This is a genomic window from Pseudoclavibacter sp. RFBI5, from assembly GCF_002931395.1.
GTDB lineage: Bacteria > Actinomycetota > Actinomycetes > Actinomycetales > Microbacteriaceae > Pseudoclavibacter.
Map to the genome: position 1 here is coordinate 736,022 of NZ_PSYA01000010.1, position 55,639 is coordinate 791,660.

General features: G+C 67.3%; 55 protein-coding genes, 1 tRNA gene and 1 other RNA gene (2 of these 57 cut by a window edge). 30 read left to right on the plus strand and 27 right to left on the minus strand.

All coding sequences use genetic code 11. The annotated features are described in order from the left end of the window. Both C5E06_RS10355 and C5E06_RS10360 read right to left on the minus strand, forming a co-directional pair. Window positions 1–304, minus strand: partial view of a nitrate/nitrite transporter gene (locus C5E06_RS10355; protein ID WP_104306830.1) — the 5' portion only. It extends 1,013 nt beyond the left edge of the window; the window shows 304 of its 1,317 coding nt (coding positions 1–304); the start codon lies at window positions 302–304; its stop codon lies beyond the left edge, outside the window. Window positions 305–405: 101 nt separating this feature from the next. Continuing rightward, window positions 406–1,320, minus strand: a complete 915-nt coding sequence (locus C5E06_RS10360; RefSeq protein WP_104298722.1) for a proteasome assembly chaperone family protein — start codon at window positions 1,318–1,320, stop codon at window positions 406–408. Between the two features lie 102 nt (window positions 1,321–1,422). Here C5E06_RS10360 and C5E06_RS10365 point away from each other — a divergent pair, with 102 nt between their 5' ends. From C5E06_RS10365 to sucB, 3 genes are all read left to right on the plus strand, one after another. After that, on the plus strand, window positions 1,423–2,889 hold the full coding sequence (locus tag C5E06_RS10365; protein WP_104307271.1) for a leucyl aminopeptidase: 1,467 nt from the start codon (window positions 1,423–1,425) through the stop codon (window positions 2,887–2,889). A 91-nt stretch (window positions 2,890–2,980) separates the two neighbouring features. Then, window positions 2,981–4,381 (plus strand): dihydrolipoyl dehydrogenase, encoded by a 1,401-nt coding sequence (lpdA, locus tag C5E06_RS10370; protein ID WP_374953232.1) that lies wholly within the window; start codon window positions 2,981–2,983, stop codon window positions 4,379–4,381. A gap of 32 nt (window positions 4,382–4,413) precedes the next feature. Next, window positions 4,414–5,895: a 2-oxoglutarate dehydrogenase, E2 component, dihydrolipoamide succinyltransferase gene (sucB, locus tag C5E06_RS10375; RefSeq protein WP_104241359.1), complete on the plus strand. Its 1,482-nt coding sequence runs from the start codon at window positions 4,414–4,416 to the stop codon at window positions 5,893–5,895. A 5-nt stretch (window positions 5,896–5,900) separates the two neighbouring features. On the opposite strand, the gene C5E06_RS10380 is transcribed toward sucB, so the two are convergent. Continuing rightward, window positions 5,901–7,628, minus strand: a complete 1,728-nt coding sequence (locus C5E06_RS10380; RefSeq protein WP_104306832.1) for a hypothetical protein — start codon at window positions 7,626–7,628, stop codon at window positions 5,901–5,903. Window positions 7,629–7,744: 116 nt separating this feature from the next. On the opposite strand from C5E06_RS10380, the gene C5E06_RS10385 reads away from it, so the two are divergent. Beyond that, window positions 7,745–8,464 carry a DUF4191 domain-containing protein gene (locus C5E06_RS10385; protein WP_104298719.1) on the plus strand — a complete coding sequence of 240 codons (720 nt, stop codon included), beginning with the start codon at window positions 7,745–7,747 and terminating at the stop codon, window positions 8,462–8,464. A gap of 36 nt (window positions 8,465–8,500) precedes the next feature. Here the strand turns inward: C5E06_RS10385 and C5E06_RS10390 are convergent, their stop codons facing one another. Beyond that, window positions 8,501–8,926: an RDD family protein gene (locus C5E06_RS10390; protein ID WP_104241362.1), complete on the minus strand. Its 426-nt coding sequence runs from the start codon at window positions 8,924–8,926 to the stop codon at window positions 8,501–8,503. A 169-nt stretch (window positions 8,927–9,095) separates the two neighbouring features. Between C5E06_RS10390 and glnA (C5E06_RS10395) the strand changes: the two genes are divergently transcribed. Further along, window positions 9,096–10,520, plus strand: a complete 1,425-nt coding sequence (gene glnA / locus C5E06_RS10395) for a type I glutamate--ammonia ligase (RefSeq protein ID WP_068492563.1) — start codon at window positions 9,096–9,098, stop codon at window positions 10,518–10,520. A 134-nt stretch (window positions 10,521–10,654) separates the two neighbouring features. Next, the gene (locus C5E06_RS10400) at window positions 10,655–10,981 is read left to right on the plus strand and encodes a hypothetical protein (protein ID WP_104241363.1); all 327 of its coding nucleotides are present in this window, start codon (window positions 10,655–10,657) and stop codon (window positions 10,979–10,981) included. Window positions 10,982–11,039: 58 nt separating this feature from the next. Here the strand turns inward: C5E06_RS10400 and C5E06_RS10405 are convergent, their stop codons facing one another. Both C5E06_RS10405 and glnA (C5E06_RS10410) read right to left on the minus strand, forming a co-directional pair. Next, window positions 11,040–14,057 (minus strand): bifunctional [glutamine synthetase] adenylyltransferase/[glutamine synthetase]-adenylyl-L-tyrosine phosphorylase, encoded by a 3,018-nt coding sequence (locus tag C5E06_RS10405; RefSeq protein WP_104298717.1) that lies wholly within the window; start codon window positions 14,055–14,057, stop codon window positions 11,040–11,042. Window positions 14,058–14,060: 3 nt separating this feature from the next. Next, the gene (glnA, locus tag C5E06_RS10410) at window positions 14,061–15,398 is read right to left on the minus strand and encodes a type I glutamate--ammonia ligase (protein ID WP_104241365.1); all 1,338 of its coding nucleotides are present in this window, start codon (window positions 15,396–15,398) and stop codon (window positions 14,061–14,063) included. Window positions 15,399–15,473: 75 nt separating this feature from the next. Here glnA (C5E06_RS10410) and panB point away from each other — a divergent pair, with 75 nt between their 5' ends. Next, entirely contained in the window at window positions 15,474–16,301 is an 828-nt protein-coding gene (gene panB, locus C5E06_RS10415) for a 3-methyl-2-oxobutanoate hydroxymethyltransferase (protein WP_228502331.1), read from the plus strand. A 33-nt stretch (window positions 16,302–16,334) separates the two neighbouring features. On the opposite strand, the gene C5E06_RS10420 is transcribed toward panB, so the two are convergent. Further along, window positions 16,335–16,523, minus strand: a complete 189-nt coding sequence (locus tag C5E06_RS10420) for a hypothetical protein (RefSeq protein WP_104241367.1) — start codon at window positions 16,521–16,523, stop codon at window positions 16,335–16,337. 12 nt (window positions 16,524–16,535) lie between these two features. Here C5E06_RS10420 and map point away from each other — a divergent pair, with 12 nt between their 5' ends. Beyond that, window positions 16,536–17,408: a type I methionyl aminopeptidase gene (map, locus tag C5E06_RS10425; protein WP_104306834.1), complete on the plus strand. Its 873-nt coding sequence runs from the start codon at window positions 16,536–16,538 to the stop codon at window positions 17,406–17,408. A 40-nt stretch (window positions 17,409–17,448) separates the two neighbouring features. Beyond that, entirely contained in the window at window positions 17,449–18,231 is a 783-nt protein-coding gene (gene ppgK, locus C5E06_RS10430; RefSeq protein ID WP_104242077.1) for a polyphosphate--glucose phosphotransferase, read from the plus strand. Window positions 18,232–18,320: 89 nt separating this feature from the next. Here the strand turns inward: ppgK and rnpB are convergent. Further along, window positions 18,321–18,687: RNase P RNA component class A (gene rnpB, locus C5E06_RS10435), an RNA gene on the minus strand. Window positions 18,688–19,009: 322 nt separating this feature from the next. Here rnpB and C5E06_RS10440 point away from each other — a divergent pair. From C5E06_RS10440 to C5E06_RS10450, 3 genes are all read left to right on the plus strand, one after another. Then, entirely contained in the window at window positions 19,010–20,326 is a 1,317-nt protein-coding gene (locus tag C5E06_RS10440; protein ID WP_104241369.1) for an ABC transporter substrate-binding protein, read from the plus strand. Window positions 20,327–20,437: 111 nt separating this feature from the next. Continuing rightward, window positions 20,438–21,568 (plus strand): carbohydrate ABC transporter permease, encoded by a 1,131-nt coding sequence (locus C5E06_RS10445; RefSeq protein ID WP_104241370.1) that lies wholly within the window; start codon window positions 20,438–20,440, stop codon window positions 21,566–21,568. Further along, window positions 21,565–22,527 (plus strand): carbohydrate ABC transporter permease, encoded by a 963-nt coding sequence (locus C5E06_RS10450; protein ID WP_104241371.1) that lies wholly within the window; start codon window positions 21,565–21,567, stop codon window positions 22,525–22,527. Before C5E06_RS10445 ends, C5E06_RS10450 begins: the two co-directional genes overlap by 4 nt. A 205-nt stretch (window positions 22,528–22,732) precedes the next feature. Here C5E06_RS10450 and C5E06_RS10455 read toward each other — a convergent pair whose 3' ends face one another. The 3 genes from C5E06_RS10455 to C5E06_RS10465 form a co-directional block, all read right to left on the minus strand. Next, window positions 22,733–23,881 carry an ABC transporter ATP-binding protein gene (locus C5E06_RS10455; protein WP_104241372.1) on the minus strand — a complete coding sequence of 383 codons (1,149 nt, stop codon included), beginning with the start codon at window positions 23,879–23,881 and terminating at the stop codon, window positions 22,733–22,735. A 149-nt stretch (window positions 23,882–24,030) separates the two neighbouring features. Continuing rightward, a complete protein-coding gene (locus C5E06_RS10460; RefSeq protein ID WP_104241373.1) occupies window positions 24,031–24,765 on the minus strand; it encodes a zinc ribbon domain-containing protein in 735 nt (244 codons plus the stop codon). 110 nt (window positions 24,766–24,875) lie between these two features. Further along, complete coding sequence (locus C5E06_RS10465; RefSeq protein WP_104306835.1) at window positions 24,876–25,700, minus strand: Nif3-like dinuclear metal center hexameric protein; 825 nt, start codon at window positions 25,698–25,700, stop codon at window positions 24,876–24,878. Window positions 25,701–25,874: 174 nt separating this feature from the next. On the opposite strand from C5E06_RS10465, the gene C5E06_RS10470 reads away from it, so the two are divergent. Continuing rightward, window positions 25,875–26,861 carry a LacI family DNA-binding transcriptional regulator gene (locus tag C5E06_RS10470; protein WP_181062947.1) on the plus strand — a complete coding sequence of 329 codons (987 nt, stop codon included), beginning with the start codon at window positions 25,875–25,877 and terminating at the stop codon, window positions 26,859–26,861. A 2-nt stretch (window positions 26,862–26,863) separates the two neighbouring features. On the opposite strand, the gene C5E06_RS10475 is transcribed toward C5E06_RS10470, so the two are convergent. The 6 genes from C5E06_RS10475 to C5E06_RS10500 are packed head-to-tail and all read right to left on the minus strand — an operon-like array spanning window position 26,864 to window position 33,162. Next, window positions 26,864–27,802 (minus strand): aldose epimerase, encoded by a 939-nt coding sequence (locus tag C5E06_RS10475; protein WP_104306837.1) that lies wholly within the window; start codon window positions 27,800–27,802, stop codon window positions 26,864–26,866. 30 nt (window positions 27,803–27,832) lie between these two features. Next, window positions 27,833–29,260 (minus strand): NAD(P)/FAD-dependent oxidoreductase, encoded by a 1,428-nt coding sequence (locus C5E06_RS10480; RefSeq protein ID WP_104241377.1) that lies wholly within the window; start codon window positions 29,258–29,260, stop codon window positions 27,833–27,835. Then, window positions 29,257–29,784 (minus strand): hypothetical protein, encoded by a 528-nt coding sequence (locus C5E06_RS10485; RefSeq protein ID WP_104241378.1) that lies wholly within the window; start codon window positions 29,782–29,784, stop codon window positions 29,257–29,259. The genes C5E06_RS10480 and C5E06_RS10485 overlap by 4 nt, the downstream gene beginning before the upstream one ends. Next, on the minus strand, window positions 29,781–30,593 hold the full coding sequence (locus C5E06_RS10490; RefSeq protein WP_219820200.1) for a glycosyltransferase family 2 protein: 813 nt from the start codon (window positions 30,591–30,593) through the stop codon (window positions 29,781–29,783). The genes C5E06_RS10485 and C5E06_RS10490 overlap by 4 nt, the downstream gene beginning before the upstream one ends. Window positions 30,594–30,607: 14 nt before the next feature. Beyond that, window positions 30,608–32,095 (minus strand): bifunctional PIG-L family deacetylase/class I SAM-dependent methyltransferase, encoded by a 1,488-nt coding sequence (locus C5E06_RS10495; protein ID WP_104306838.1) that lies wholly within the window; start codon window positions 32,093–32,095, stop codon window positions 30,608–30,610. Continuing rightward, the gene (locus C5E06_RS10500) at window positions 32,092–33,162 is read right to left on the minus strand and encodes an acyl-CoA dehydrogenase family protein (protein WP_104306839.1); all 1,071 of its coding nucleotides are present in this window, start codon (window positions 33,160–33,162) and stop codon (window positions 32,092–32,094) included. The genes C5E06_RS10495 and C5E06_RS10500 overlap by 4 nt, the downstream gene beginning before the upstream one ends. A gap of 210 nt (window positions 33,163–33,372) precedes the next feature. Here C5E06_RS10500 and C5E06_RS10505 point away from each other — a divergent pair, with 210 nt between their 5' ends. The 4 genes from C5E06_RS10505 (at window position 33,373) to C5E06_RS10520 (ending at window position 37,869) form a co-directional block, all read left to right on the plus strand. Then, window positions 33,373–35,181 (plus strand): glycoside hydrolase family 15 protein, encoded by a 1,809-nt coding sequence (locus C5E06_RS10505; protein ID WP_104307272.1) that lies wholly within the window; start codon window positions 33,373–33,375, stop codon window positions 35,179–35,181. Beyond that, on the plus strand, window positions 35,171–36,061 hold the full coding sequence (locus C5E06_RS10510) for an SMP-30/gluconolactonase/LRE family protein (RefSeq protein ID WP_104306840.1): 891 nt from the start codon (window positions 35,171–35,173) through the stop codon (window positions 36,059–36,061). The genes C5E06_RS10505 and C5E06_RS10510 overlap by 11 nt, the downstream gene beginning before the upstream one ends. Before the next feature lie 61 nt (window positions 36,062–36,122). After that, on the plus strand, window positions 36,123–36,923 hold the full coding sequence (locus C5E06_RS10515; RefSeq protein ID WP_104306841.1) for an SDR family NAD(P)-dependent oxidoreductase: 801 nt from the start codon (window positions 36,123–36,125) through the stop codon (window positions 36,921–36,923). 52 nt (window positions 36,924–36,975) lie between these two features. Continuing rightward, complete coding sequence (locus C5E06_RS10520; RefSeq protein ID WP_104306842.1) at window positions 36,976–37,869, plus strand: SDR family oxidoreductase; 894 nt, start codon at window positions 36,976–36,978, stop codon at window positions 37,867–37,869. A gap of 35 nt (window positions 37,870–37,904) precedes the next feature. Here C5E06_RS10520 and C5E06_RS10525 read toward each other — a convergent pair whose 3' ends face one another. Then, on the minus strand, window positions 37,905–38,936 hold the full coding sequence (locus tag C5E06_RS10525) for a sensor histidine kinase (RefSeq protein WP_104306843.1): 1,032 nt from the start codon (window positions 38,934–38,936) through the stop codon (window positions 37,905–37,907). Window positions 38,937–39,000: 64 nt separating this feature from the next. Here C5E06_RS10525 and C5E06_RS10530 point away from each other — a divergent pair, with 64 nt between their 5' ends. Beyond that, window positions 39,001–39,681, plus strand: a complete 681-nt coding sequence (locus C5E06_RS10530; protein WP_104306844.1) for a Pr6Pr family membrane protein — start codon at window positions 39,001–39,003, stop codon at window positions 39,679–39,681. Window positions 39,682–39,771: 90 nt separating this feature from the next. Here the strand turns inward: C5E06_RS10530 and C5E06_RS19000 are convergent, their stop codons facing one another. Beyond that, the gene (locus tag C5E06_RS19000) at window positions 39,772–39,978 is read right to left on the minus strand and encodes a hypothetical protein (protein WP_146081002.1); all 207 of its coding nucleotides are present in this window, start codon (window positions 39,976–39,978) and stop codon (window positions 39,772–39,774) included. Window positions 39,979–40,442: 464 nt separating this feature from the next. Between C5E06_RS19000 and C5E06_RS10540 the strand changes: the two genes are divergently transcribed. The 6 genes from C5E06_RS10540 (at window position 40,443) to C5E06_RS10565 (ending at window position 44,401) form a co-directional block, all read left to right on the plus strand. Further along, a complete protein-coding gene (locus C5E06_RS10540) occupies window positions 40,443–40,901 on the plus strand; it encodes a MarR family winged helix-turn-helix transcriptional regulator (protein WP_181059309.1) in 459 nt (152 codons plus the stop codon). Between the two features lie 2 nt (window positions 40,902–40,903). Continuing rightward, window positions 40,904–41,326, plus strand: a complete 423-nt coding sequence (locus C5E06_RS10545; protein ID WP_104241389.1) for an organic hydroperoxide resistance protein — start codon at window positions 40,904–40,906, stop codon at window positions 41,324–41,326. Between the two features lie 2 nt (window positions 41,327–41,328). Next, on the plus strand, window positions 41,329–42,306 hold the full coding sequence (locus tag C5E06_RS10550; RefSeq protein ID WP_104306846.1) for a zinc-binding dehydrogenase: 978 nt from the start codon (window positions 41,329–41,331) through the stop codon (window positions 42,304–42,306). A gap of 109 nt (window positions 42,307–42,415) precedes the next feature. Then, the gene (locus C5E06_RS19310) at window positions 42,416–43,462 is read left to right on the plus strand and encodes a hypothetical protein (protein WP_181062949.1); all 1,047 of its coding nucleotides are present in this window, start codon (window positions 42,416–42,418) and stop codon (window positions 43,460–43,462) included. Window positions 43,463–43,468: 6 nt separating this feature from the next. Continuing rightward, window positions 43,469–43,969 (plus strand): DUF1990 family protein, encoded by a 501-nt coding sequence (locus C5E06_RS10560; protein WP_104306847.1) that lies wholly within the window; start codon window positions 43,469–43,471, stop codon window positions 43,967–43,969. A 12-nt stretch (window positions 43,970–43,981) separates the two neighbouring features. Beyond that, entirely contained in the window at window positions 43,982–44,401 is a 420-nt protein-coding gene (locus tag C5E06_RS10565) for a hypothetical protein (RefSeq protein ID WP_104241392.1), read from the plus strand. Between the two features lie 85 nt (window positions 44,402–44,486). On the opposite strand, the gene C5E06_RS10570 is transcribed toward C5E06_RS10565, so the two are convergent. Beyond that, window positions 44,487–45,026 (minus strand): hypothetical protein, encoded by a 540-nt coding sequence (locus C5E06_RS10570; RefSeq protein ID WP_104306848.1) that lies wholly within the window; start codon window positions 45,024–45,026, stop codon window positions 44,487–44,489. A 200-nt stretch (window positions 45,027–45,226) separates the two neighbouring features. Between C5E06_RS10570 and C5E06_RS10575 the strand changes: the two genes are divergently transcribed. After that, the gene (locus C5E06_RS10575; RefSeq protein WP_104306849.1) at window positions 45,227–45,952 is read left to right on the plus strand and encodes a hypothetical protein; all 726 of its coding nucleotides are present in this window, start codon (window positions 45,227–45,229) and stop codon (window positions 45,950–45,952) included. A gap of 472 nt (window positions 45,953–46,424) precedes the next feature. Next, a complete protein-coding gene (locus C5E06_RS10580; protein ID WP_104306850.1) occupies window positions 46,425–46,970 on the plus strand; it encodes a CPBP family intramembrane glutamic endopeptidase in 546 nt (181 codons plus the stop codon). Between the two features lie 535 nt (window positions 46,971–47,505). Here C5E06_RS10580 and C5E06_RS10585 read toward each other — a convergent pair. Beyond that, window positions 47,506–48,027, minus strand: coding sequence for a hypothetical protein (locus tag C5E06_RS10585; RefSeq protein ID WP_104306851.1), 522 nt, complete (start codon window positions 48,025–48,027; stop codon window positions 47,506–47,508). Between the two features lie 52 nt (window positions 48,028–48,079). Further along, the gene (locus C5E06_RS10590; RefSeq protein WP_146080520.1) at window positions 48,080–48,610 is read right to left on the minus strand and encodes a hypothetical protein; all 531 of its coding nucleotides are present in this window, start codon (window positions 48,608–48,610) and stop codon (window positions 48,080–48,082) included. Window positions 48,611–48,729: 119 nt separating this feature from the next. Here C5E06_RS10590 and C5E06_RS10595 point away from each other — a divergent pair, with 119 nt between their 5' ends. Next, the gene (locus tag C5E06_RS10595) at window positions 48,730–49,101 is read left to right on the plus strand and encodes a hypothetical protein (protein WP_104306852.1); all 372 of its coding nucleotides are present in this window, start codon (window positions 48,730–48,732) and stop codon (window positions 49,099–49,101) included. Between the two features lie 341 nt (window positions 49,102–49,442). On the opposite strand, the gene C5E06_RS19005 is transcribed toward C5E06_RS10595, so the two are convergent. Continuing rightward, entirely contained in the window at window positions 49,443–50,126 is a 684-nt protein-coding gene (locus C5E06_RS19005) for a hypothetical protein (protein ID WP_146081366.1), read from the minus strand. A gap of 438 nt (window positions 50,127–50,564) precedes the next feature. On the opposite strand from C5E06_RS19005, the gene C5E06_RS19315 reads away from it, so the two are divergent. Further along, window positions 50,565–51,623 (plus strand): hypothetical protein, encoded by a 1,059-nt coding sequence (locus C5E06_RS19315; protein WP_181062991.1) that lies wholly within the window; start codon window positions 50,565–50,567, stop codon window positions 51,621–51,623. A 93-nt stretch (window positions 51,624–51,716) separates the two neighbouring features. Here the strand turns inward: C5E06_RS19315 and C5E06_RS10605 are convergent, their stop codons facing one another. Together C5E06_RS10605 and C5E06_RS19010 are read right to left on the minus strand one after the other, a co-directional pair. Beyond that, window positions 51,717–52,400 carry a hypothetical protein gene (locus C5E06_RS10605; RefSeq protein ID WP_104241401.1) on the minus strand — a complete coding sequence of 228 codons (684 nt, stop codon included), beginning with the start codon at window positions 52,398–52,400 and terminating at the stop codon, window positions 51,717–51,719. 599 nt (window positions 52,401–52,999) lie between these two features. After that, window positions 53,000–53,359, minus strand: a complete 360-nt coding sequence (locus C5E06_RS19010) for a hypothetical protein (protein ID WP_146081367.1) — start codon at window positions 53,357–53,359, stop codon at window positions 53,000–53,002. Window positions 53,360–53,593: 234 nt separating this feature from the next. On the opposite strand from C5E06_RS19010, the gene C5E06_RS10615 reads away from it, so the two are divergent. Continuing rightward, window positions 53,594–53,851 carry a hypothetical protein gene (locus C5E06_RS10615; protein WP_104306854.1) on the plus strand — a complete coding sequence of 86 codons (258 nt, stop codon included), beginning with the start codon at window positions 53,594–53,596 and terminating at the stop codon, window positions 53,849–53,851. 214 nt (window positions 53,852–54,065) lie between these two features. On the opposite strand, the gene C5E06_RS10620 is transcribed toward C5E06_RS10615, so the two are convergent. Both C5E06_RS10620 and C5E06_RS10625 read right to left on the minus strand, forming a co-directional pair. Beyond that, window positions 54,066–54,141, minus strand: a tRNA-Val gene (locus tag C5E06_RS10620). Then, a complete protein-coding gene (locus tag C5E06_RS10625; protein WP_146081368.1) occupies window positions 54,132–54,674 on the minus strand; it encodes a redoxin domain-containing protein in 543 nt (180 codons plus the stop codon). The genes C5E06_RS10620 and C5E06_RS10625 overlap by 10 nt, the downstream gene beginning before the upstream one ends. Window positions 54,675–54,794: 120 nt before the next feature. On the opposite strand from C5E06_RS10625, the gene aceE reads away from it, so the two are divergent. Continuing rightward, window positions 54,795–55,639, plus strand: partial view of a pyruvate dehydrogenase (acetyl-transferring), homodimeric type gene (gene aceE, locus C5E06_RS10630; RefSeq protein ID WP_104307273.1) — the beginning only. The gene runs 1,900 nt beyond the window's last position; the window shows 845 of its 2,745 coding nt (coding positions 1–845); its start codon is at window positions 54,795–54,797; the stop codon falls past the right edge of the window.

Consider the following 55,639-nt stretch of genomic DNA (forward strand, 5'->3'; position numbering starts at 1 on the left):
CCATGACCGCGACACCGAGTTCCGGCGCAAGCGCCACGATCAGCTGCCCTCCGGACATGAGCAGCGCCCCGACGAGGATGAGCCTCGACGGCCCGAATCGGTCGAGCAGCATGCCGACCGGAATCTGCAGGGCGGCATAGACCGCCAGCTGCGCGACGGCCAGCGTCGACAGCGCAGCGGCCCCGACCTCGAAACGCTCGCTGGCGAGCACGCCGGCGACCCCGAGTGACGATCGCTGCGTGACGGCGACCATGTAGGCGATCGCCGTGATGGCGAACATCGCGGGAGCAAGGCGGCGGTTCATCTGAACTATTGTCTCGCGTCCCGCCACCGGGACACGCCACACGGCGCAGACGAGAAGGCCGTCACACCGAAACGGTCACCGGGACGAACCCGGGCAGGACCTCAGGCGTCGTCGTCGCGGCCGAGCGCCAGATAGCGCTCGATCTCCGCGGCGAGCTGGTCTGCAGAGGGCAGCTCGCCGGCCGCGTCCTCGAAGTCGTTGGTCACCGCGAGATTCTGCAGGTAGGCGTCGTGCTGCGTCTCGAGGGCGTGGATGAGCTTCTGCCCATCCGGATTGGACTCGAGCTCGGCATCGACGCCAGCGCGGAACGTGCGATCCCGCTCACGCAACGCCTCGGTGGCGATCATGCGACCGGTCGCGCTTCCCAGGGCGGACAGCGCCGCGACCGCCCCTGCCGGCACCGAGGAGTCGGCGACGTAGTGCGGAATCAGCATCGCAAGGCTCAGAACGGGATGGCCGAGCTCCTCAGCCCGCACCTGGAAGTACTGCATGACGTGAGCCGGCGCCTCGGTCGTCGGGTTCCACACGGAGAGGGAATCCACGAGCTCCTCGCGATTGCCGGTCGCCGCGATGCGGATGGGACGCGTGTGGGGAACCGGCATGGGCACGGCGTGCACCCAGGTCGTCGAGGAGACCTCGAGCGCGTCGACAGCATCCACGAGCGCCTCGCTGAACAGCCGCCACCGGTAGTCCGGTTCGAAGCCAGAGAGGAATAGGAACTCCTGGCCGAGCTCGTCGGCGACGAGCCTGAGGTCGAGACGAGGTGACGACACGGACTTCACTCGACCGTTCGAGACGGACACGATCGGGCGCCGCGCGCGGTAGTCGTAGAGCTCGTCGACATCGAACTCCGCGACGATCCGGGCGTCCTCGTCGAGACCGATGATCTCGTCGGAGACCTGCGCCGCCACGGCCCCGGCGTCGTGACCACCACGCAGCGCGACGATGAGGGGCAGGCCTGCAGGGACGTCATGCCATGCGGCAGCCACTCGGAAGATGCGCTCAGTCTCGCTCATGGCTCCAATGCTAGGTCGGAAGGCTGACGTTGGTACGGGCGTTCGCGCTTGGCGCACGAGACGGCAGGCGTGGCTCCGCGCGCTCGCAATATGCTGGCCTGCATGACGCTTGCCACCCTGGAACTCGCCGAATCCGCTCCCGATGCACAGCTGCTGGTGCTCCCCGTGATCCGACTGGAGGAATCGCTCACCGTCTCGGCTCCCGCCGGGCTGCCGGATCTCGAGCCGTATCTCGAGGCCACGGGCTTCCTCGGCAAGAGCGGCGAGACGCAGAAGATCGCCATCCCGGTCGAGGGCGGCGTCCGGGCGGCCATCGCCCTCGGTCTCGGCGACGCGAGCGACGAGGAGCAGGCGAGGCGAGCAGGAGGTGCCCTGGCTCGCGCGGTCGCCACCTCGGCCATCTCCATCGATGTCGACGCCCTCGACCCCGCGATCCGCGAGGCAGTCCTTCTCGGCGCCGTCCTTGCCAGCTACCGCTTCACGCCTTACAAGTCCGAGGAAGATGACACCGCGCTGGCGACGATCAGCGTCGTGACTGCCGATGAGGCTCGCGCATCCGCCGAGATCGCCAGGGTGAGCGCCATCGCGTCGTCCGTCGCTCTGGTCCAGGATGCCGTCAACACGCCACCGAACGACCTCCCTCCCGCCGCCCTCGCCGATATCGCGGTGCGAGTCGCAGAGTCGAAGGGCATCGAGTCCCGGGTCTGGGACGCCGAGCAGCTGCGCGATGGGGGCTTCGGCGGCCTGACGGCCGTCGGACAGGGCTCCTCGCGCGGCCCACGTCTCGTCCGTCTCGACTACCGGCCGGAGGGCGCGCAGCTGCACGTCGCGCTCGTCGGGAAGGGCATTACCTTCGACACGGGCGGGCTCTCGCTCAAGCCAGCCGGCTCCATGGTCGGCATGAAGTTCGACATGGCCGGAGCGGCGACGATCGTCGGCGTTCTCCAGGCCGCGGTCGAGCTCGACATCAAGGTCGCCATCACGGGCTGGCTCTGCATCGCCGAGAACATGCCTTCGAGCACGGCCACACGCCCCGACGACGTCGTGACGATCTACGGCGGCAAGACCGTCGAGATCACCAACACCGACGCAGAGGGCCGCATCGTCATGGCCGACGGCATCGCCGCAGCCAGCGAGGAGCACCCCGACCTCATCATCGACATCGCGACGCTGACCGGCGCCCAGATCGTCGCCCTCGGCGACCGCACCACCGCGGTCATGGGCAACGACGACGCCTGGATCAGCAGCGTCATCGAGGCATCGCGCTCGATCGGCGAGCCCTCCTGGGCGATGCCCATCCCCGAGGAGGTCGGCGACACGCTCAAGTCCCCCGTGGCCGACCTCGCCAACATGCGCTCCGGCAACCGCTCGGCCGGCATGCTCGTCGCGGCCGCGTTCCTCGAGCGCTTCGTCGGCGAACGAGCCGACGGCGAAGGCACCATCCCCTGGGTGCACCTCGACATCGCGGGCCCCTCGAACAACACCTCGGCCGCCTACGGCTACGTCCCCAAGGGCGCAACCGGCGTGATGGTGCGAACGCTCATCGCACTGCTCGAGTCCCGTTCCTGAGCTGGTTATTCCTGCCAGTTCGACGCGTGTAGGCTTCCCTGAGGGGTAATTTCGCCGCGCGTGGCGACCAGAAACCGGCCGCCGCTTCTCTATGAATTCCATTGAGGGAGTTTTCCGGGTGTCAGAACACAATTTCGACCTCGTCGTCCTTGGCGGAGGAAGTGCGGGATACGCCGCAGCTATCCGCGCCGTTCAGCTGGGCTCAACCGTCGCTCTGGTTGAGAAGGACAAGCTCGGAGGCACCTGCCTCCACCGTGGCTGCGTGCCTACCAAGGCCATGCTCCACGCGGCAGAGCTTGCCGACAACGCACACGAGGCATCATCGGTCGGCGTGCTCACCGAGTTCCAGGGCGTCGACATCGTGAAGGTCAACGCCTTCCGCGAGGGCATCGTCGCCAGCAAGTTCAAGGGCCTCCAGGGCCTCCTGAAGGCCAAGGGCGTCACCGTCTTCCAGGGAGAGGGCAAGCTCGTCTCCCCCACGACCGTCCAGGTCGGGGACGACACGCTCACGGGCAAGAACCTCGTCCTCGCAACCGGGTCCTTCTCGCGTTCGCTGCCGGGCCTCGAGATCTCGGGCAACGTCATCACGAGCGAGCAGGCGCTCGAGCTCGAGTGGCTCCCGAACCGCGTCGTCATCCTCGGCGGCGGCGTCATCGGCCTGGAGTTCGCCAGCGTCTGGCGCTCGTTCGGCGTCGAGGTCACGATCGTCGAGGGCCTCAAGCACCTCGCTCCCGCTGAAGAGGAGTCCGTCTCCAAGCAGCTCGAGCGCGCGTACAAGAAGCGCGGCATCGACTTCAAGCTCGGCGTCCGCTTCAAGGGCGTCACGCAGGACGAGTATGGCGTGCACGTCGAGCTCGAGTCAGGCGACGTGCTCGACGCCGACCTGCTCCTCGTCGCGGTCGGTCGCGGCCCCGTGACCGACGGCATCGGCCTCGAAGAGGTCGGCGTCACGACGGACCGCGGCTTCGTGCCCGTCGACGAGACGCTGCAGACCAACGTCCCCGGCGTCTACGCCATCGGCGACATCGTTCCCGGCCTCCAGCTCGCGCACCGCAGCTACCAGCACGGCATCTTCGTCGCCGAGCAGATCGCCGGCCTCAACCCCGTGCAGGTCGAGGACATCAACATCCCGAAGATCACGTACTCCGACCCGGAGATCGCATCTGTCGGCTACTCCGAGGCGAAGGCGAAGGAGAAGTTCGGCGACGACGCCATCTCCACGGCCGAGTACAACCTCGCGGGCAACGCGAAGAGCTCGATCCTCGGCACGAGCGGCACCGTCAAGCTCGTGCGCGTCAACGACGGCCCGATCGTCGGTGTCCACATGATCGGCGGCCGCGTCGGCGAGCTCGTGAGCGAAGCTCAGCTCATCGTCAACTGGGAGGCCTACCCAGAGGACGTCGCGCACCTCATCCACGCCCACCCGACGCAGGGTGAGACGATCGGCGAGGCAGCGCGTCTGCTCGCCGGAGTCCCGCTGCACGCCCTCTGACCAGCCAGAACCACTCAAGGAGAACCCACATCATGAGCGAAGACGTAACGCTCCCGGCACTCGGCGAGAGTGTCACCGAAGGAACCGTCACCCGCTGGCTGAAGAGCGTCGGCGACACCGTCGAGGTCGACGAGCCACTGCTCGAGGTCTCGACGGACAAGGTCGACACCGAGATCCCGTCGCCCATCGCCGGCGTCCTCGAGGAGATCCTCGTTGGCGAAGACGAGACCGTCGAGGTCGGCGCAGTGCTCGCTCGCCTCGGCGACGGCTCCGGCGCGTCGTCCTCCGACGACAGCGCTCCTGCGGCCGAAGAGGCTCAGGCCGAGCCCGAGGTCGAGGAAGCAGCCGAGTCGACCTCGCAGCCCGCCGCGGCTCCCGAGGCCGAAGAGGCCCCTGCAGACAAGGAAGACGAGGGCTACGCAGAGCCGGCTCCCGAGAAGGAGACGACGTCTGAGGCTCCCGCCAAGCAGGCAGCGACCCCTGCCGCGCAGACGGCGCAGCAGTCCGCTTCCGCTCCGAAGCCGCCGGCGCAGCCCAAGCAGCCTTCGCAGCCCAAGCAGGCTGGTGAGACGGCGCAGGCCGCCTCGAGCTCCGACCCCCGCTACGTCACGCCGCTCGTTCGCAAGCTCGCGGCAGACGCTGGCGTCGACCTCTCGAAGGTCCAGGGCACCGGAGTCGGTGGGCGCATCCGCAAGGAAGACGTCGTCGCCTTCGCTGAGTCGAGCAAGTCCGCAGCTCCGGCAGCGGCAGCCTCGGCCGGCACCCCCGGCGAGCCCACTCCGTTCGAGGTCTCCGAGCTGCGTGGCACGACGGCGAAGATGTCGCGTCTCCGCAAGGTCGTCGCCGAGCGCGCTGTCGCTTCGATGAACTCGACGGCCCAGCTCACGACGGTCGTCGAGGTCGACGTGACTCGCATCGCGCAGCTGCGTGACCGCGTCAAGGGCGACTTCCACGCGAAGACGGGCAACAAGCTCTCGTTCCTGCCGTTCTTCACCCTCGCGGCGGCAGAAGCGCTCCAGAGCTTCCCGATCATCAACTCCACGGTCGACGGAGACTCCATCGTCTACCCGGAGTCCGAGAACATCGCCATGGCGGTCGACACCGAGCGCGGCCTGCTCACGCCGGTCATCAAGAAGGCGTCGCAGTTCGACATCGCCGGCCTCGCAGGCCAGATCGCTGACCTCGCCGAGCGCACGCGCGACAACAAGCTGCTCCCGGACGAGCTTGCCGGCGGAACGTTCACGGTCACGAACACGGGTTCGCGCGGCGCGCTGTTCGACACGCCCGTCGTCTTCCTCCCGCAGAGCGCGATCCTCGGGACCGGGATCGTCGCGAAGCGTCCGGCTGTCGTGAAGACGGCAGACGGCCAGGAGTCCATCGCGATTCGCTCACTGGTCTTCCTCGCGCTGAGCTACGACCACCGCATCATCGACGGTGCCGACGCGGCTCGCTTCCTCTCGCAGGTGAAGAACCGCCTCGAAGAGGGCGCGTTCGAAGGACAGCTCGGACTCTAGAGCCGTCACCGAGGAGCTGCCGCTCCTCGGACATCCCGCAGACGCCAGCCGGCCTCCCCACGAGCAATCGTGAGGGAGGCCGGTGGTGTCTCTGCGGCCTGGATCGCGTCCGCCGGCCACAGATCCACCACGACGAGGTCGCCGTAGCGATCCCTGAGTGTCGCCGCTGTCAGTCCCGCGAGCTGGTCTGCTGCGCCCCCACCGCGGGCGAGGTCCGCGTGCAGGCCCGGCGCGTCACTCTGGTACACCTCCTCGAGACAACCGGCGGTCTCGCTGGCAAGGCACTCGGCCCGCCGCTCGACCAGGGCCAGCACGGCGACGGTCGGATCGTCCGCCATGGCGCGTGCGCGCCAGTCAGGGGCCCCAGCTGAGTCGGCGACGGGCATCGTCTCGTTCACCGGCGGGTTCCCGGAGCTCGGAGGGCCCGACTCCGCGGTCTGGGCGGGCCGAGCATCGCTCGTTGGCACGCTCGGAGCCGAATCCTCTCCCCCACCAGGTGCCTCACCGAGCACCCCCAGCGCCGCGGCGCAGATGCACAGGACCACTGCGGCAGCTGCCGCGATGCGAAAAGGCAGCCTGATGGTGCCCAGCGTGCGGCGCAGGAAACCGGGCTGCCGACGCGCCCGCTGCCGCCTCCTGCTCCGCCCACCGCGAGACGCCCGCTGATCGGGAGCCTCGGGGCGATCTCGACGTCTGGCTTCCCCTCGGGCCCGCACGGAGTGCCCGAGGCGAACGTCTCTGCCTGCAGCGCCTGCCTCGGCGAAGTCCCCGCCTGCGTCGTCGTCATCGCCGTCGAGCAGCGAACTGGTCAAGCGGCGTGTGTCGGCACCCGCAGGATCGAAGTCATCGTGCCCGCCGGTAGCCGGAGCCACGTGCGGCAGCGTCGACTCGTGCGCCAGCAAGGCCCGACGTGGAGAGCGCTCTCCCGCAGCCGGGTCCTGGATGTCACTTGCATCGTGCCAGGCGAAGAGCGCGTCGAGCAGGCGCTCGGGCAGCTCAGCATCCACATCACCGCTCAAGCACCTGTCGAGTTCGCGCTCGAGTGCCGCCGGCAGCTCGAGCTCGGTCGGCAGCTGCGCGAGGACCAGATCGGCGAAGCCCTCGAAGGCCTTCCAGTCGCGGACGATGCCGGGCTGCAGCCGGTCGTCGAACCCCTCGAGGCGTGACAGCGTGTCCCACCTCTTGACGACGGGTCGCCCCTGAGCGGTGAGCCGAACGTCCTCGAGGCCCAAGCCGCCGAGAGCGAGGCCCGCTCGGTGAAGCTCGGCGAGCGTCTCGGCGAGCGGGGCGAGGATCGTCACGATCTCACCGGTCGCGAGGGGGTATGGCCGGTCGAGCAGCTCCCCCACGCTGGATCCGATCGTCGCCTCGAGTACCGCCACGGCCTCTCGGCGATCCGTCAGACCAATGTCGAGCAGCACGGGGATGCTCGGGGCGCTGACCTCGTCGAAGACCTCGCAGAGCTCGGTGAGCGTCGGTCCCCCGCTCGCCTCGACCTCCACGACAAGCTCAACCGTGCCGTCGAGAGCTGCGGCAGGAAGCTGCGGTTGCGAGACGTCTGCTGCCCCGGAGAGCCATTCCTCCTCATCCGGTGCCGCCTGCTCCCTCGACACCGCCAGGAGGCGATGCCAGGCGCCGGTATCGTCGAGCACCTCGACGACCCGCCAGCCCACGACGTCGAAGTACTCGGGGCGGTCGAGGCGGTCGGTTCCCGGCAGATTTCTGGCTCGCACAACGGGAGTCTGACGGTCCCCACACCAGCGGAGTGCACCAGCTTCATCGTCTGTGGAGAAGTCGTCACGAGTCCGAATGTGAATACGGGGTGAAGTGCCGGTATTCTGGATGCACTATGGCGAACTCTCCACAAGCCAGCGCAGCAGCGGAAAAAGAACCAGGTCGCTTCAAGCAGATCTGGCAAGTCCTCAAGATGACGGTCAAGTACGACAAGACCGCACCTTGGATCATGGCCGCTGCCGTGCTCGTCCCCCTGATCATCGCAGCGCTCGTGAGCATCTTCCTGCCTGGATCGAACGCGCTCATCTGGATCCTCACGATGATCCTCGGCCTCATGGTCGGCGTGCTCCTCTTCATGTTCACGCTGAACTGGCGCGCCGAGCGGGTGGCCTTCGGGCAACTCGAAGGGCGCGCCGGTGCAACCGGCCAGGTGCTCACCAGCGCCATGCGCGGAACCTGGCAGACCAGCGAGATGCCGGTCGCCTTCAACGCGAAGACGCAGGATGCGGTCTACCGTGCGATCGGCAAGCCCGGCGTTGTCATCCTCACCGAGGGCAGCAAGTCCGGCACCAAGCGACTGCTCGACGACGAGCGCCGCAAGACCGCGCGAATCTTGCCGAACGTGCCCATCCACCACTTCCACGTGGGGACGGGCGCCGACGACGTGAAGCTCGTCAAGGTCCGCAAGACCCTCAACAAGCTCCCGAAGAAGCTCACCAAGCCGGAGATCGTCGCCGTGACGAGCCGACTCAAGGCGCTCGGCAGCAACGCGCTTCCGATCCCCAAGGGCATTGACCCGATGCGGATGCGCTCGTCGCGTTCGCAGATGCGCTGATCCGCAGCATCCCCGCCAGAGACTCGCCCTGTCGCTCTACACGAGCCGCAGGGCGAGTTTTGTCATGATGTCGTGGCCGCCGCGCTGGTCGCTGTCCCAGACGAGCATGGGCAGCACGAGCGTCACGAGGAGCTGGCGGATGAGGGGACGCACGTAGCCGGGGGCTGAGCCATCGAGTCTGGTCACGCGCATCCGGAACAGCAGGTGCCCCGCCGAACCCCCGAAGAGCATGATGCCCACGGAGCTCATGGAGAAGAAGAGGAGCAGGATCGCGATCGACTCGTAGTCGAAAAAGAGGAACGCCACGCCGGCAGCGAGGGCGTAGTCCACGATGAGGGCGGGGATGCGTCGACGCATGGGGCCTATCGAGCCTCGCCCTTCCTCGGGGTAGCCGAGGCGGTAGCCCGGGTAGCGGTTGTTCTCCGGGCGTGCGAACTCCGGACTGCTTGACTGTGCGGGCATCCGGACAGCTTACCTTCGCCATCCGAGCCTCCTCGGTGCCCGATCGCCCCTGCATATCACGCTCTGCGTAACGTGCACGAAACATAACAGTGACCAAGGGGCAACAGCGAGTGGTTAGCTTGTGACAGGACCCCGTCCGCCAACACCTTCGACACGACCCGGAGAAGCCATGTTCAAAGAACCGTCTGAAGTCCTCGCCTATATCGCCGATAACGATGTCAAGTTCCTCGACATCCGCTTCACCGACCTCCCGGGTGTGCAGCAGCACTTCAACATCCCCGCGTCGACCGTCGACGAGGAGTTCTTCTCCGTCGGCCAGCTCTTCGACGGCTCCTCGATCCGCGGTTTCGCGTCGATCCACGAGTCGGACATGCAGCTCATCCCCGACGTGACGACCGCGTACCTCGACCCGTTCCGTGACGCCAAGACCCTGATCATGGTCTTCGACATCTACAACCCGCGCACCGGTGAGATCTACCACCGCGACCCGCGCCAGGTCGCGAAGAAGGCTGTCGACTACCTGTCCTCGACGGGCATCGCCGACACAGCGTTCTTCGCTCCCGAGGCCGAGTTCTACATCTTCGACGACGTGCGCTACTCCGTGACGTCGAACCAGAGCTTCTACTCGGTCGACTCCGAAGAGGGCGCCTGGAACTCCGGCCGCGAAGAAGAGGGCGGCAACCTCGGCAACAAGACGCCGTTCAAGGGTGGCTACTTCCCCGTCTCCCCCGTCGACAAGACGGCAGACCTGCGCGACGACATCACGCTCAAGCTCATCGAGGCTGGTTTCATCCTCGAGCGCTCGCACCACGAGGTGGGCACCGGCGGGCAGCAGGAGATCAACTACCGCTTCGACACGATGGTCAGCGCTGCAGATGACATCCTGAAGTTCAAGTACATCGTCAAGAACACCGCTGAGCAGTGGGGCAAGTCGGCCACGTTCATGCCGAAGCCGCTCTACAACGACAACGGCTCGGGCATGCACACGCACCAGTCGCTCTGGAAGGACGGCGAGCCGCTCTTCTACGACGAGGCCGGCTACGGTTCGCTCTCGGACACGGCTCGCTGGTACATCGGCGGTCTGCTTGCGCACGCCAACTCGCTCGCGGCGTTCACCAACCCGACGACGAACTCCTACCACCGCCTGGTGAAGGGCTTCGAGGCTCCCATCAACCTGGTCTACTCGGCAGGAAACCGCTCGGCTGCGATCCGCATCCCGATCACGGGCTCCAACCCGAAGGCGAAGCGCATCGAGTTCCGCGCACCGGACGCCTCGGCCAACCCGTACCTCGCGTTCGCGGCCCAGCTCATGGCAGGCCTCGACGGTATCCAGAACCGCATCGAGCCGCACGAGCCCGTCGACAAGGACCTCTACGAGCTTCCCCCGGAAGAGGCGAAGAGCATCCCGCAGCTCGCCACCTCGCTGCCTGAGGCGCTCGCAGCTCTCGAGGCTGACCACGAGTACCTCACCAAGGGCAACGTCTTCACGCCGGAGCTCATCGAGAACTGGATCAACTACAAGACGGTCAACGAAGTGCAGCCGCTCGCGCAGCGCCCGCACCCGTACGAGTTCGAGCTCTACTACGGCGTCTAACTCGTCGCGGTAGCTCCACGCCCGGCCCGTCTCGCACTCTGCGAGGCGGGCCGGGCGTTTTGCGCGTGGCGATGTGCACGCCGGCACCCCCGTGCCTTCCAGGTAGGCGCTGGACGGCATGGCAGGCTGGGTGGATGGATGAAGCAGAACTCCACGAGCAGGCTCTGGCCGCGATCGACCACCACAAGCGGCTCGCCGCGAGCATCCACGCCGCGGCCGTCCGTCGGCTCTCGTCCGAGCCGCAGAGCGAGGACTGGCACCGGCACAACGCGGACGTCGACAGTGCCATCGACGAGCTCCTCGCCCACGAGTTCACGACGCCGAAGTCCGCGTTGCAGGCACTCGCCTCACACGAGGCCCAGCACGCCGTCGGCATCGGCAGGCAGTCCGGCCTCGACGCGGTCCTGATCGCCGACAGCCTCGAGCGCGCCATCATCGAGCAGCAGTCCGCGCAGTCCTAGGTCCTAGGCTCTCAATCCTCGTGCCTCGTCCGCGTCTGACGGAGCATGGAGCGGGCGGTTACTCGCCGTAGAAGAGTCGCTCGAACACGCGACGAGCGCGGCGGGTCTCGCCGAGGTAGTCGTCCTCGAGATGTGGGCCAGAGCCCGGCGAATAGCCCAGCGCACGTGCGACTGCATCGAGCGTCGGACCGTCCTGGGGCAGCAGGTCGGACTGCTTGTTCGTCGCCAGGTACAGCGCCGAGCGCACCCGCGAGGCCAGCAGCCAGGCGTCGCGCAGCTGATTGGCGTCGGTCGGCGTCAGCAGTTCCTCGTCCTGCGCAGCGTCGATGGTGCCGAGCGTCGAGGTCGTCCGAAGGGATGTGCGGTGCGTCGCGTGCTGCAGCTGCAGGGTCTGGGCGAGCCACTCGACGTCGCTCAGCGAGCCGCGCCCGAGCTTGAGGTGTCGCGTCGGGTCCGCTCCCTGCGGCAGCCGCTCGTTCTCCACCCTCGCCTTGATGCGCCGCACCTCGCGAAGGCCGTCCTCGGACAGCTCCTTGCCGTACCGGACCTCGTCGACGAGGTCCATGAACCGGTCACGCACGTTGGCATCCCCGACGACGTCGTGGGCACGCAGCAGCGCCTGGGTCTCCCAGCCGAGCGACCAGCGGGCGTAGTAGCTGCGGTAGGCGGACAGCGACCGGACGAGGGGCCCGGACTTGCCCTCAGGGCGGAGCCCCGCATCCAGGTCGATCGGCATGCGCGGGTCGGCCGTGAACTCCACGATCCGGTGCACGAGCGACAGCGCTCGCCGACTCGCCAGGTCGGGGTTCTCGAAGTCGCCCTTCTCGAAGACGTAGAGGACGTCGAGATCCGAGCCGAAGCCGAGCTCGCGACCGCCGTAGCGGCCCATGGCGATGATCGCGAACGGCGGGTACTCGACCTTGTCGATACGTCGGACCGCGTCGTACGCACCCTGGAGCGTCGCCGTGGCGATGTCGGAGAGACCGGCACCCGTCTGCTTGATGTCGATGAGGCTGAGGAGACCGCCGATCGCCAGGCGCAGGACCTCGCGCCGACGGAACGTGCGAAGGGCCCTCCGAAGGGCAACCTCGTCGTCGTGGCGGCGGATCGTGGTGGCGACCTCGTCGAGCAGCGCGGTGAGGGTGCGGGGCTTCAGCTGGGCGTCGTCGTCCAGCCACTTCACCGCCTCCGGGTAGAGCTCGAAGAACTCTGCTGCGAACTTCGAGCCGGAGAGCAGCTGCGTGAGCCGCTTGGCCGCCGCCGAGCTGTCGCGCAGGAGCCTCAGGTACCACGCGGTGTCGCCGAGCCGCTCCGAGAGCTTCCTGAAGGCGAGGAATCCGCTGTCGGGGTCGCTGCCCTGCGAGAACCAGTCGATGAGCACCGGCAGCAGCGTGCGCTGCATGATCGCTCTGCGCGACACCCCCTTCACGAGCGCAGTGATGTGCGCGAGCGCGCCCCGCGGGTCGAGGAAGCCGATGGCGCGCAGGCGAGCCTCCGCCTGGTCCGAGCTCAGCGCGAACCCCTCCGTGGGCAGCGCCGCGACCGCGGAGAGCAGTGGGCGATAGAAGACCTTCTCGTGCAGACCGCGGACACGGAGCTTCACCCGCTGCCACTCGTCGGTGAGCTCGCGTGAGTTCGCGAAGCTCGCCGAGCGAGCCAGGACGGCACGTTCGATGTCGCTCGTCGGCATGAGGTGCGTGCGCCGCAGGGCACGCAGCTGGATCCGGTGCTCGAGCAGGCGAAGGAACTCGTAGTCGGAGGAGAACTGATTCGCGTCGTCGCGCCCGATGTAGCCGCCCTCGCTGAGCGCCTCGAGCGCCGCGAGCGTCGACCGTTCCCTCACGGTCTCGTCATGCTGACCATGCACGAGCTGAAGGAGCTGGACGGTGAACTCGATATCGCGGAGCCCGCCAGGTCCGAGCTTGATCTGCAGATCGACTTCCTCTGCAGGGATATGCTCGGTCACGCGCTCGCGCATCGCCCGTACCTGGTCGACGAAGTCCGCGCGGCTGGCGCTCGCCCAGATCAGCGGCTCGACGCGGCGCTCGAATTCCTCTCCGAGCCTCAGGTCGCCCGCCATGGCCCTGGACTTGATGAGTGCCTGGAACTCCCAGTTCTTCGCCCACCGCTCGTAGTAGCGCGCGTACGAGTCGATCGTGCGCACGAGCGCACCGTCCTTGCCCTCCGGCCTGAGGTTCGCATCCACCTCCCAGAGCGCTGGCTCGATGTCCGTCGAGTCGATGACGCGCATCGTGAGGCTGGCGAGCCTCGTGCCGATCTCGACGGCCTTCGGGACAGCGACGCGCTCCGGATCGGACGATTCGGCGACGAACATGATGTCGACGTCGCTGATGTAGTTGAGCTCCTCGGCGCCGGCCTTGCCCATGCCGATCACCGAGAGGCGAACGCACTCGACGTCCTCGGCAGGGAAGCGTCCGAATCCGCTCGGTGGCGCCTGGGTCTCTGCACGGGCGACCATGATCGCGGCATCCAGCGTCTCTCCTGCGAGGTCGGCAAGAGCACGACTCACCTCGCGGACGCACCCGCGCTGGTCGTCCTGGGCCAGGTCGAAGGCGGTGATGCGGGCCAGTTCGGTGCGGTAGCGGATGCGGAGGGATCGAATCGCCTCAGAGCCCGTGATCTGCGCGACAGCCATGCCGAATCCGCCGTCGGCGTCCGCCTGGTCGGCGTCGACGCCGACACTCGCCGCCATCCGGCGTTGCAGCTCGGCACGGGTCGGCAGCTCGGACTCACCGGACTGCACGACCTCCATCGTGCGCGGGTGGCGCAGGAAGAACTCGGCCAGGCCTGTCGACGCCCCGAGCAGACGGACGACGGTCTTGGCGTTGGGTCGCTCCGCGAACAGCGAGTCGACGGCACTCGGGTGCTGCCGCGCGAGATACACGAGCCACTGGAGCGCCTGGTCCGGATCGGCGACGCGCTCGTCGACGACGGAGAACACGTCGTCTGCACGCACCCCGGTCAGCTCGGCGAGCTCCACAAGGCGCGGCTCGGCTTCGCTGGGCGCAGCGAAACCCGCCCTCGCGAGGCGCGTTCGCAGACCGTCAGAGCGCACGGCTTACAAGGAGTGCAGGTTCGAGGCGAGCTCGAAGGGGGTCACCTGAGCGCGGTACTGCTTCCATTCCGCACGCTTGTTCGCGAGGAAGTAGGCGAAGACCTGCTCTCCGAGCGTCTCGGCGACAAGCTCCGAGTTCTCCATGATGGCGATGGCCTCGTTGAGGCTCGACGGCAGCGGGTCGAAGCCGAGCACGCTGCGCTCACGCGGTGACATCTCCCAGATGTCTCCCTCGATCTCGGCCGGGAGCTCGTACTCCTCCGACACGCCCTTGAGGCCGGCCGAGAGCAGGACCGCGTACGCGAGGTACGGGTTTGCCGCGGAGTCGATGCCGCGGTACTCGACCCGAGCCGAGCCGCCCTTGTTGGGCTTGTAGGTCGGGATGCGCACGAGCGCAGAGCTGTTGTTGTGGCCCCAGCACGCGTAGCTCGGGGCCTCGTCTCCGCCCCAGATGCGCTTGTAGGAGTTGACGAACTGGTTCGTCACAGCCGTGATCTCCGGCGCGTGCTTGAGGAGACCCGCGACGAAGTGCCTGCCGATCTTCGACAGCTGGTACTCGGCGCCCGGCTCGTGGAACACGTTCGTGTCGCCCTCGAAGAGCGAGACGTGCGTGTGCATGCCGCTGCCAGGGTGCTGCCACATCGGCTTGGGCATGAACGTGGCGTACACGCCCTGCTCGATGGCAACTTCCTTGACCACGGTGCGGAACGTCATGACGTTGTCGGCCGTGTTGAGCGCATCCGAGAACCTGAGGTCGATCTCGTTCTGGCCCGGGCCGGCCTCGTGGTGGCTGTACTCGACCGAGATGCCCAGGTCTTCCAGGATGCGCACTGCGCGACGACGGAAGTCGTGAGCGGTTCCGCCTGGCACGTTGTCGAAGTAGCCAGCGTTGTCTGCCGGCACCGGCTCGCCGCTGAGTGCCTCGTCGGACTTCAGCAGGTAGAACTCGATCTCGGGGTGCACGTAGAAGGTGAAGCCCTGCGCCGACGCCACGTCCAGCGCGCGGCGAAGCACGCGTCGCGGGTCGGTGACCGAGGGCTGCCCGTCCGGAGTGGAGATGTCGCAGAACATCCGAGCGGTCGGGTCGATCTCACCGCGCCACGGGAGCATCTGGAACGTCGACGGATCCGGGTGCAGGAGCATGTCGGCCTCAGACCGCCTCGTGAACCCCTCGACGGCAGAGCCGTCGAGTCCGATGCCCTCGTTGAAGGCACCCTCCACCTCCGCCGGTGCGATTGCCACGGACTTCAGTGTTCCGAGAACATCCGTAAACCACAGGCGGATGAACTTGATCCCGCGCTCCTCGATCTGGCGGAGTACGAAGTCCTGCTGCTTGTCCACTCGGGCTCCAATTCTTGTTGTGCGCCTCCCCCTAGGCTACTGGGCCTGAGGCCGCCCCGCCGTATGATGGCCTGCATGTCTCAGGCCAGTGCACCGAAGCGAGTCCGAATTCGACACTTTCAGACGGCCAAGGCCGCCGGCGAGCGCATCACCGCGCTCACGAGCTACGACGCCATGACCGCTGCGGTGTTTGACGAGGCAGGCATCGACGTGCTCCTCGTCGGAGACTCCGCGGCCACCACGGTGCTCGGTGAGACCTCGACGCTGCCCGTCACGGTCGACGAGCTGATTCCCATGGCACGCTCCGTCGCACGCGGCGTGTCGCGAGCCCTCGTCGTCGCAGATCTTCCGTTCGGCAGCTACGAGCGCGGACCCGAGCAGGCTCTGGACACCGCGGTCAGGTTCATGAAGGAGGCCGGCGTGCAGGCGGTGAAGCTCGAGGGCGGCGTGCGTTCGCAGGCCACTATCAAGCGCATCGTCGAGGCCGGGATCCCCGTGATGGCCCACATCGGCTACACCCCGCAGAGCGAGCACGGCCTCGGCGGGCACGTCGTGCAGGGCCGAGGCGACGCGGCGGAGCGAGTTCGAGCAGATGCTCGGGCGGTGCAGGACGCCGGCGCGTTCAGCGTGGTCCTCGAGATGGTCCCAGCCGTCCTGGCCGCGGAGATCACGCGGGAGCTCGTCATCCCGACCATCGGCATCGGCGCCGGTGCCGAGTGCGACGGCCAGATCCTCGTATGGACCGACGCGATGGGCCTCGGCACCGGTCGCATGCCGCGCTTCGTGCGCAAGTACGCCGACCTGCGCGGCATCCTCCTCGACGCCGCATCGAGCTACCGCGACGAGGTCAAGTCAGGCGCGTTCCCCTCGGAGGCTGAGAGCTTCGAGGACCAGTCCGGCTAGGGCCGCCTCGAGAACGAGGAGGGACGCCGAAGGTCAGCGGTCCTCTTCGGCCTCTTCCTCAGCCCAGGCCTTCGCGCGCTCCTGAAGCTTCTCAGGGGCGCGCTTCGCCTCTGCCTCGGATGCGAACGGGCCGACGAGCTCGGAGCCGAGGGACTGCCGTCCGACCTCGACCTCGCCCGTGCGCGAGTTGTACCAGAATTCCTGTGCATGCGTATCGGTCATAGGCTCAAGCGTATGCCGAAAGACCCGAATACAGGACTCCTCATCCCCGGCCGCAGCGCCCCGGCCAGATCCGTCCCAGCCGCCATCACCCGCCCGCCGTACGTCGGCAAGCAGGCGCCGGACACGTGGACGGGCGGGGACGTCTACACGCCGGAGGAGATCGCCCGGATCGAACGGGCATCCGCCATCGCCGCCGATGCCCTCGACCACCTCGAGCAGTTCGCCGTCCCAGGCGTCACCACCGATGAGCTCGACAGCATCGCGCACGACTTCGTGACCGCGCGAGGCGCCTATCCGTCGACGCTCGGCTACCGCGGGTTCCCGAAATCGAGCTGCACCTCGCTCAACGAGGTGATCTGCCACGGGATCCCAGACGACACGGTGCTCGAATCCGGGGACATCCTCAACGTCGACATCACCGCCTACTTCGAGGGCATGCACGGAGACACGAACCGCATGTACCTCGTCGGCGACGTCGCCGACGAGTCGCGGCTGCTCGTCGAGCGCACGCACGAGGCCATGATGCGCGGCATAGCCGCAGCCAAGCCCGGACGGCAGGTCAACGTCATCGGGCGCGTCATCGAGAAGTACGCGGGCAGGTTCGGCTACGGGGTCGTGCGCGACTACACGGGCCACGGTGTCGGTGGCGCGTTCCACTCCGGCCTGATCATCCCGCACTACGACTCCCCGCAGTACACCACGGTCATCGAAGAGGGAATGGTCTTCACCGTCGAGCCGATGCTCACGCTCGGAACCTCGGACTGGCGCCTCTGGGATGACGGCTGGACCGTCGTGACCGCCGATGGCTCTCGGTGCGCCCAGTGGGAGCACACCGTCGTCGTCACCTCAGACGGCCCGCGGCTCCTCACCGTGCCATCGGCCTGACGGCGCGAACGGGCACCCCGCTCCCGATATGCTCACACGCATGGGCAAGAGCAGAGCCACCAAGGCCATCGGCATCGACATCGGCGGCACCGGCATCAAGGGGGCGCTCGTCGACCTTCGCACGGGCGAGCTGCTCTCCAAGCGGCGCAAGGTGCCGACGCCGGTCGGCGGTGACCCGCGCGAGGTCATCGACGCGACCATGGAGATCGTCCGCAAGATCTGGGACAAGGACCTCGACGGCGACACGGACGTCCCGGTGGGCATCAGCGTTCCCGCGATCGTCAAGCACGGGGTGACGCGCTCCGCGGCCAACATCTCGCCGCGCTGGATCGACTTCGCCGCCAGGGCGGCCTTCTCCGAGGCTGTCGGGCGCGAAGTGGCGCTCGCGAACGATGCAGACGCGGCCGGCATCGCGGAGGTGCGCTTCGGCGTGGCGCACGGGCGACTCGACAGCGTCATCATGACGACGCTCGGCACGGGGATCGGGACGGCCATGTTCTACGGGGGCCACCTGTTCCCGAACTCCGAGCTCGGGCACATCAGCATCGGCGACCACAGCGACTACGAGAAGTTCGCCTCGTCGAAGGTGCGCGAGCGCGATGAGCTGTCGTTCTCGGAATGGGGTTCGCGACTCACTCCCTATTACCGTCAGCTCGAGGCGCTCTTCTCCCCCGACGTCTTCATCGTCTCGGGCGGCATCTCCAAGCAGGCAGACGAGTTCCTGCACTACATCGACGTCGAGACCCCCATCGTCGTCGCCGAGTTCATGAACAACGCTGGCATCGTCGGCTCAGCATGCCTCGCAGCCGAGCACTGGGTCTGATCCCCGACCCTCGACACGCGCTGAATCGAACGGCGGAGGCCGGGCCGGAAGCCAGAACAGCTTCAAGCCCGGCACCGCGACCAAGAGAGTGAGCAGGCCGACCGATACGCCGGGTTCTGTCCCGATGTGAATCGGGGGCGGCCATCTCTCTCGCGCACACGTTGCCGCGTGCATCTAGCGGCCTACCCGGGGACTCGGCGAGCAGCGTCGTCATCCCCTGTATGGCCTTGCTCCGGACGAGGTTTACCTTGCGGCGCCTGTCACCAGGCGCCCGGTGGGCTCTTACCCCACCCTTTCACCCTTACCCCTGCATCCCGAAGGACGCGGCGGGGCGGTCTGCTTTCTGTGGCACTGTCTCGCGGGTTTCCCCGGGTGGGCGTTACCCACCGTCCTGCTCTGCGGAGCCCGGACGTTCCTCGGCATGGCTTCCCATGACGCGACCGCCTGGTCGACCTGCTCACGCACCATCGTAGTGCCTGGAGAACGCTCCGGAAATTGTCCAGACAATCTGACCCAGCGTGGGCGAATGATGCTTCCATGAGCAGGGGTCAGAGCGAGGAACGTGCCATATTCACCGCAGCTGGACATCCCTTCATAACGACTTAGTGAACGGCGTGGATCAACTGAGGAGTTCGTGTACGCTCCAAAAGCGCACGGCATTTCCACACGCAGCTCTCAGGAATGTCGTAGCCGAACCGACGAGCTCTTGCAGCAAATCTGGGCAATGACTGCCCGGAACGGCGGTTCGCTCGCAGTCAAGGACTTAAGGAGGAGTTCAATGACAACATCCACGAAGCGACGTGCCGCAACATCGGTTGCCGCACTCGCAGTCGCCGGTCTCGCCCTGACCGCCTGTTCCGGTGGCCCGGGCGTGCAGGACAGCTCGGGCGGCCCAAGCGACAACAAGGTCACGATCTACGGCACGATCGTCGACGCCGAAGCCGAGCTCCTCGAGGAATCGTGGGCCGGCTGGGCGGAAGAGAACGGCATCGAGATCGTCTACGAAGGCTCCAAGGAGTTCGAGACGCAGATCTCCGTTCGAGCCCAGGGCGGTACCCCGCCGGACATCGCAATCTTCCCGCAGCCCGGCCTCATGGGCGACCTCGCCAGTGGCGGCCTGCTCACGGAGGCACCGGAAGGCGTCGTCAGCAACCTCGAGCAGTACTGGTCGGAAGACTGGAAGACGTACTCCTCGTACGACGGCACGGTCTACGGGGCGCCACTCATGGCGAACCTCAAGGGCTTCGTCTGGTACTCGCCGAAGTTCTTCAAGGACAACGGATACGAAGTGCCGAAGACCTGGGAAGAGCTCATCACGCTCACCGGCGAGATCCAGGCCAAGACCGGAACCGCGCCCTGGTGCGCCGGCTTCGGCTCAGACGCCGCAACCGGCTGGCCGGGCACCGACTGGATCGAAGACCTGGTCATCCGCCAGCAGGGACCAGAGGTCTACGACCAGTGGGTCGCGAACGAGATTCCCTTCACCGACCCGCGCATCCAGGCCGCGTTCGATGAAGCAGGCAAGATCCTCACGAACCCCGACTACGTCAACGCAGGCTTCGGCGACGTGCGCTCCATCAACTCGACCGCCTTCGGCGACCCAGCCGCGAAGCTCGTCGACGGCACGTGCGCGCTGCACCACCAGGCTTCCTTCTACGACGGCTTCATCACCGAAGCGGGCGGCACGGTCGGTGAAGACGGCGACGTCTGGGCCTTCATGACCCCGCCCGTCGAGGGCAAGGAACTCGCCGTCACGGGCGGCGGCGAGATCGTGGGATCGTTCAACGCGGACGAGGACACGGTCAAGGTCCAGGAGTACCTCTCCAGCCCTGAGTGGGCGAACAGCCGCGTCTCCCTCGGAGGCGTGATCAGCGCGAACACCGGTCTCGACCCGGCAAGCGCGTCCAGCCCCATCCTGCAGGAGTCCATCGCGATCCTCCAGGACCCGGCGACAACCTTCCGCTTCGACGGATCTGACCTCATGCCCTCGGCAGTGGGAGCAGGAACGTTCTGGAAGGGCATCATCGACTGGATCAACGGCACGGACGTCAACACCGTGACCACCCAGATCGAATCAGGCTGGCCCTCCAGCTAAGCACCGTGTTGTGGAGCACTCGGCCTCGCGCCGGGTGCTCCACACGCATTCCACCGCACGGACGACGACGTCCCCCGCGCACGTGCTTGTCTGCCACCCTGGAAGGTCACAATGGCAAGTTTCTTCACGTGGCTGGCCCAACTGCCGCCACTCCTGCAAGTCCCGATCGTCATCATCGCGTTCCTCGCGGTGGTTGCGCTCATCGTCTACTTCGTCGAGCTCGCCCCTCGACCCGGCAAGAAATACACGATCCTGCGGCTCGTCGTCTGCATCGCAGTCCCAGTCGCACTCGTGTTCATCCTCGGCACCTACACCTGGGCGGCGATCGTCGCCATCCTGCTCGGTGCGCTGCTCTTCTGGTTCGACCAGCGGTCGCGTGAAGGCGCCGGCTACCTGATCGGCCTCATCGGCTTCCTCGCACCTGCGCTGATCCTGGTGATCATCGGACTCATCGTCCCGAGCATCCAGACCACCGGCCAGGCGTTCACGAACAAGTCCGGCGACTTCGTCGGCCTCGAGAACTTCATCTGGATCTTCACGCAGCCAAGCGGAATCCGGACCGTCCTCAACACGATCATCTGGGTCGTCGTGACGCCGATCCTGTCGACGGTCGCGGGCCTCGCCTACGCCGTGTTCATCGACAAGTCGCGTGGTGAGAAGTTCCTGAAGGCGCTCGTCTTCATGCCCATGGCGATCTCGTTCGTGGGCGCGTCCATCATCTTCCGGTTCATGTACACGGCACGACCAGCCGATCAGGACCAGATCGGCCTCCTCAACCAGATCATCGTCTGGTTCGGCGGGCAGCCATACGACTTCCTCGCCGAGTCGCCACTGAACACGTTCTTCCTCATCATCGTGCTCATCTGGGTGCAGACCGGTTTCGCCATGGTCGTGCTCTCGGCCGCCATCAAGGGCGTTCCGATGGACCAGATCGAAGCCGCGTCCCTCGACGGCGCAAACCCGTGGCAGCGGTTCATCAATGTCACGGTTCCCGGTATCCGCTCCTCGCTCGTCGTCGTCGTCACGACGATCTCCATCGCCTCGCTCAAGGTCTTCGACATCGTTCGCACGATGACCGCAGGCGCGAACGACACGAGCGTCATCGCGAACGAGATGTACACGCAGTTCAAGACCTTCGAGACCGGACGGTCGGCCGCCTTCGCGGTCGTGCTGTTCATCCTCGTGCTGCCGATCATCATCTACAACGCGAACCAGATGAAGAAGCAGAGGGAGATCCGATGAGCGCCATCGTTCCAGTCGAACTGCCCGTCGACACGAAGACGGCGGAACAGCTCGCACGAGGCGAGAAGAGCACAAGCGGCAAGGTGAAGAAGAACCTCACCAGCCGCTGGGCCACCATCGCGGCGATCACGATCGCCGTGGTGTGGACCATCCCGACCTTCGGGCTCTTCGTCTCCTCGTTCCGACCCAAGGCGGAGGTCGTCAGCACCGGCTGGTGGACGATCTTCCAGAACTGGGGCCTGACCTTCGACAACTACGTCGAAGTGCTCGCCTCCGGCAATACGCAGCTCACGATGGCGCAGGCGTTCCTGAACTCCATCGTCATCGCGCTCCCCGCGACGGTCATCCCGCTCGCGATCGCGTTGCTCGCCGCGTACGCGTTCGCGTGGATGGACTTCAAGGGCAAGAACTGGCTGTTCATCCTCGTCTTCGCCCTCCAGGTCGTGCCGATCCAGATGGCACTCGTGCCGCTGCTGCAGCTCTTCGCCCGCGGTGAGATCTTCGGTGTCCCCGTGATCGCCGCGTTCGGAGCAGATGCTGGCTTCGCACAGGTGTGGATCGCTCACTCGATCTTCGCCATGCCGCTCGCCATCTTCCTGCTGCACAACTTCATCTCGGAGATCCCGCGTGAGGTCATCGAGGCAGCTCGCGTCGACGGTGCGAGCCACGGCCAGATCTTCTTCCGCATCATCGTGCCGCTGACGCTGCCCGCCGTGGCCTCGTTCGGCATCTTCCAGTTCCTGTGGGTCTGGAACGATCTGCTGGTCGCGCTCGTCTTCGCGGACGGTGCGGTGGCCCCCATGACGAAGCTGCTTGCCGAGATCACGGGTTCGCGTGGTCAGGAATGGCCGCTGCTCACGGCTGGTGCGTTCCTCTCCATCCTCGTGCCCCTCATCGTGTTCTTCTCGCTGCAGCGCTACTTCGTCCGCGGCCTGCTGGCAGGATCCACGAAGGGCTAGTCCCGTCGGCGCCCTCGGGCGCTCGCATCGCACGACTGAGGGGGAGCCAGCTGGCTCCCCCTCAGTCGTGCGCTGACGCAGCAGTTCGTGGTGCCCGCTCCCTCGCTCCCCTCCCCCATACCGACGCACCTCCTCGGTCGCACAGCAGAACGCCCTCCCCAGATCTGTGATCTGGGGAGGGCGTTCGCCGCTCTGGAGAAGCGTGCTAGTTGGCGGCTCCGCTCGCGAGAGCGTCGTTCGCCTCCTGCAGGCGGATGGCCTCCGTGAGGGCACCGCTGATGCGCTGCTCCGTCTCCGGGTCGAAGATGTGGATGTGGTCGTTGTCCGTGGTGACGTAGATCGTCTCGCCCACCTCAGGGTGGCTGCGGCCGTCGACGCGAGCGACGATGTCCGTGCGCGTTCCGTCGATGATCGAGTGGCCGTAGAGGTAGCCCTCAGCGCCCAGCTCCTCGACGAGGTCGACCTCGACCTTGAGGCCCGGCTTCTCCTCGCGCGAGATGATGATGTCGTCGGGGCGGACTCCGACCGTGGCGGTACCGGACTTGAGCTTTGCCAGCGTGGCGCGCTCGAGCGGGATGACGTCGGTTCCGAAGCGCACGCCCTCTGAGGTGAGGTCGGCACCGAAGATGTTCATCGACGGGCTGCCGATGAAGCCGGCGACGAAGACGTTCTTCGGCTTCGCGTAGAGCTCGCGCGGCGTTCCGACCTGCTGGAGAACCCCGTCCTTGAGGACCGCGATGCGGTCACCCATTGTGAGGGCCTCGGTCTGGTCGTGCGTGACGTAGACCGTGGTGACGCCGAGGCGGCGGGTGAGGCTCGCGATCTGCGTACGCGTCTGCACACGGAGCTTCGCGTCGAGGTTGGAGAGCGGCTCATCCATGAGGAAGACCTGGGGGCTGCGCACGATGGCGCGACCCATGGCGACACGCTGACGCTGACCACCGGAGAGCGCCTTCGGCTTGCGGTCGAGGTACGGCTCGAGGTCGAGGATCTTGGCGGCCTCGAGGACACGCTTGGCGCGCTCTTCCTTGTTGATGCCAGCGATCTTGAGCGCGAAGCCCATGTTCTCGCCGACCGTCATGTGCGGGTAGAGCGCGTAGCTCTGGAACACCATGGCGATATCGCGGTCCTTGGGCGGGAGGTGCGTGACGTCGCGGTCGCCGATCAGGATGCGGCCGTGGTTCACCTCTTCGAGCCCTGCCAGCATGCGCAGCGATGTCGACTTGCCGCAGCCGGATGGTCCGACGAGGACGAGGAACTCTCCGTCGTCGATCTCGAGATCCAGGCTGTCGACCGCGGGACGAGCGCCCTCGGTGTAGACGCGCGATGCGCTTTCAAAGGTCACAGTTGCCATAGGAGTACTCCCTCATTACCGGCAGGTACGTGCCGGACGATCCGTAGTAATAGGTGAGGAGCAACGATGCGTTTCACTTCAAGCGACGCCGTCGGCGCTCCGCCACTGAGTATGTCAGAACTCAGCGGCGTGCGCTCGACTTTCTCAGATCAGAGCGCGGACTTCTCCGTGCGGACCAGGACGGCGCCAGAGTCCGGGCAAATCACGACGTCATCCGGCGCGGCGCGGCGGATCTTCTCGAGCTCGGGCCGGTCGAGAGCCACGTTGGTTCCGGTCGTGATGTTGCCGATGAGCTCGGCCGCGCCGACGCCGTAGCGCTCACGCTGCTTCTCGTACAGCGCGACGAGGTCAGCCGGCAGGCTCGCGAGGACGCTCGCCCGCTGCTCGGAGAGGACACGGTACTCGCCCTTGAGGTTGTCGCGAGCGGCGTCGCGCAGCACCGTGAGCTCCCGCGCGCGGTCTTCGACGCTTCGCTGCGATTCGAGCGCGCCCTCGTGCGCCGCGGTCTGCTCCTCCACGCGCTGCATGACCACGAGCTCGCCGTCCTCGAGGATCGTGCGGCGCCGCTGGAGCACCTCGATCTCGCGCTGCAGCGCCTCGATGTCCTTCCGGCTCGACGCACCCTGCAGCCGGTCGTTGTCGCGCTTCAGACGCGCCTCGACGGTCTCCACATCCGACTCGATCTTCTTGAGTTCGCTGCGCGAGTCCTCGAGCTGCCCGAGCAGCTGCACGACCTCAGCGCGGTGCTTCGTCCGCTCCTCGTCGAGGGCGTTCAGGTGGTGCTGCTCTGGCAGGTTCTTCGCGACGTGCTGCACACGGCGGCGCTTGGTGTCGACCTCGGCCAGGTCGAGCAGACGGCGCTGGTCTGCTTCGCTGGCCTTCATGCCTGGCCCCGGTTCATGTCTTGGTTGTCGTTCATAGTTCCCTCATTCTGTCGTGAAGTCGTGTGTCGCCCGCGCAGGGCGCGCACGTGGCCCGCCGCGCACTACTGGCACTACTGGGGGATGGCGAACTCCCACGGGTCGGTGCGGAGCTCGGATACCTCGACGTCGAGTAGCGGGAACTCCGCGCGCAGCTCGCGAGCAGCATGGTCGAGCCACAGCCACTCGCTCGCCCAGTGCGAGGTGTCGATGAGTGCGGGCCCCCGACCGCGTGCGAGTGTCTGCTCGAGCGACTCCGAGGCCGGGTGATGGCGAAGATCGCTCGTGATGTAGACGTCGGCCCCGATGACCTTCGGGTCCTCGAGCAGCGAGTCGCCGGCTCCGCCGCACAGCGCGACGGTCTCGACGAGGCGGTCGAAGGAGCCCGCTGCTCGGATCCCCGTCGCGGTTGCCGGCAATATGCCTGCGAGAGCCCGCGCGAGCGCCCCGAGCGTCATGGGCTGCGGAAGAACGCCGACGCGCCCGAGGCCGCGGTCGGGGTTGTCTGCGGACGGCACGATCGGCGTGACCTGCTCGAGCCGGAGCGCAGCGGCGAGTGCCCCCGAGGTGCCGGTCTCCACGACGTCGGCGTTCGTGTGCGCTGCGAGAAGCGCGCAGTCCGCGCGGATGAGCTGCGCGAGGAGCGAGCCCTTCGCGCTCGACTCCGCCACGGTCGTGACGCCGCGCAGAAGCAGCGGATGATGCACGAGCAGGAGGTCGGCGGATGTGTCGACGGCTTCACTCACGGTCAGCTGAGCGGCATCGACTGCGAGGAGGATGCGGCCCACCTCAGCGTCGAGCGCGCCGGAGACGAGACCGACCGAGTCCCAGGACTCCGCTCCTGACGAGGGCCAGTTCCGCTCTCCGAAAATGAGCACGTCGCGCAGTCGGGTCACCATGGGGCGATTCTACCGGCGGTGCTGCCGTCCGGTGCCGCACTTTCCGCGTAGTGTTAGCACTCCGAAGCTCCCTCCCCCGGAGCCCTTCTCCCAGAGTTTCCCCCAGGAGACCTCTTGTCAGAGCAACAGCGTCGTGCTGTCCCAAATCCCGCAAAGCGTCCTACGATTCGCGACGTGGCGGCGGTTGCCGGCGTGTCCAAGTCGCTCGTCTCGCTCGTGTACAGCGATCCGGGGAAGGTCAGCGAGGCGCGGAAGAGCCGTGTGCTCGCAGCCGCCGAAGAGCTGGGGTTCCGACCGAATCTGCTCGCGAGGTCGCTGGCGACCAACATGAGCGACTTCATCGGGATTCTCGTGGCAGACCCGATCAACCCCGTGTTCGCGGAGATCATCGACGCGGCGAGCCTGGAGTTCGACCGGGCCGGTCGGCGCGGGCTGATGACAACCGCCGTGCTGCCAGAGTCGGGGACCGTGCGCCAGCTCGACGAGGGCACGATCGCGACGCTCAGCGATCTGCGGCCGAGGAGCGTCCTCATCGCCGGCTCCCTTCCTGATGCCGCCTCGCTCGGTGCTCTCGCGGAGGATCGTCCCGTCGTCGTGGCATCCGGCCTTGCCGAAGGGCTGCCGAACGCGGGCTGCGTGCGAACCGACGACCGCAAGGGCCTCGCGCTCCTGGTCGAGCACCTGACCTCCCTCGGCCACCGCGACATCGCGCATCTCGGAGGGCTTGCCGCCGCCGGCCGCAGCCGGGCGGAAGCCTACGAGGAAGCGATGAGGGCGCACGGACTCGCCGGACACGTGCAGGTCCAGGAGAGCGACTTCACCGAGCTCGGAGGCTACGTCGCGGCGACGAGCCTGCTGTCCCGTGCGACCCAGCCGACCGCGATCATCGCACCAAACGACCTTGCCGCCCTCGGCGTACAACGTGCGCTCGAGGAGCGCGGCCTGACGACGGACGACGTGGCGCTCACAGGCTACGACAACTCGTTCCTCGCATCCATCGCCGGTGTCTCGCTCACCTCCGTCGACCCGCACAACGGGGTCATCGGACGAGAGGCGGCGAGGTGGCTCATCGAGGCCGAGGCGGGCAGCGAATCGCTGCCGCAGGAACTGCTCGTCGAACCGCGGCTCGTCGTCCGCCGTTCTTCGGGCAAGGGCGTCTGAGCTCAGCTCTCGTCTGCCGGTGAGAAGCGAACTCCCCACGAACTGCTCCAGACCCGCGCGACGTCGAGCTCGATGAGGTCGACGCCCGAATTGAGGGCGTCCGGTGGTGATGTCATCGGCTCTGCGGCGAACGCAAGACCAGTGCCTCCGTGGTGCTCTTCGGGGCGGGGGAAGTCGGCGGGCGTGTAGAGCTGGAGGTGCCGGAAGTCGGCGTCGCCCCAGAGCTCGAGGCGGGCCCCGGCCGCGGACTCGACGGTCAGCAGCGTGCGGTCACCGGAAGGGCGGACGCGGAAGGCGTAGTTGAGGTCGAGATCGCCCACCCTGCGACCCGCACGAAGGTCGAACGTTCCTCCCGACACGACGGGCTCGGTTCCGACCGGGAGCAGTCGATCATCGAGCAGCACGCGCTCGACGAGGTCGGCGCTGACGACGAGATCGGCGATCGGCTCCTCTCCGATGCGGAAATACGGGTGAGCACCGACCGCGAAGAGCGCCTTCTGCGTGCCGAGATTGGCGACCGTGTGCGTGACGACGAGACCGTCGTCGACGGCCTCGTACCGCACCGTGTGGCGGAGCGTGAAGGGCCAGCCGTGCTGCGGGAACACCGTCGCGGAGAGTTCGAGGCCCGAGCCTGTCTCTCCGACGACCGCGTACTCCGTGTTGCGCAGGAGACCGTGCGAGGCGTTGCCCTTGCTTGGCTCCGTGATGTCGAGCTGCTGCGTCCTCCCGTCGTGCGCCCATCGGCCATCCCTGACCCTGTTCGGCCAGGGGAACAGCGTCAGGCCAGCGCCGAAGGGTGGGAGCACATCGTCGCCGAAGTCCTCGACGAGCTGCACGCCGCCGACCTCGAGGGAACGGAGCACCGCAGCGACCCGGCCGACCTTGACGCGGACTCGTCCGCTCACAACCTCGTGCTGGGGACCGGTGACTGGTGGATGCATGCGTCCACCGTAGCGGGACGCGCCGACGGCTCAGTCGCGGCGTGCCCAATCGCGCATCACGGCGCGTGCAGCGTGCAGACCCGGCATGCCGTGGACCCCGCCCCCGGGCGGCGTCGACGACGAGCACACGTAGAGTCCCCGTCGTCCGGCGCGGTAGGGATGCAGCGAGGGCGCCGGCCGGAACAGCTGCTGCGTGCCCGCCATCGAGCCGCCGCCGATGTCACCGCCGACCAGGTTCGGGTTCCACGCTTCGAGCGCGCTCGGCGACCACTCTCGACGTTCGAGGACCACGTCTGCGAAGCCGGGCGCGAAGCGTTCGATCTGTGCTTCGAGAGCTGGGCGCACGTCGAGCGCTGTGCCGTTCGGGACGTGCGCGTACGACCAGAGGACCTGCCTGCCATCGTGTGTCCTGCTCGCGTCCGCAGCGGATTGCTGCGTGACCATGACAAACGGCTTCTCCGGCATGCGCCCGCAGTTGATGTCGCGTTCGGCCTCGATGATCTGCCGGAACTCCCCGCCGACGTGCACGGTGCCGGCGGACGCGACCCGCGCGTCCTCCCACGGCACGGGCCCGTCGAGCAGGTAGTCGATCTTGTGCACGCCAGCCCCGTACTTCCATCGTGCGAGGTGAGCGGCGTAGCGCGACTCCAGCTGCTCCGGGGCGATGCGGAGGATCTGCTTCGGCGTGAGGTCGAGGAGGACGGCGTCAGCCCGCGGGAGGTCGCGGAGGTCGGTGACCTCTGCGTTGGTCTCGATGCGGCCGCCGTTGGCGAGCAGCACCCTGGCGAGCGCATCCGTGATGCTCGCCGAGCCGCCCTTCGCCACGGGCCACCCGGTGCTGTGGCCGAGGGCGCCGAAGGCGATGCCGAACGCCGATGTCAGCGGTCGGGTGAGCGGCAGCGTCGCGTGCGCCGAGGAGCCGGCGAGGAGTGCCTTGGCCGCGCCGCTTCGGAAGACGAGGTTCGCGAGCGTCGCCGCCGGCAGGGCCCCCAAGACCCCGAGTCGCACCATGTCGACGGGATGCGGGGGAATTCGCAGGAGCGGACCCATCGCGTTCTCCACCGTCTCGAAGGGATGGTGCGAGAAGTGCTCGTGCAGGCGTCGCCAGTTGGGGCCGTCGACACCGAGCTCCTGGACCGTGCGTTCGATGTCCCTGTGCAGCATCGCCGCGCGGCCGCCTGGCAGCGGGTGCGCCATCGGGATCTCGGGCTGCACCCATTCGAGCCCGTTCTGCTCGAGCTCAAGCTCGCGAAACGCCGGGCTCGCGACGCCGAAGGGATGCGCCGCAGCCCCGAGGTCGCTCACGAAACCGGGCCCGAACAGCTCGGCGGACCTCGCCGCTCCTCCGATCTGGGGGTCCCGCTCGTACACGGTGACCTCGACGCCGCGCCTCGCAAGGAGCGCTGCAGCTGTGAGTCCGTTCGGACCCGCCCCGACGACAACCGCTCGGCGGCTCACCGCCCTGCGCCCGCCCGTGGGTCCTGCTCGAGGAATCGTTCCTCGACGGAGTCGCGGCTGATGCTCTGGATGAGCTCGATCTGGGTGTGCGCACGGGCTTCGAGTTCCTGCAAGCCGGAGAGCACGAGTCGCGGGTCCCGGGGCTGCACTGCGATGAGCGCCTCCCACATGGAGAGCTTGGCGCGCACCATGCCGGTGAGGGTGTCGAGTTCGAGCTGCGTGCTCGGGCGCTGCCTGAGGCGCAGGATGTTCACCGGGTTGAATGTGCCGGCCACGCGCGCCGCGTTCGTGAGCCAGAGCTTCAGGAACGACTCGCGGTAGCCGAGCTGATCGATGAGCGACGCCAGGTCGCGGCGGTCGGCCGCGATGTGGGCGATGAGCAACCGCATCGTCTGCTCGTGCGGCGATCCGGCCCACGTCGCCTTGGCTGACTTGAATGCGCGCAGCCCCGCCTCCGAGGCCAGGAGGTGCGCGTTGAGATACCCCGCGTAGACGTCGTGGTCGAATCCTCGTGCCGTTGTCATGCCCTGCTCCTCTCGCTTGCCGTATCCCGATTGTCTCGTGGCTCGAGATTCGGGGCGCACAGGTCTTCCAGGTAGCCAGCGAAGCCGCCCGGCGTGCGTCCGCGTTGCCGTCCCGATGTCAGGACGGGTGAGCTAGCCGTCGAATGCACGGTGAAGCCGCACGCGCTGACCGCGGCGGCGAGGCCGGTGTCCTCGTGTTCCCGGATCGGAGGGAACCCACCGGCGGCGAGGTAGGCCGAGGCCCGGACGCCGAGGTTGGCACCGTGGATGTGCGGGTGCCCTTCGACGCTCGAGTAGTCCCGACGCCACCTGGCCTCGATGTGCGGAGCATCTGCCTGGGGTTCGACGTTCACCGTCCCCAGCAAGAGGTCGATGCCTGCGTCGGCGAACTCGAGGTGTGTGAGCAGCCAGCCCCGCGGCACGGCGGAGTCGGCATCGGTGGAGGCGATCCACGTCGAGGTCGGGTCGACGGCTGTCGGGTCGCCCCCGGAGCTGAGGCTGAGAGCGGCCCTCACCCCCGCACGTCTGGCTTCGCCGACAGAGCCGTGCAGGCCCTCGATCACGCGGATGCGCTCGTCCCGCTCGGAGGCTCGGGCCGCTATCCGCGCGCTCGCGTCGCGGCAGCTGTCGAGGACGAGGACAAGCTGCACCCGAACACCTGCGCTCGCGCAGCGGATCGAGTCCATCGCCACCGTCAACGCGGCGAGGCACTCGGCCAGCGTCTCCGCTTCGTCGCGGGCGGGCACCACGATCCGCAGATCGCGGATGGGGGTGCTCGAGCTCCCCGCACCGGTCGCCGGACCGCTCACCGGACTCGTCACCGTCATCCGGCCGCGCTCGCAGACTGCCCCGCACCAGAGGCTGCGGCCGAGGCGAAGCAGGAACCGCCACTCGGCGGCATCCCGTTCTCGTAGATGTCGATGAGGGTCTCGTCCTGCACGTAGGAGGCGAGGCTGCGCATGCCGAGTTGCGCTGCGAGGGCGTGCACTCGGTCGCCGTCGAGCGGCCAGCCGTCGATCGGACCACGCCAGTGGCAGAGGACGAGCACGCCGGTCGGCGAGAGGGCTCGGCGGGAGTTGGCGAGGAGCTCGCAGAGCTCGTCCTCCGCCAGGTAGTAGCCGGTCTCGGAGACGATGACGAGATCGAGCTGACCGGGTCCGAGACCGAGTCTGTCCCAGTCGTGCGGCAGGGTTGCCTTGGCCAGATCGACGCCCGTGAGATCGGCGAGTCTCGCCGCGGCGAGGCCGAGGGCGGTGGCACTCGCGTCGACGGCGAGCAGGTGATCGCACCGTTCAGCGAGCGCTGCGGTGCTCTCGCCGATGGAGCAGCCGATCTCGAGGGCGCGCCGGTACGTCTCGCCGGGCAGCATCCCGACCATGAGGGCGAGCTTGCGCCGCTCGTACCAGCTGGACCGAAGGTCCCAAGGGTCGTCCGCGTCTGCATGGACGCCATCGAACGTGTGACTCGCCGAGCCGGCGTCGCGCGTCGCGCTCGCCGTCACCCGGAAGACCTCGAAGCTCCTCGAGAAGTGCTCGACCTGGCTGGCCCCGAGCACCGTCTCATCGCCGATCTCGTCGGAGAGCGCGTGCAGCTGCGAGGCATGCGCGTCGAGGGCGGCCGCCTTGGCGTCGGTCTCACGCGGTGAGAGCGGGAGCCGCATCCAGTGACGCCACTCGCTGTCGCGCGCGGGGTGTGCCCAGTGCCAGAACCAGATCGGGAACTCGAGGAGCAGCGCGCCGGACTCGGCGGCGGCCCGCGCGAGCGCGGCACCGACGGTGTCGTGGTCCGTGTGTCCGTCTCTCCGGTAGGGCGCGGCGATGACGACACGCTGTGCCGGCGAATCCCGGACCATCTTCGCTGCGGCGTCTGCGATGAGGTCGGTGGACTGCGAGAGCTGGCCGTCGCCGAGGCCGAGCTCGACCGACTCGATGGAGCCCGACTGGCCGCCGGTGGCCTCGGACCCCGCTGACGGACTCGTGCGAAGCCGTCTGAGTGCCTCGTGGAACTCTGCTCGTCGCAGCTCGGCGAGCGCCGGGGGCTCGACGCTCGGCGAAGCTGGGTGCGAGGCCTCGCCCCAGGTGCACAGCAGGACGCGCACGGCGGCTCCGGCCGCGAGTGCCCTGCGGATGAGGCCGGCGGGGCCGAGGCACTCGTCGTCGGGGTGCGCGGCTCCGACGATGAGCAGCGTCTCCGGGCCGAGGGCATCTTTCAGCGCGAGGGTCGGAAGGTGCTCGATACCGGCTTCCAGCCAGGCTGCCTCTGGTGTCCCCGTGTCCAGATGTGTGAACTCCACCGATGCGGCGCCGATCACGAGTCGTCCCCCGAGATCGATGGGGCTTCGGAGGAGCGGTGCAGCGCGGCCGCGAGCTGCTGCCCGTGCGCTGCGTCGTCGCGGGCTCCGTGATGCTGGCTGAGGTACATGGTGAGGTCGGCGACACGTCGTGCGTGCGTGGCGTCGAAGGCGAGGGGGCCAGGCCCCATGGCTTCTCCGCAGAGTGCCAGCAGGCGCCAGCAGGCGGAGGCGGTGTTCCCGCGCACCCGTTGGGCAAGAGCCCAGTCGGCGCTTCCCGCGTCGATGCGGTCGGCGGCGTCGTCGAGCTGGACCTGGACGCCGTGCAGCAGACGATCTGCCTCACCGAGCCAGGCGAGACCGAGCTGGTCCGGTTCCCTGCCGCCCACAGCGCGTTCGAGCGCACGCCCGAGGGCCACCGCTCCCCCGAACCACACGGCGGCAACGGCGATCCCACCCCAAGCGAACCCCGGACGCGAGGTGTACCAGTCGGCGGCATCCCCCACGGCTCTCGCAGTCGCCGAGTGGAGATCGACCGGCCCGCTCGGCACTCCACGGAGGCCGGTCAAGGGTGCCCCGCCGCCGCGCGGCACCACCGCCGCCTGCCGGAGGTCGACCACGAACATCCACTCCCCCATCGAATCCGACGCGGTGACGAGGGCGCGATCGAGTTTCGCTGCGAGCGAGCACCATCGCTTGGTGCCGGTCAGCTCAGCGTCTGCACCCTCGGCCACGCTGTGCGAGTCTGCCCCCGGAAGCCAGCGGACAGCCACCGGCGACGCAGAAGCGAAGACACCCCAGGCTTCACCGCGTCCGACTTCCGCCCCCGTCTGCGCGAGGATCGCGGCGGCGTCGAAGTGCGGCTCGACGACACGGGCGGCGGTGAGATCGATCGCGGCGATGCTCGACAGCAGATGCAGCAGCGAGCGAGTGCGGCCGCGTCCAGGCACTGGGACAGGAGGGAGCTCGCGCAGGGCGCCGAGCATCTGCGGGGCGTCCCCTGCGCACTCCTCGGCGGCTTCGAGGAGCCGGGCGCTGCCGTCCCAGAAGTCGGCGTCGACCCCGATCCTGCCCATGAACTCGAGCACCCTGTTCTCCCTCCAGCCATACCCAACGGCGGGATGCTGCACTCCCCGGTCCACAGCACGCTACGCACGCCGACCGTGAGGTCACAGGAGGGTTGACACCAGGCGAGCGACCCGTTAACCACGCGCGCTCACGAGTAGCGGCAGGCGCTCAGGCACGCGGAGGAAACTCCCACGGAGCGGACCGAGCCTTCCCGTAGCGTCGTGACCCTCATGACGCAGACTCCCCCCGGATTCCCCCTTCGCGACTACGCCGCCATCGGCGACGGGCGCACCATCGCCCTCGTCACACCCGACGGACGCGTCGACTGGCTGCCGCTGCCCAACCTCGACTCGCTCCCCGTCTTCGCGCGCCTCCTCGACGACAAGACCGGCGGGTACGTCGAGCTGACCCCCGCGGGCAACTTCACGTCCACGAGGCGCTACATCGAGCAGACCAACGTGCTCGAGACCACCTACACGAGCGAGAGCGGTGTGGCACGCGTCACCGACGCCATGGTCACGGGCGTCGCCGGGCGCCTGCCCTGGGCCGAGCTCGCCCGACGAATCGACGGCATCGAAGGCAGCGTCGAGTTCACCTGGCGCGTCGTACCCGGCACGATGCTCGGCACCAGATCCCCGTGGCTCGACCGCGTCGGTCAGCACACCATCATCCGCTGCGGCGAGCTCTCCCTCGCCGTCGTCGGCAGCGAGCACGGCCCCGAGAGCGCCGACCCGCGCGGCGGCGCGGAGGAGGTCGAGCTCCGCGGCAGGTTCACGACCGCCCTCGACTCGCGGCACCTACTCGTCCTGACCGCCACCGAGGGTGAGCCCCTCCGCGTTCCCGAGCCGGAGAACGTCGACAAGGGCATCGACCGAACCATCGAGAGCTGGCTGAGCTGGTCCGAGGAGTTCTCCTATGAAGGCCCATGGTCCAAGCAGGTGCAGCGCAGCGCGCTGGCGCTGAAGCTCCTCATCTACAGTCCCACGGGTGCTATCGCCGCGGCGGGGACGTCGTCGCTGCCCGAGAACCCGGCAGGCGGCAAGAACTGGGACTACCGGTTCGCCTGGATCCGCGACCTCGCCTACACCGCGCACGCCCTCGTCTGGTTCGGACTCCGAGAGGAGACGCACGCGGCCATCTCCTGGCTGCTGCGCACCATCCGCGAGCAGGGCCCGGACATCTACGTCATGTACTCGCTCAACGGCGAGACGTGCGCGGGCGTCGAGAAGTACGACGTCCCCGGGTGGCGCGGCAACGGCCCCGTCGTGACGGGAAACCCCGCGCAAGGGCAGCTGCAGCTCGGCATCTACGGCGACCTCATCGCCATCAGCCGCACCTACGTCGAAGACGGCAACCTCCTCGACGTCGAAACCGCACGACTCCTCGCCAAGGTGGCCGACAAGGCCTGCGACGACTGGCGCAAGCGAGACGCAGGAATGTGGGAACTCGGCGAAGAACAGCACTACACCTCCTCCAAGATGGGGTGCTGGCAAGCGCTCAACGACGCGATCGCGCTCGCGGAGGGCGCGCACATCGAAGGAGACGTCGACCGCTGGCGAGCGGAACGGGAGCGCATCCGAGCGTGGACGCTGGAGCACTGCTGGTCCGAGGAGCTCGCCAGCTACGTCATGCATCCCGGCTCGGATCGCCTCGACGCCTCCGTGCTGCTCCACGCGCCGAGCGGCTTCGATCGCGGTGAGCGCATGTCGTCCACCATCGACGCACTGAGCAGGGAACTCGGCCACGGCGCTCTCCTCTACCGGTACTCGGGAGTCGCCAGCGAAGAGCACACCTTCGTCGCCTGCGCCTTCTGGCGGGTCTCGGCGCTCGCCTGCGTCGGCCGTTCCTCGGAGGCGATCGCGGCAATGGACGAGCTCGTCGAGCAGACCAACGACGTCGGGCTGCTCGCCGAGATGATCGCCACAGGCGACGGTGCCTTCTGGGGCAACCTCCCGCAGGGACTCAGCCACCTCGCGCTCATCAACGCCGCCCTCCTGATCAGACAGCTCGCACCGGAAGAAGCCACAGATGACCAGTGAACCGACCGTCTTCCGCGAGCTGCGCTCGGTGCTCGTCGAGAGCATCTGGTGGGATGCTCGCACCTCCGAACTCGCCTGGGTCGACATCACGATGGGCACCTTCCATCGGGCGAGGCTCGACGGGGCTCGCGACGGCAGCGACGACCGAGTCTCCGCTCTCCCCGCCCCGGTCAGCGCCGTGCAGCCAGCCGCCGGGGGTGGCTTCGTGGCGTCGCTCCAGGACCGCATCGTCGTGCTCGGGCCGGACGGTGAGCTGCAGAAGACCATCGCCTCCGTCGTCCACTCCCACGGTGGCATCCGCTTCAACGAGGGCAAGGTCGACCCGTTCGGCCGCTTCGTCGTCGGGTCGATGAACACCACGTCGCCCGCGGCGGATGGAGCCCTGTACACCTTCGACGCCGACGGCACCGTCCGCCTGCTCCTCGGTGGGTTCCACACGACGAACGGCCTCGAATGGAGCGACTCCGGCGACACGATCTTCGTGACCGACACGTCGACGCAGACCGTCTACCGGGCGAGCTACGGCCCTGGCCCCGACGACCTCGGCGAGCTGGAGCCGTTCATCCACGGGCGCAACTCGGACGGGCTGGCCAAGGACGTCGACGGCTCGTTCTGGAACGGCATCTACGGGGCTGGACGCGTGGCGCACTGGGACGCCAGCGCGTCGCCGTTGGGTGACCTCACCCTTCCGGCGCCGAACGTCACGTCGGTCGCCTTCGGCGGCGACGGGCTCTCGACGCTGTTCGTCGGAACGGCGCGAGAGAACCTCACCGAGAGCGACCTGGTCGACGCACCCCTCAGCGGCTCGATCTTCGCCATCGAGGGCGTCGGTCACGGTCGCCCCGCCAACGTCTTCGGGGCATCCGCGGGCCCGCAGTGACCCCCTCATTCTTTTCTTCCCCACGCACGTCACTTCTCGAACCAAGACTGGAGACACGCACATGGATCTCGGCATTACCGGCAAGAAGGCACTCATCACCGGAGGGGACTCCGGCATCGGCTGGGAGACCGCCAGGCAGCTGCTCGACGAGGGCGCGATCGTCGTCCTGAGCGACAAGGACCCGGACGCACTCGCGGAGGCGGCCGCCAAGCTCGAGGCGCCGGACGGCAGGCTGTTCGCGCACGCGGCCGACATCACCCGACTCGATGAGCTCGCCGAACTGCACGGCTTCGTGCAGGAGCACGTGGGCGACATCGACATCCTCGTGCAGTCCGCGGGGATCACCGGGGCGCAGGGGCTATTCCACGAGATCGACGACGAGGGATGGACGAAGACCGTCGAGATCGACCTGCTCGGTCCCGTCCGGCTCGTCCGGCAGTTCCTCCCCTCGCTCCGCAAGGGCGGTTGGGGCAGGATCGTGTTCCTCGCCTCTGAGGATGCGGTGCAGCCCTACGACGACGAGCTTCCCTACTGCGCGGCGAAGGCCGGCATCCTCGCGCTCTCCAAAGGACTCTCGCGCAGCTACGCGTCGGAGGGACTGCTCGTGAACGCGGTCTCCCCGGCCTTCATCTCGACGCCGATGACCGACGCGATGATGGAGAAGCGCGCCAAGGAGCTCGGCACGGACGTCGACGAGGCGATCGAGTCGTTCCTCGACGAGGAGCGACCGTACATGGAGCTGGGCCGCCGCGGCGAGCCGAGCGAGGTCGCCTCCGTCATCACCTTCCTCTGCTCAGACCGGGCCTCGTTCGTGAACGGCTCGAACTACCGGGTTGACTCGGGCTCGGTCGCGACGATCTAGCCGCCGCTCGGCGCCCGCACACCACGACAGACACCACGTACAGGAGACGAACATGGCAAATCAGTACACCTTCACCGACCCCACCAAGCTCTACAGCGAGATCTCGCCGAACTCCGACGACCAGACCGAGCCGGGCCTCGACTCGAAGCTCCGCGACACGGCGGACCTTGGTGAGAGCACCTACGAGGGATCCGGGCGCCTCAAGGGGCGTCGCGCACTCGTGACCGGCGGTGACTCCGGCATCGGCGCCGCCACGGTCATCGCGTTCGCCCGCGAAGGCGCCGACGTAGCGCTCGCCTACCTGCCCGAGGAGCAGGAGGACGCCGACCGGATCACCGCCATCGCCCAGGACGCGGGCGTCAACGTGGTGCAGCTCCCCGGCGACCTGACCGACGACAAGTACGTGAAGGGCCTCGCGGATGCGGCGGTCGCGAAGCTCGGCGGACTCGACATCCTCGTCAACAACGCGGGCAAGCAGATCTTCAACGAAGACCTCACGACGCTCACGAGCGAGCAGTTCGACGAGACGTTCAAGGTCAACGTCTACGCGATGTTCGAGATCTCCAAGGCCGCGATCCCCCACCTCCCGCCGGGTTCGACGATCATCAACACGACGTCCATCCAGGCCTACTCGCCCGCGGCCATCCTCGTCGACTACGCGTCGACGAAGGCGACCATCAACGCCTTCACGAAGGCGCTCGCCCAGCAGCTCGCGCCCAAGGGCATCCGCGTGAACGCCGTCGCCCCCGGACCGATCTGGACGCCCCTGCAGGTCACAGACGGGCAGCCGCCGGAGAAGGTCGAGGAGTTCGGCGAGGACACGCCGCTCGGCCGCATGGGTCAGCCGGCTGAGCTTGCACCCGCGTACGTCTTCCTCGCGTCGCCCGAGTCGAGCTATGTGCTCGGCGAGACACTGAACGTGAACGGCGGCATGCCGACACCGTAGGGCTCCCCTGTCCCACGGAAGCGGACGCCCGGGCCTCAGGCTCGGGCGTCCGCGCCCGTTTCCGGGGTCGCCTCCGGACCAGCCGTCGTCGGGCAGGTGATGGTCACGGTCGTTCCGGTCTCGTCCGTCTCGAAGCGGATGCGGGCGTGCACCAGCGCTGCGCGCTGACGCATGGATGCAACCCCGAACGTGGTCGCCGCGAGCTGCTCGAGGGGCGCTGCGGCGCCGGTGCCGTCATCGGTGACCGTGAGCACCAGCGTGGAGGGCCGCCAGAGCACAACCACGTCGATGCGGCTCGCCCCTGCATGCCGCCGGGCGTTCCGGATCGCCTCGACGGCGATCGCGTGGAGCTCTTCGGCGGCTGGTGCCGATACCGCTCCCCTCGTCCCGATCTCCGTGACCTCGACGGGAGCCGCGCCCGCCAGCTCGTGCGCGGCGTAGTCCATGAGGGCATCCGGGAAGCCTGCGGCGGCGGGACGCTCCAGATCCCAGGCCATCGCCTCCACGAGGGCAGCGTCATCGCCGGCAAGCGAGGGCAGCACGGTCTCGCGAAGCTGGCGAGCCAGCCTGAGCTCGGCCACTCGCTGGACGCCGGAGAGCTGGGTGCGCAGCGTCTCGGCGTAGGCGAGCGCACCAGGGACGAACCTGCCGAAGACGCTCGCGTGCAGGACGAGCGCGACGGTCACGGTCGGCACAGGAAGGCGACCCGCGAAGACGGGGAGCGCGGTCTCGAACAGGAGGTTCGCCGAGACGAGGGGCTGCGCTGGGTGCAATCCCTGCGACAGGAGGACATCGGCGGTCGCCTGCATGAGGCCCAGATCCATTGCGGCGGGCGCTTGCAGGTGCCCGTAGTCGCGGAGACCGGCCAACCTGGTCCACGCCTCTGTGAGGATGCCGACGACGTGGGCTCGGAACACCGGATCAAGCTGCCCATCCTCGACGGCGGCGTCGCCACGCTCGAGGAGCAGCGTCGTCGCGGCCTCGAGGACCTCATCGATGGCATCGGCCAACCCGGCTTCGGGCGAGTCGGGGGCTGCTTGGTCGCGAAGGAGGGAGTCGTCGGTCACGGTCCCGATCGTAGATGGGCCGGTCGCAGTCACGTGTCAGCCGCGCGGCCCTAGGCTGACGCAGGTGACGAGCACTCCGAAGACGACGACCGCGAGGGCGCCTGCCCCTGTCGCTGCGCTGCGGATCGCCGTCGGGCTCGGCATCATCGGGCTGCTCGGGTTCACCTACGCGGGCAGAATCGAGGTCGGCGACGACAACCCGTTCGACCTCTTCGGCTACTTCACAAATCAGACGAGCCTGTTCACGAGTCTGCTCCTCATCGCCGCTGGCGTCCTCGCTGTCCGCGGGCGCACGGCACCAAATTGGCTCTCCCTGCTGCGTGCGATCGCCACGAGCTGCATGATCATCGTCGGGGTGATCTACAACACCCTCGTCCCCGGAACTGGCTCCGCTCCTCCCTGGGTGAGCGCCATCCTGCACGTGGTCTTCCCCGCCTACGTGGTCCTCGACTGGCTGCTCGTCGGAGATCGCCGCCCACTCCCGTGGCGTGGGCTCTGGCTCGTGCTCCCCTACCCGCTCCTGTGGATGCTCGTCGTGCTGCTGCGAGGCGCGACTGACGGGTGGGTTCCATACGGCTTCCTGCTGCCGGAGCGCGGCATTGCTCTCCTGGCGCTCCACGTCGTGGGCCTCCTCGTCGCCCTCATCGCGGCCGCGTCGCTCGTCTGGTGGGCCTCGCGATTCCGCGGCCTGCTCGGAGCGACAGTTCAGCAGCGAGTCGCCTCCACGATCCGCCCTCGGCTCTGAACTGCGGGCATCCCCTCGCTGACGTCACCCGTTCGTCGAGGCCCCGTACGGTCGCACGAGCACGGTGGGCGAGCGGAAGACCGCGGTCGGTCAGAGCAGCCGAGCCACGGCGTCGACCATGGTCTGGCCGAGACCCACGAGGCGCGTCCCGAACTGGATGCACTGCTCGAGGGTGCGCAGAGCGACGTCGGGGACGAACAGCCACAGGATTCCGAACGTGGCGGCGAGCGTGACGGCGGTGACAACCAGCAGGAAGCCGGCCGCCGCGAGGCGGGGATAGCGGAGCGATGAGGTCACGGTCGTCGGCTGCGTCCACCAGGGAGTCGCGCGGCGCGCGCTCGGCGAACGCTTCGCACGCGTCGCAGTCCGCGCGGAGGAGTTCTGCCGGCGGGGCGGCTGGCTCCGCTTCGCTGTCGTCGAGCCGACGCGCGGCGGGCGGGCATTCCCGCGACCTGCCCGCGTGGTCGTTCGGACGCGCTTCGCGCCGCTCGCTCCGGGGCTGCGACGCTTGTTCGACGACGGGCGGGCCACAGGCGCTCCTCCGTGTTGGGGAGCCATCAATCTATCCCCTCTGATCGGCCCGGACGGCTACGTTCAGGTCACGGTTCCCCGGTCGCGCAGGTGGCCCTGTCGTCGTCGTGCTGAGGCCCGGCGTGCACGGCTCTGCCAGTCCAGACCTGACCTGAGCCGCCACATGGGCAAGCGTTGCTCCCTTCCCAGATTGAGTTGTGCACAACTCACTTGTGTGCAATGCTTTATCCATGCCGGTAACCGACGAGATGATCTGCTTCTCCCTCTACGCCGCAAGCCGCGCCACGACGCAGGCCTACCGCAAGCTGCTCGAGCCAGTTGGCATCACGTATCCGCAGTACCTCGTGCTCGTGATCCTCTGGAACGACGGCGAGCAATCGGTGAGCTCCCTCGGGGAGCTCCTGCAGCTCGACTCCGGCACCCTCTCACCGCTCCTGAAGCGCATGGCGGATGCAGGACTCATCACCCGCGAACGACGTCGAGGTGACGAACGAGTCGTCGTGGTCGCACTCGCCGAGCGCGGCACCGCATTGCGCGGACAGCTCTCGCACATCCCGGCCCGCATCGCCGCGGGGACCGGCCTCGACAGCCAGGAATCGGCGGCGGCGCTCCTGCGCACGCTGCAGCACCTGACTGAGACCATGCAAACCACCGCCGCACAGGCGGAATCACAAGGAAAGAAGGACTAGCTGTGGACGTGCTCTACACCGCGGAAGCGCTCTCGACCGGCCAGGGACGAGACGGTCGCGTCGTCACGAGCGACGGCACCGTCGACCTCACGATGGCCATCCCCAAGGAGATGGGCGGGCCAGGCGGCGGCGCGAACCCCGAGCAGCTCTTCGCCGCGGGATACGCGGCCTGCTTCCACTCGGCGCTGCACGCCGTCGCCAGAGGCAAGAAGGTCGACGTTCGAGACTCAAGCGTTGGTGGCCGCGTGCACATCGGGCCGAACGGCGAAGGCGGATTCCAGCTCGCCGTGCTGCTGGAAGTCGTGATCCCGAACCTGGGACATGACGAAGCACAGGCACTCGCCGACGCCGCCCACCAGGTCTGCCCCTACTCGAACGCCACCCGCGGCAACATCGACGTCACGATCACAGTCTCGGAGGACTGAACATGCGCACCATCACCCACTCCACTTTCGGAGAACCCCAGGACGTCCTGACCGTCGAGGATCACGAGCTTCCGCAGCCCGGCCCCGGCGAGGTGCGCCTGCGCATCCTGCTCTCCCCCATCCACAACCACGACCTCTGGACCGTGCGTGGAACCTACGGCTTCAAGCCGGAGCTGCCGGCGCGGGCCGGAACCGAGGCCGTCGGCATCGTCGACGCGCTCGGCGCCGAGGTCGATTCGCTGGCTGTCGGTCAGCGGGTCGCCACTGGCGGGTCGTTCGGCGCTTGGGCCGAGTACGTGACCACCCCGGCTGCAGGCCTCGTCCCCGTGCCGGATTCCGTCCCGGACGAAGCGGCCGCGCAGCTCGTCGCGATGCCCTTCAGCGCCATCAGCCTGCTCGAGTCGCTTGGCCTCGAGCGCGGCGACTGGCTTGTGCAGAACGCCGCGAATGGCGCGGTCGGCCGCATGATCGCGCAGCTCGGAGCCGCGCGAGGCGTGAACGTCGTCGGCCTCGTGCGCCGCGATGAGGGCGTCGAGGAGCTGCGCGAGCAGGGCATCGAGCGCATCGTCGCGACCAGCTCCGAGGGCTGGCGGGACCGGGTCGCCGAGATCACGGGCGGCGCACCCATCAAGGTCGGCATCGAGTCGGTGGGCGGCAAGTCCGCCGGCGAGGTGCTCTCGCTCCTCGCCGAGAACGGCGAGCTCGTCGTCTTCGGCGCCATGGCGTCCCCCACGCTCGAGCTGTCCTCCGGTGACGTCATCTTCAAGCAGGCCACGGTGCGCGGATTCTGGGGCAGCAAGGTCAGCCAGTCCATCGACGCCGGCCTCAAGCAGCGCCTGTTCGGGGAGCTGCTCCAGCACCTCGGATCTGGTCAGCTGACGGTTCCTGTAGCCGAGGTGTTCCCATTCGAGCAGATCACGGATGCGGTCGAGGCGAGCCTCACCTCCGGCCGTGTCGGCAAGGTGCTGCTCCGCCCGTAGCTCCCGCCGAGCCCCTGCCCCGTCCCACGAAGTGTGGGGCGGGGCTCTCGTCGTCCGGACGCAGCTTCACTCTCCGGACTCATTCAAACGACGCAGGCATGCTTGAGCCATGTCGAAACTCTCACAGCTCCTCGCACCGAAGCTCCCGCCGGGGATGAGCATCCCGGAGCCCCTCGAACGGGCCTGGACGTGGATGGAGGCTCAGGGGTGGGGGTTCGAGAACAAGCACGGCTACTTCCTGACTCCGTACGCCGGAACGGCAGAGCTCGGCATCACCTTCTCACCCACCGAGACGCTCACCGGCTGGTTCGAGCCAGGAGAGAACGGACACGACCGACTGTTCCCCCTCGGCCAGACCGACGGAACCGGAGGCTTCGCGGCGCTCTGGCGAGACCCTTCCGACGAGGTGCGCGTGGTCGTCCTCGGCTCCGAGGGCGAGCGACTCTTCGTCGCTGACGACGCCGTCGACTTCCTCCGCCTCCTGGCCATCGGCTACCTGGAGCTGAACAGCTACTCCATCGGCGAAGCACCCATCGACGAAGACGCCGAATCGGTGGCTGCCCTCGCAGAGTTCCGCGCCTGGGTCGAGCAGGAGTTCGATGTCTCCGTGCCACCGGAGTGGTCGGTCCGCGAGCCGGACCCCTTCGACGCCTGGGTCGGTGAGGTCAAGGGCGAGGAGCTGGAAGTCCCGGCCGGGGGTCCCGCACCGGAGCCGGACACCACCCCGTTCGTCCTGCCGTCCGTGGACATCGGTGCGGTCGTCTCGGCCTGCAGGAAGCTGCTCCACGAACCGCGTATCGACGGCGTCCGCTTCCGTCGACTCGATGGACTGCGGCTGACGACCGCAGCCTGGGGGCACGAGCTGGAGATCATCACGGGGCGGGAGCCAACCGGGCTCGACGAAGAGACGACCCTCGCCAGCCTGATGAGTGACGTGCGGTCCGCGTTCATCGCGGCATGGGGCGCCCCGCGGGCTGAAGCGCCAGCGAAGGACTCCTGGGTGGCAAACAAGCTGGTGGTGACGTCGATCGAGCACGTCGACCTCTGGCCAGTGGGCGACGACCTGTTCGTGGCGTTGTTCACAAGCGCAACAGAGGGCATGCAGATCGCCGCGGTCGTCTCGGCGTCCGCGGTCGACGAGCCCGCGAACTACTGACGCCCGATGTCCGAGCTCACCTACGCGGAGGTCGGCGCAACCGCCGAGAAGAGGCTGCCGAGCGGCTACCACCACGTCCGCGAGTCGCTCGTCATCGGGCACGGGCGCGGCACGTTCGAGCGGGCAGCCGCCGAGCTGCTCGAAGGACAGGCGCAGCGCCGAGCAGGAGCCGAGGTTCAGCTCTCCGATGTCCCGCTTCGCGAGGGCACGCGCGTGGTCATGCGGTTGCGCATCGGGCCGCTACGGTTCCGAATCCCCTGCCTCGTCGTCTGGGCCGAGCGCACCTCGACCTCCTGTGGCTTCGCATATGGGACGCTGCCCGGGCATCCGGAACGAGGTGAGGAACGGTTCGAGGTCCGCTTGACCGAAACGGATGAGGTCGTGTTCAGCATCGTCGCGTTCTCGGCTCCGGGTCGCTGGTTCACGCGCATCGGCGGTCCGATCGCCCGGCGCGTGCAAACGGGGATGACTCGGCGGTACCTCGAGGCACTGAGGAGTCGCCCGTGACAGCATGGGGAGATGTCACGCACTCCGAAGGCGCTCACCCTCGCTGGCGCTGCACTCCTGCTCGGAGCGACCTCCGCGTGCTCAGCCGCAGCATCCACCTACGCGGACCTCGACGAGGCACCGCCAGCTGACAAGGTTGTACCCGCCGACCTCCCCGAGTATGCCCTGGATGAGTTCGACGCCGACACCGTTCGATGGGTCGGAGACTACGCCGGTACCGACCTCTGGTTGAGCGCTGGTTCCGACGACCTCGCGGTCTGCCTGCTCGCCTACGCGAACGCTGACGACTGGGTCGGCGGATGCGCTGGGCCCGGCGGCACGATGACGACAGGTACCGGAGGCGGACCCACGTTCTTCGTCGTCCCGGACGGGCACGATGCGCCGAGCCACGCGACCCAGGTCTCGAACAACGTCTACGCGGTCGGAGGCTGAGACGAGAAACGCGCATCTTGCCACCTGACGAAGCCCGGACTCCTGCGAGAACGGCTGGTCTCTCCGGTCGCGGCGTCAGCGGCCCTCACTGATCCTGCGGAATCCCCAAGCGCTCCCTCACCTCCGGAAGGTGCCACGGAGTGCTCGCGATCTCGTCACGCAGCGTCTTCCGCGGTCTCCCCTTGCGGTTGACGAGCACCTCAAGGTCGATCGTCGTCGACTCGGTGATCGCGTCGATGACAGCGCCTACCCCGGCAAGCGACGCCATCCCCGAGTCGATCATGACGAGCAGTGGCGGCCCCTGGCGTTTCGACACCGCATTCGGGTCGGCACCGCCCGCGATGAGTCGGCCGACGAGCACCGCTTCCCTGTCGAGGTCGTGCTCTCGGTTCGAGAAGAGCAGGTGCAAGGCGTTGAGCCCCGACCCGAGCGTGACCGCGGCATCCGCGCCGTCGTCGAGGAGCCGTTCCGCGATGCCGACACGGGCGAGCAGATCGGCATTCAGCATCGCTCGAAGGAGCGGAGTGTCGCCAGTAGACAACGCGAACTTCGCCTCGACGGGGGTGTAATCCGCGAGGAAGTCGGCGAGCGATTCCTCCTCTGCGCGGTGTGCTCGATTCGGCATGATCTTCTCCTGAGCGGTCGCTGCCCATACAGGTCCGTGCCACCCTAACGAAGGCCGGACGGCAAGGACTGAGGGTGAGCCGACGATTCTTGGGCGCAAGCAGACCCCTCGCCATGATGCTCCATCTTCTCTAGGCTCAGAGCATGCGCCGAAGTCCAGAAGCGAGTTCTCGACGAAGCGCCGGAGCACGCCCTCATCTCTTGATCGCGTTGCTCGCGGCAGCCGTTGTGCTGACCGGATGCTCGTCGGTGGCGCCCCCTGAGAATCAGGAAACAGACTCCGCACCTCCGCCACCGTCCTCGCTCGTTCCCCCGGCCGACTCGGCCGAGTGGGCTTCCGAGAGCTTCGGAACATTCGATGAGTACACGTCGAATGGGACCGGCGAGCTGCGCGTCGAGCTGCCCGCCGAGGTCTCCAAGGCACGTTCCGGCATCATCGACATCGCCTATGACGGCAGCGCACCCCTGACGCTGTGGACCGAGGACTCCGAGGGTGAGCTCGGGATGATCCTGCTGGACACGAGCATCGAAGGCTATACAGCAGACCCGACTTCCTTCGCCGGCCAGACGATGTGGTGGGCAGCGAACGAGCCGCCCTGGGCACTGCTCGTCGACGCCGACGGAGCCTGGGAGGTCACCGTTCGTCCCATCGACTCTGCGCCCCAGCTCCCCGAATCCGGGACGGGGTACGGCGCGTATCTCTACGACGGTCCGGGCGGCGCGTTCACGGGCGTGAAGCCGGACACCGGGGTCGGCATGTCGATCACGGAGTACCGCTCGGGCGCAGACGGCACCGGCGGTGGAGAGACACCGCACGAGGCGGTCAGCGAGCAGCGCAGGGATGCCGACTTTCGAGGGGAGCTCGCGGCCGGTCCTTCGCTGATCTTCGTCTCCCAGCGGGGCGCATGGGAACTCGACCTGCCCTGATCAGGACCAGCGACGAGCCGTCGAGCGCCTTGCTGGGATACGCGGTAGATTCCGGGCCTGTGCGGACTTCGCTGCTCGGTGTCCACGTCTGGAGCGTGGACTGGTGGATCACAAGGCCGCTGCTGGCGCTTCGGGCTGTCTTGCTGGCGTCGCCCTCGAACTGACGACCACAACCGTCGTCTGTGTCGTGCACAATCGTGGACTCCGACCTTCGTCGCGATGCCCATCGCCATCGGACTGGGTGGTGGGCCGCTCTTCGTCATCACGAGGACCGGACTCACGCCGGCGCGACCGGCGACCTCGATGGAGCCAGCTACTGCCCTGTGCTCGCACTCGTGGCGGACCTTGTAGGAGTTGCTAGCTCTCCTGCACCGCCACTCGATCATCTGCGGTCAAGTGAGCGCCGGGATGAGCACGCCGACGCTCAAACTCGCGGGGGCCACGTGGGCAGTATCGCCGTTAGGTTTGGGACATGTTCGAGTTCGTGCTGTTTTGTCTCCCCGCGGCGATCTACTTGTTCGTTCAGTCGCGCGGTGAGAACCGGACGCTCGCTGCCGCACGCCTCCAACTCGGACTAACGTGGGGGTCGGCGAACGGCTATGCGTGGGCAGGTCTCCTCCTCTTCCCGCTGCTCTTCGCGGGTTGGCTGGCGATTGTCTCGGTGCCAGCTGAGGTCGTTGATGCCCCTGGCGTGTCAGTTGCTCGTCTCACTTCCCTGGGAGTCGCGCTCAGCGTCGTACTGCGCGCTTTCGGCGAGGAGATTCTTTTCCGCGGTCTTCTCGGAGGCGTCCTCTCGCGTCGACTCGGCTTCCAGAAAGGAAACCTGTTGCAGTCCCTGGTGTTCGTCGTGCCGCACCTCGGGATTCTGCTGGTCGATATCCGCGCCTGGCCTGTCATCCCGGCCCAATTTGCGGCCGCTTGGATTCTTGGCTGGTTGCGTGAGAAGACGGGAACCTTCGTGCCCGGGGCACTTGTGCATGCAGCGGCAAACATGTGCGCAGGATTGCTGTTGAGCTGACACCTGTGCGCAGTAGGCATAAGCCCTGAGAGCTGTGGTGTCGTCAAATACGCACAGAAACATCCGTCCTCGCCCAAGGAAGAGCGAACTTCGCTGGCACAATCCTCCTCACGCGCTCGCCGCGGTCGACCTCGTGCTCTCTTTCCGCTCTCACGTTCCATCACATCGGCGTCCCCGACTCTGAGCCCCCTTGTTCCCTTCTGTCCGTTGGATGCTCCCCGGTTGAGGAAGAGGCCGTCCTCGTCGCTCATGCATGTTCACTGCTCAACATCCACCAATCCGCGAAAAGGCTTGAGGATGCCGTAAGCGTGGGCTTTTCTTTCGTCCGTCAGACAAGCGCGAGTGACTTCTCAAGCTGGCCCAGTGTCTCGCTAGTTCTCGAGGCCGGCAGGACCAACGAATCTGACTCACCTTGCATTCGGAAATCCCGTCTGGCCTGGACAGAGCTGCTGCACAAGGACGTCCGGATGCGCACACAACGGCCCCACGCAGGCGCTCGAATGTGTTGCCGGAGGTCGGTCGGCGTCCGGCGGCACTACCCGAGGAACGCTTGGATGATGAGCGCGATCGCCGCGCCGAGGATGCACAGTCCGATGACCCCGCCAGCAGTCCAGAGCCCGATCAGGGCAGACCTGCTCAGCCCTGGCTTCAGACCGAGCTCCTGCCCGATCGCTCTGATGCGAGCCCGTTCCTCCTCGGGGCTGAACGCCACCTCGAACCCACCGGGCGCGACGCCGAGCTGGATCACGCGACCGTACTTGACCCGACCCGACTGGTACGACATCGAGAAGCCGAGTCGAGGGACCATTCCTGACACCCCGGCGCTCCAGCTGATCCGACGCAGGGTGTCGTTGATGCTGAACTTGCCCGCGCGCTCGTTCACTCGAACGTTGTAGGTGATGCTGTCGCGGACGTCGTTGACCGCGAGGATGCTCACCCACCGGGCATCGGCGAGTGCGAAGCCGACGTCAAAGCCGCCTCGTACTCGGACGACCGCGAAGGGCTTGTCGGCAAGTTCGGCTTCGACGAGCCCCGCGAAACGTTCGGTGATGTGCACCGGCTCAGCATAGGCCTGACGGCGTCACCGCACGGGGCAGCGCTGGGGTCCGTCAGAGCGTGATGATGAGGACCGTGATGACGGTGACGAGCAGCACCGCGGCGATGCCGGCTCCGCATCCGATCGCTGCGATCGCCCCGTACCCGAGCCGCGAGACGCGCGCTCCGGACTGTCGTGCGGCATCGAGGAACTGCGGACCTCCGCCCACATTCCATGAGTTGGCAGCCGAGATCTGGTTCCGGAGGGCTCCGACGTCGGCTGCGGCTCCCGCAACCGGTCGGTCGAGGACGGCCGCGACGGCCCCGGCCGTGCTGTACCCGAGCGCGCGAATCACGGCATCGGGGTCAGCGAGGAGCAGGTACTGCCGTCCGCCGACGGAGAGGCGGATCTTCTGCGCGGTCGACCTGACGCTCACCTCTGGCGCTGGCGCACGAACCACGACCGTCCACCCGTCTGGCGTGAGTGCCCAGAGCGTCACCCAACCGTCGCTGACCTCCACGTTTCCTGGCACGTACCCGTTTCCTGCCGGGTTGACGAGGGCGCCGGAGAATGTGGCTCGAATGAACGGCATCTGAGAGGTCATGCCCACATGTTAGTTACTGGGCACTCACAGCTGACAGTGCCCCGCGGCGAGCGCACCACGGTTCTGCTCCCGTGAACACGGGCACACGATGAGGCGAGCGATGCCCGGTTGAGCCCCTCGTGGTGCTGTTCGACTGGAGGGAAGACCAGGACGCCAAGATGGTGGACCCAAACCTCAGCGTGTACTCCGTCGAGAGCATCGCCTCCCAGACAAGCACGTTCCGCGCGGAGCTGGAGCAGCGCGTTGCCGATGCGCAGGCTCGCCAAGTGAATGCGGGCGGGTCTGTCAGCGAAGGCATCGTCGACGCGGCCGGGCACAGCAAGATGACCACTGTGCATGAGCTCGCGCACGTGTTCCAGAAGGCAGACGACACGCGTTACCCGGACGACCGCGGCGGCTATCAACCGCTCCTCCTCCAGGCCTGTTCCAGGGCAGCAAAGAAGCAATGGCCGACTGCTACGCCCATAGCTACTTCAACGATTGGACCCTGAGCGATGGGGTCACTGAAAGCGCCTACGGGTACATCTGCGGCGACAGTGAGCGTCGAGCGATCCGCGACTGGGCAGCCAGTATGAACGCGCCCCTCGGGTAGCGGGTGTGCCGCCTGCTTGAGGCTTCACCTCACTCGGCGTGATCCGCTGGAGAGCCGAGCGCCACGAGTGCTCTCGAAACCAGCGCATTCTTCGTGCTCGCTGGCGAGCGCTCCGGTGCCGGTGAAGACTGCGGACCGCGAACACCCCCGCGCTTCGCCTGGCAAGCGTGGGAGCTCACAAGCCTGCGCGGGGGCGTTCTGCTCGGGGAAGACGCTCCTCGAACCCCTGAAGGAACGCGGCTAGCGCACGTAGTACACGTCGCCCGCGCTGATGCGCACGTTGTTGCCTGTGTTCGTATCGACGGTTCCGGTTGGGGCTGTGATTCGGGCGCTGAGACCGCCCTGCTGCCGCTCGGCGCTAATGTCGGCGATATTGAACGCGATCTGGATCATGAACTCCGATCCCGATGGGATAGGGCGATTGATGGTGAAGACCCGATTCATTGACCCACCGCTGGATCCGGAAGGGCCCGAGAACGTCAACGCTCCACCCGTCATAGTGGAGCTGTTGATACCAAGTGCCGCGGTACCGGATTGGAATGCGGAGATGTCGATGTACGCGCCTGAGGCGGGATATACGACAATCGAAATGGTGAGCGTCGACCCCGCTGGGATCGTTTCCGGACCGTTATTGCGAACGTAGATGCGCGTGTTATAGGCGCTGTTGTCCTGGTAGATAGCCGAATTTGCCGACGTGCCGGTCGCTTCATACCGCAAAGGAGACTGATCGTACGGTTGCGTCGTGCTGCCTCCCGAGCTCACACGCGTGACCGTCGGATCCACGCGAGGCTCACGGGATGCGGAGGCAAGCGGAGAGGAGATGGCCGAGACCAGGATCGGCACGGACCAAGCCCCTGCTGTCACGATGTTGCGCCGGGAGAGATGCGTGCCTAAAGGCTGGTGCGCGGTTTCACGTGGGTTCATGCGGGAAAAGTAACAACGCGGGGGGCGCAGAAGTGCTTTTCGGCGCCGAGATGCGGAATTTCGTCGGTTGCGTGCGTTTTTGTGTCGCCAGCGGTCCGCTCGGGTGCCTGTTCACGACACCGAACCGCACTGACATCAACTCACGCGCCTCTGTCTACAGCTCTTCGGTGACGCACTCGCTCGAAGTCCCCACGGAACGACAAAGAAGCGTGCGGGACATTTTGCGCAGAAAATCGTCGCTTATCCGCAGTCAGGAGATCACCCGTCGCATTCCCGCGCGGATCTCCCCAGGATGAGCAGCAGTTCCGAATGCGCACGTGCCGCTCTCACGCGAGCCGCGTCCCCCACGACTCGAGAAAAGCGAGAGAACACATGACAGGTGATGCAAAAAACCATGGCCGGCGCAGCATTCTGCGCGGGGCGGCATGGAGCCTCCCCGTGCTGGCAACAGCAACGGCAGTTCCAGTCGCGGCGGCATCGACGTGCACGACGGCCAGCCAGGTCTTCAGTACCGCCGGACAGCTGACCACCTTCACAGTGCCGGCTGGGGCGAGGTACGTCGATTTCGTTGTGCGGGGTGCCGGGGGCGGTGCGGGCTCCACCGTCGCTGGCGGCCAGGGGGCGAATTCCAGTGGGCGCATCACGCTGCCCACCAACGCCACGGTCGCGCAGCGTACCTTCGGGATCGTGGTCGGGCAGGGCGGCGAGGTGAAGACAGACGGCACCACGGCCGCCGGCGGAACTGGGTACGGCAGTGGGGGAAACTCGACGCCCGGCCCCCGCGACAACCCTGGTGGCCCTGCGGGTGCCGGTGGTGGCGGCAGCGCACTCCTGCTCGGAGCGCTCAGTGGAACTCCGCTCGTGGTCTCCGGCGGAGGAGGCGGTTCCGCCGTACGAGAGACCGTTCAAGGCTCGACGCAGCAGACGACCGTGTATCAGGCACCGGACGCGACGACTGGATTCAACTACGGGACAGCGAACGCCGGTAGCTCCGCCCCCAACGGACGTGTCGGCGCGGTCGGCAGCGTGAACTCCACCGCTCCGGGACTCGCGGTGAACCCTGCCACCGCCGCGGATGGCCCTGTCGGCGGCACGCGCGGTGGCACGGCCCAGTATCGGGTCGCCAATGGCAACTGGGGACCGCCGACCAGGGTCGAGGGGTCGAACGGTCAGAACTTCGGGCTCGGCTCCAACGGCGGCGGCAATGGCGGCAACGGTGCCGCCCGGCTGAACAACGGCGGGGGCTCCTTCGCCGCTTCCGCCGGTGGCGGGGGCGGCGGCTACGCAGGGGGCGGAGGTGGAGGAATGGTCGGGTCGCAGTTCACCGGCACCACCCGTCTCACCATCTCCACCGGCACCGGAGCCGCTGGCTCTTCGTACCGCGCGGCGACTGCCCTCGGCACTCCCATCAGCAACTACGTGCTTGCACCTTCCGGTCTCCTGTCGGGGGCCGCTCGTGGGCACGCGGGCTACGTCTCACTGAGCTGGTGCGTCTGAGGTGGCAGGGCGAGTAACCGCACGCGACAGGGTTCGAAAACCTCCCGTCCAACATGGTGTGGTGCGCCCACGAGCCCGGTCTTGTGGGCAACCTCAGTCGGGGAGTTCGGCGAGTGCGCGTCGCAGGCCCCGAGCGGACGCGAACCCCGACCTCGAGGCGACGACCGATGCGGCGAGGGAGGGCTCCTGTTGCCAGATGCTGCGCGCGATGACCGCCCGGCTTCGTCTGATGGCGGAGACGACAGTGTCGCCTTCCTGGTTGTAGCGAACCTGCAGCTTGCGCGTCGAGACCTTGAACCGATCTGCGAGAGAGACGGGGGTGAGGCTGGCGTCAGCAGCATGCAGACGGATGTGCCTCAAGGAGGCCAGGTAGAGGTCGGGCTCCTGCAGGTGAGCCATGCGCGCCAGCAGGCCTCGGGCGAGGGTTGCGGCAGCGTGTTCAATCGTGTCCGCGGTCGCTTTGGACACTGGCGTGGGTGCCTGCGAGAGGCCGTAGCAGGCTGTGAAGACGAACGTGTTGAGCGTTGGGTCGACGAGCCGCGTGATGCCTTCCAAGGGAGAAGCAGAATCGCCGCGCCCGGCAACCGGCAAGTCGATGCTGAACAGGATGACCTCGGTCCGCTCACCCGCAGCGATGAGCTCGATGGTTGAGCTCCCCGGGGCGACGGCAGACACCTCCCCGCGGGCGAGCGGCACCGTCTGCCCGTCCAACCCGACGTGGACCTGACCGGCGTTCGCGAAGACGAACAATGTCCGCGACTCGATCGACGTTCCCATCCGGTGCACTTGGTAGCTCGATGCGGGGACGCTCGCCCACGCACAGATGAAGGATGGGCCTCGGAGCGCTGAGATGCTGTAGCTCTCGGCATGTTCCGTGTTGACCAGCGTGATGCCGGTGCTGTTGAGTAACGCGGCAAAGTGAACGCTGTCTTTGGATTCCCGAGCCTGGAGACGGGCATACCCGAGTGGGGATGATTGGGGCACGTGGAACTCGTTTCACTCTCTTGTGCAGAGTCCAGCACGCGCGAAGATTCCTCAGGTCGCCTTGGCGCAGGATAGAACCTGGCTGTCGCGGGATCGACGGCCAAGGCCTTCACTACAGACCGGCACTGGAAAGTGAATCACCACGTGATGCGGGTTCCGTTGCTTCCCCAAGCTCGATCCGCAGGTGCTCCTCCATCCCCGAGCGCCACGGGTTACATCGGAAGCACGATGAAGGCCTCGCGGTGTCGTGCACCCAGATGCGCGCGGCCTCCATCGATACGCGCCCCAGGACCTGTCTCTCAGCAACCTGCGAGGGCCCCGACTCTCACCGCCGAAGCGTGCGCGATCACCGGCAACCGACGTGCTCTTCTGCCAACCGCTCAGGGCTAGGTCTACTGCTCGTCCACCGGGTTCCTGGAGCCTCTGACGATCGCCCATCGGGTGATCCCGACTGCGAGGAAGAACGGCACGGCGCAGAGGGCGAAAACCAGGACTTTCATCCACCAGGCTTCGACGAGCGGCACGAGAAAGATGACTGCCAGCACGGACACCAAAGCCACAGCACGGAATATCCCGGCGCGGCGCCCGTTCAAGAAGAGGCCCATTCCGTGGCGTTCCGGGACTCGCTCCCAGGCGTCGACTCCGGCCCTCCACACGATGCCTGACGAGTCGGTGCGCTCTGCCCCCACCGGCACTGAAGAGCGAGGTGGCAGGTCTGGGACCACATTCTCTTCCCCCGCCTCGAGATTCATGCTTCGACGGTACAGGTCGGACGCCCGAAGCGAGCGCGGGTGCGCCCATGAGTGTTCCCCTTCGAGGGGCGATGGATATGTGTGCGCCACTGTCACGGCCGGTCACGGGGTGTCCCAGAACTTGAGTCAGACTCCGGGCGAGTCCCCAGCGGAACGGGCAGAACTTCCCTGGCGACGGATCGCTGGGCGCCGATATGGTCGTGGCACGAGGACAGAGCCGAGTGAGGAGACACCATGGGTTCCACAACGAAGAAGATCGTCGGCGGGGTCGTTGGAGCGATCATGCTCGCCGCTGGCGCAGTCACCGCCGCGGCGCCCGCGCAGGCCGGAGTCGCCTACGCCTACGTGACGGGCCCCTCGTTCCAGCTGTGCGAGCACTACGCCGACCGCTACATGGCCCGCCAGGGCGGCAACGGCTATGACGCCGCGTTCCGAACGACCTGCGCCAAGAGCGGCAATGTGTGGAAGTCCAAGGTCACGCTGTCCTATTAGTCGACAAGATCTCGACCGCGCCACTGCCTCTCATCTGTCGAGCCAGCGGCGCTCTCGTATGGACTGCGCCGGGGCCCTGGTCGTCCGGGGCGCACTCTTCTGGGGCGTGAAGTCGATGTCAGGCTCCTTGACCGAAGACACGTTCCCGCTGGGAACCACCGCTGCGCTCCTGAGGTGGACGGAAACGCAGATGGCCCTGACCAGGGATACGGAGTGGTGGGCCCTGCCGGGATCGAACCGACGACATCCACGGTGTAAACGTGGCGCTCTACCAGCTGAGCTAAAGGCCCTCGGCGAGCAAGTGTAGCGCGGCCGCGTGGTCCGATCGAACGCGGGCCTCACCGGGGCGCGCGGATGCGGCAACCCGGTGGCTGCCGTCGGCCCTGACGAGGAATGAGCGTCGCATCGCGGTGCCAGCGGCCTCGTCGAACGCACCATACGCACGGGCAGCCGAACCGTGCGGCCAGAAGTCGCTGCAGCCGGTGAGGAGTGCATCTGCGCCGAGCTCGACGAGCCACGCTCGCAGCGCAGCTGAGCTGTCGGTCGAGACGACGAGCACCTCGGGAGCCTCGAGCGCGGAGCCCCACTCGGGCCGATTCCGGGCTTCACTCACCAGCTGGGCGAGGTCGGAGATCTCGTCGGCGCACACGGGCGTGAATGCCATGGGAACGAACACGACGAGCCGCGATGACGGTGCCGGCCCGGCCACCACGCCCATCCCACCCCGGTGGTCGACCAGAGAAATGGGCTCAAGCGGCGGCGCGAATTCGCTCACGATCAGGCCCTCTCCGACGGCGATGTTCGGTTGTGCGCGCTTCGACAAGGATTCACGCCAACCTGCGTGTGCATCGCACAAACCAAAGATAGGCTAGCCGGTGGACTGCGCGTCATAACCTGGCGCGCGCCATAGACGTGACGAACCCGGAACGAAATGAGGTCGACGGTGGCTGTTAACAACCAGGATCCGTACTCAGAGCATTACGTTGACAGCGACCCCGAGGAGACCGCCGAATGGCGCGAATCGCTCGATGCGGTCGTAGACGCGCAGGGACACCAGCGCGGACGAGACATCATGCTCAGCCTTCTTGAGCGGTCTCGGGAGCGCCACCTCGGCGTTCCCATGGTTCCAACCACCGATTACGTGAACTCGATTGCGCCCGAGGACGAGCCAGAGTTCCCAGGTGACGAGTCGCTGGAGCGCACCTACCGCTCATGGATCCGCTGGAACGCGGCCATGACGGTGCAGCGCGCCCAGCGCGAAGGGGTCGCCGTCGGCGGCCACATCTCCTCCTACGCCTCGCAGGCGACCCTCTACGAAGTGGGTCTGAACCACTTCTTCAAGGGCTACGACCACGCGGATGGGCCCGACCAGGTCTTCTTCCAGGGGCACGCCTCCCCCGGCAACTACTCGCGCGCCTTCCTGCAGGGGCAGATCAGCGCCGAGCAGCTCGACGGCTTCCGCCAGGAGCAGTCCGCTGCCCCGCACGGCATGCCGTCGTACCCGCACCCCCGCCTCATGAAGGACTTCTGGCAGTTCCCGACGGTCTCGATGGGCATCGGGCCGCTCAACGCGATCTGGCAGGCACAGTTCAACAAGTACCTCACCAACCGCGGCATGAAGGACGCCTCCGGCTCGCACGTCTGGGCCTACCTCGGCGACGGCGAGATGGATGAGGTCGAGTCGCGCGGACAGCTGCAGGTCGCAGCCAACCAGAACCTCGACAACCTCACCTTCGTCGTCAACTGCAACCTGCAGCGCCTCGACGGCCCGGTTCGCGGCAATGGCAA

What these genes read in the sequence shown, in the direction of transcription:
- C5E06_RS10515 (WP_104306841.1), top strand. Translation starts at nt 36,123, where the DNA reads ATGGATCTCGGCATTACCGGCAAGAAGGCACTCATCACCGGAGGGGAC.
- C5E06_RS10520 (WP_104306842.1), top strand. Translation starts at nt 36,976, where the DNA reads ATGGCAAATCAGTACACCTTCACCGACCCCACCAAGCTCTACAGCGAG.
- ppgK (WP_104242077.1), top strand. Translation starts at nt 17,449, where the DNA reads ATGGGCAAGAGCAGAGCCACCAAGGCCATCGGCATCGACATCGGCGGC.
- lpdA (WP_374953232.1), top strand. Translation starts at nt 2,981, where the DNA reads ATGAATTCCATTGAGGGAGTTTTCCGGGTGTCAGAACACAATTTCGAC.
- C5E06_RS10465 (WP_104306835.1), bottom strand. Translation starts at nt 25,700, where the DNA reads ATGGTGACCCGACTGCGCGACGTGCTCATTTTCGGAGAGCGGAACTGG.
- C5E06_RS10385 (WP_104298719.1), top strand. Translation starts at nt 7,745, where the DNA reads ATGGCGAACTCTCCACAAGCCAGCGCAGCAGCGGAAAAAGAACCAGGT.
- C5E06_RS10505 (WP_104307272.1), top strand. Translation starts at nt 33,373, where the DNA reads ATGACGCAGACTCCCCCCGGATTCCCCCTTCGCGACTACGCCGCCATC.
- C5E06_RS10475 (WP_104306837.1), bottom strand. Translation starts at nt 27,802, where the DNA reads ATGCATCCACCAGTCACCGGTCCCCAGCACGAGGTTGTGAGCGGACGA.
- C5E06_RS10570 (WP_104306848.1), bottom strand. Translation starts at nt 45,026, where the DNA reads ATGCCGAATCGAGCACACCGCGCAGAGGAGGAATCGCTCGCCGACTTC.
- C5E06_RS10540 (WP_181059309.1), top strand. Translation starts at nt 40,443, where the DNA reads ATGCCGGTAACCGACGAGATGATCTGCTTCTCCCTCTACGCCGCAAGC.
- C5E06_RS10565 (WP_104241392.1), top strand. Translation starts at nt 43,982, where the DNA reads ATGTCACGCACTCCGAAGGCGCTCACCCTCGCTGGCGCTGCACTCCTG.
- C5E06_RS19310 (WP_181062949.1), top strand. Translation starts at nt 42,416, where the DNA reads ATGTCGAAACTCTCACAGCTCCTCGCACCGAAGCTCCCGCCGGGGATG.
- C5E06_RS10445 (WP_104241370.1), top strand. Translation starts at nt 20,438, where the DNA reads ATGGCAAGTTTCTTCACGTGGCTGGCCCAACTGCCGCCACTCCTGCAA.
- C5E06_RS10550 (WP_104306846.1), top strand. Translation starts at nt 41,329, where the DNA reads ATGCGCACCATCACCCACTCCACTTTCGGAGAACCCCAGGACGTCCTG.
- C5E06_RS10365 (WP_104307271.1), top strand. Translation starts at nt 1,423, where the DNA reads ATGACGCTTGCCACCCTGGAACTCGCCGAATCCGCTCCCGATGCACAG.
- C5E06_RS10590 (WP_146080520.1), bottom strand. Translation starts at nt 48,610, where the DNA reads ATGACCTCTCAGATGCCGTTCATTCGAGCCACATTCTCCGGCGCCCTC.
- map (WP_104306834.1), top strand. Translation starts at nt 16,536, where the DNA reads ATGCCGAAAGACCCGAATACAGGACTCCTCATCCCCGGCCGCAGCGCC.
- C5E06_RS19010 (WP_146081367.1), bottom strand. Translation starts at nt 53,359, where the DNA reads ATGAATCTCGAGGCGGGGGAAGAGAATGTGGTCCCAGACCTGCCACCT.
- C5E06_RS10420 (WP_104241367.1), bottom strand. Translation starts at nt 16,523, where the DNA reads ATGACCGATACGCATGCACAGGAATTCTGGTACAACTCGCGCACGGGC.
- C5E06_RS10460 (WP_104241373.1), bottom strand. Translation starts at nt 24,765, where the DNA reads ATGAAGGCCAGCGAAGCAGACCAGCGCCGTCTGCTCGACCTGGCCGAG.
- C5E06_RS10455 (WP_104241372.1), bottom strand. Translation starts at nt 23,881, where the DNA reads ATGGCAACTGTGACCTTTGAAAGCGCATCGCGCGTCTACACCGAGGGC.
- C5E06_RS10580 (WP_104306850.1), top strand. Translation starts at nt 46,425, where the DNA reads ATGTTCGAGTTCGTGCTGTTTTGTCTCCCCGCGGCGATCTACTTGTTC.
- C5E06_RS10560 (WP_104306847.1), top strand. Translation starts at nt 43,469, where the DNA reads ATGTCCGAGCTCACCTACGCGGAGGTCGGCGCAACCGCCGAGAAGAGG.
- C5E06_RS10485 (WP_104241378.1), bottom strand. Translation starts at nt 29,784, where the DNA reads ATGACAACGGCACGAGGATTCGACCACGACGTCTACGCGGGGTATCTC.
- sucB (WP_104241359.1), top strand. Translation starts at nt 4,414, where the DNA reads ATGAGCGAAGACGTAACGCTCCCGGCACTCGGCGAGAGTGTCACCGAA.
- C5E06_RS10360 (WP_104298722.1), bottom strand. Translation starts at nt 1,320, where the DNA reads ATGAGCGAGACTGAGCGCATCTTCCGAGTGGCTGCCGCATGGCATGAC.
- C5E06_RS10605 (WP_104241401.1), bottom strand. Translation starts at nt 52,400, where the DNA reads ATGGGAACGTCGATCGAGTCGCGGACATTGTTCGTCTTCGCGAACGCC.
- C5E06_RS10615 (WP_104306854.1), top strand. Translation starts at nt 53,594, where the DNA reads ATGGGTTCCACAACGAAGAAGATCGTCGGCGGGGTCGTTGGAGCGATC.
- glnA (WP_068492563.1), top strand. Translation starts at nt 9,096, where the DNA reads ATGTTCAAAGAACCGTCTGAAGTCCTCGCCTATATCGCCGATAACGAT.
- C5E06_RS10390 (WP_104241362.1), bottom strand. Translation starts at nt 8,926, where the DNA reads ATGCCCGCACAGTCAAGCAGTCCGGAGTTCGCACGCCCGGAGAACAAC.
- C5E06_RS10510 (WP_104306840.1), top strand. Translation starts at nt 35,171, where the DNA reads ATGACCAGTGAACCGACCGTCTTCCGCGAGCTGCGCTCGGTGCTCGTC.
- C5E06_RS10400 (WP_104241363.1), top strand. Translation starts at nt 10,655, where the DNA reads ATGGATGAAGCAGAACTCCACGAGCAGGCTCTGGCCGCGATCGACCAC.
- C5E06_RS19005 (WP_146081366.1), bottom strand. Translation starts at nt 50,126, where the DNA reads ATGAACCCACGTGAAACCGCGCACCAGCCTTTAGGCACGCATCTCTCC.
- C5E06_RS10450 (WP_104241371.1), top strand. Translation starts at nt 21,565, where the DNA reads ATGAGCGCCATCGTTCCAGTCGAACTGCCCGTCGACACGAAGACGGCG.
- C5E06_RS10440 (WP_104241369.1), top strand. Translation starts at nt 19,010, where the DNA reads ATGACAACATCCACGAAGCGACGTGCCGCAACATCGGTTGCCGCACTC.
- panB (WP_228502331.1), top strand. Translation starts at nt 15,474, where the DNA reads ATGTCTCAGGCCAGTGCACCGAAGCGAGTCCGAATTCGACACTTTCAG.